Origin of the sequence: Clostridium sp. C2-6-12 (assembly GCF_009928485.1) — a bacterium.
In the GTDB taxonomy this organism is placed as follows: domain Bacteria; phylum Bacillota; class Clostridia; order Clostridiales; family Clostridiaceae; genus Clostridium.
This window is the reverse complement of record NZ_JAABNP010000008.1, coordinates 1-57,671: the sequence shown is the minus strand read 5'-3', so window position 1 is coordinate 57,671 and position 57,671 is coordinate 1. Positions and strand designations below refer to the sequence as shown.

Here is a 57,671-nt window from a genome sequence, read left to right as displayed (position 1 = left end):
GAGGTAACAGGAGGGCAATATTTTTTTGGCACAATACTTATTTGGTGTGTTTTTTTATTTACAAAAAAGAAAAAATTATCACTTAAACAAATATTAAAGCTCCTATTATCAGGAATTCCATTTGGGTTAACAGGCTTATTTTATTATCAATCATTAAAAACACTAAATGCTTCATTAGCAATAATTTTTTTATTTCAATTTGTTTGGATTGGTGCAATATTTGATTGGATATTTAATAAGAAAATACCTAGTAAACAAAAGCTTGTGTCTATAGGTATTGTACTTATTGGTTCTGTATTGGCTGCAAATGTTAGTTCACTGAAGGAAGGGAGTTTTTCATGGCAGGGAGCAATTTGGGGTTCACTTGCTGCATTAACTTATACTGGGTTTATTTTCCTTAGCGGTTCAGTTGAGAAAGATACACCACCAGTATTAAAAAGTGCACTTCTTTCAACGGGTGCTTTAATAGTAGTATTTTTATTATTTCCACCAAGATTCTTATTTGACTTTTCTATGTTAAAAGGATTAACTCAATACGGATTGATATTGGGGGGATTTGGAGTTGTTCTTCCACCACTTTTATTTTCAATTGGAATGCCTCATGTTGGACCAGGGCTTGGAACTATATTATCTGCTTCGGAGCTTCCAGTTGCTGTGACTTTGTCCTCATTAGTTTTATCAGAGCATGTGACTTGGATTCAATGGATTGGGGTAATACTTATTTTTGCTGCAATTATTGGAAGTAATATAAAAAGTGAAGAAAATCATAGTGAATTCTCTAATGAGATAGAAGAGAGTTATGTCTAAAATTATATTCTAGAATATAATAGGAGGAGAAGTGTGATCTAATAGGGTTTCTTCCAAAAAAATTTTCCAACTGTCTTGACTGTAGTGTTATTGCTGTGTACATGTTAATTCTCTACCTCCTATACTTTATTAATAGACTGAATCAAGTACTAAGGTTTAGAAACATAAGTATGTGGTATGCCAAATTTAATCATATAAATTTATGACATGAAAAGAAAAAATTCAATAAATATAATGGATATATATTTATTGATATACTTCTACAGGTAATAAAGTTCCATTTTGTATATTTTAACTAGATTATTTTAGTTCTATTTGTATCATTCTAATATTGATAAAAATAGAAAAATAAGGTAACATGAGGGAGAAAAACAATGGATATCCTAAAGATTAATGGCATTAATAAATTGCTAGGGGGGAAGCCTATTGGAAAGACAACTTGGAAAGAAAGAATTGATTAAGTTATACTTTTGGACATTAAGTTATTTCAAACCATTTATTTTACTGACCATATTATATGTGTTATGCGGTGGAGGTATGATTCTAGGAGAATTAACAATTCCTCGTCGTATGGGATATTTAATTGACAATGTAATACCATTGAAAAATATGGATCTTTTAAAAAATCAAGTCTTAATATTATGCGGTATCGTTGTTTTAATTTTAATTGTAAAATCAATATTTAATTTACTACAGCAAGTCATATCTAATAAAATAGTTAAAAACCAGCAGACAGATTTAATGGTAAAGTTGCAAAAGCTTGGTTTTTCATATTACGAGAAGGTTCCCACAGGAGAAATATTAGCTCTATTTGAGAATGCTGTTAATGAAACACAGCAGACATACAACTTTTTATTTCCAAATTTCATTTATAGTTTAGCTCAATTTGTAGTACCATCAATTATTTTAATTATGGGACAGCCCATATTCTTTTGGGCAGCAATGATAGGAAATATTGTTTATGTATTTCTTAATCAAACAGCCAATAAAAGGATACAGTATTATCTTGGAATTGAAACAAATGCAGCTCAAGTTTCCCAAAAGTCTTTATATGATGCCATCGAAGCTACAACAGAATTAAAGGCTATGGGAAGCAAAGATTGGTTTATAGATAGGACAATAGAAGATGTTAATAAATTTAGAATTGCTCGTATGTGGTCGACCTTTTGGAGGCATTTTCGTTATACAACAGTTGGTTTAACTTTAACAATTTCTGTTGTTTTGTTTTATTTTTACGGTTTGAATCTAATAGAAAGTGGTAATTTATTACTTGGAGAGCTGGTTGGGTATAGTTTTCTTATGGGACTTTTATCTAGAGGTTTTTCAGTATTCTTTTATATTATTCCTGCTCAATACAATGCATTAAATTATGCTAAGTATTTATACGAATTTTTAAATTTAAAGCCAGATGTAATTGAGGATAGTAATGCTTTAGAAACTCAAATAAATAAATTTGATATAGAATTTAAAAATGTTTCCTTCTCTTATGGAGATAATCTACCAATAATTAATGACATATCCTTTACAATTCCAGCAGGCAAAAAAACTGCAATTGTTGGAGGAAGTGGAAGTGGTAAGTCAACTATTTTAAAATTAATAGGACGATTTTATGATGTTTCTAATGGTGAAATTTTAGTTGGAGGATATGATATTAAGAAATTAAAGTTAGAAAATTTAAGGCGAAATTTTGGTTATGTTTTTCAAGATACATATCTATTCAACATGTCAATTAAAAACAATATTAAATTTGGTAATCCAAATGCAACAGACGAAGAAGTAATTAAGGCTGCTAAAAGAGCCTGTGCACATGAGTTTATTATAGAAACAGAAGACGGCTACGACACCATTCTTGGGGAACGTGGAGTTCGTTTATCTGGTGGTCAAAAGCAGCGTATTTCAATAGCTAGAATGATGCTTAAGGAACCTGAAATTATTTTATTAGATGAAGCAACCTCAGCCCTAGATAATGTTACAGAAGCAGCTATTAAGAAGTCCATAGAGGATTTATCAGCTAGTAAAACAGTTGTTACTGTAGCACATAGGCTTTCTACAATTAGTGAATATGATTCAATTATAGTACTTGATGCAGGTAAAATTGGTGAACAAGGAACTTATGAAGAATTAATGGATACGAAAGGGTTGTTTTATGGGTTAGTAATGGGAGGTGAGCAAAATGAAGTCTAGCATTCAATTTATATTTAAGTATGTAAACAAGAAACCTTGGTTATTATTAGGATATTTCGCAATGTTTTTAGAATGTTTGACACCTGTTATTGCAACTTTATTACAGCGTGATTTAATTGATAAAGTCTTTAGTGAAAAATACTATGAGGAATTTCCTAAAATTCTAGCACTTTATGGAGTTTTCTTCTTTGCTCCTAAATTATTATTTACTGTTAGAAAAGTAACCTTCTTTCATATAGGTTATCACCTTCAAATGTCATTAACAAAGGACTTTTTGAAAAAAATCTATGATCTTCCTACTGCAGTTTTCAATAAAGAACATGTAGGAAATTTATTAAATCAAATTAGAAGTAATATAGCAGATGCTAGTGACTTATCTATTAATCAAATACTTTCAGAATCAGTGAAAAACCTACTCACAATTGCTTTTTTAACATTTTCATTAGCAAATATTAATTATATAATGCTTATTGTTGTAATAGCAGTAGCAGTTATTTATTACGTTTTACTACATAAATTTGGTGAAAAAACGAAACAATTTTCACAAGGAGTTAAAGATGAGAAATCTAATGTTTCAATTACCATTGAGGAGAGTATTTCATCAATCAGAGAAATCGTAGCATATAATCGCCAAAGTTGGCAGCTAAAAAATTATGAACAAAAATTTTTAAATTATTATAAAGCAGTTATAAAGCAAGGTTTATACAAAAACAAAATAATGTTTGTAAGTGATCCTTTTCTTTATGGAACTAAGCTTGTTGCAATTATGTTTGGAGGTATTGGTGTTATATCAAATAATATTTCCTTAGGTGAATTTGTTGCAGGTTTCACTTTTGTTGATTTATTAGTAACAGAACTTGGACAATTATTTGAACAAGCTTTAACTGGTAAAAGGCTTGAAGCTTCTGTTCTCTGTATTCAATCAGTAATGGTAAAGAAAAGTGAAGAGTTTGGTACAGCTCAGTTTAGTGGTGAAATAAAGTCAATAGAATTTAAGAATGTAACCTTTAGCTATTTACCTGACTCAGATCCAGTTATAAATAATCTATCCTTGGAATTTCCAATTGGTAAGAAAATAGCTATTGTTGGAGCAAGTGGTAGCGGAAAATCAACAATAGGACAATTACTACTTCGAATGTATTCGCCTGATAATGGAGAAATTTCTATAAATGGAGTTCCAATCAATAGTTATGGAAAGCAATATTTAGATAAGGTTTCAGTGGTTTTTCAACAACCACATTTTATATCTTCTTCAGTTATAGAAAATCTAGTATTTGATAAAGAATATGAAAAGTCACATATTGAAAATACATGTAAAGAAATGCTGTGTCATGATTTTATTATGGGCTTTCCAAATCAATATGAAACCCAAGTTGGTGAACGTGGAACTGCTTTATCAGGAGGACAAAAGCAGCGTTTGGCACTTACTAGAGCAATTCTAAAAAATTCAGATGTGCTAATCTTAGATGAAGCAACTTCAGCATTAGACACTGAAACGGAATTTTGCGTTCAAAAAAATATTGATAAATTAAGAAAAGGTAAAACAACCATTATCATAGCTCATAGATTATCAACTATTCAAAATGCAGATATTATATATGTATTAGATAAAGGAAAGGTTGTTGCACAAGGTATACATGAGAGCTTAATAACGGATAGTTCTCCATATAGGGAGCTATATGCTTTTCAACAAGCAAATGCTTAAAGATAAACAGCTTACAAACCAGGATAGTAATATATTATAGTTTTCTATGGTAAATAATTGTTATACAAAGGTAAACATGATGAAATAAATAATTGTTGAATCAAAAGGTAGTTTTCTAATTATAATTTAAAGATTTATATGGTATAATTACTATATTATGTAATGAAAGGAAGTGTTTTTATGATAAGCCAAAAGAGCAGTGTATTAAGGGTGGTTTTTGAGTAACACGCCTGAGATATTAATATAACATATATTATCACTTTGCGTGTTATTCTTTTATCCCCATTAAATTGGTTGAGTTTAAAAAGATTAACATATCAAAGGAGAATATCAATAATGAAAAATAATGATTTTAATAAACATGAATTTTATATAAGTAAGTGTCATGAGTTAGCTATAAACGCTGGTAAAAGAGGATATGATTCTTTTGGTGCACTACTTGTGCATAAGGACACTATACTTGAAGTTGCAGAAAATACTTCTAATTATGCTAGGGGACTATTTGGACATGCTGAATTTAATGTAGTTCAGAAATGTGCTAATAAATATTCTGATGAAGTTTTGAAAAATAGTATCCTATATACAAGTTGTGCACCATGTACAAGGTGTTTAATGGCAATTCTCTCATTGGGAATTACCCATATAGTATACAGTGTATCCTATGAGTCATTTGCTAAGTTGCTTCCATTTGAAAGTAAAACACCAGACTATCTGAACATTTTTAAGCAAATGGATATAAATCTAATAATGATAGGACCCATTCTTGAAGATATAGGAATGCACACTTTTGAATATTGGGGCGGAAATTATCGTCCTTTAGAAGAGCTGTTATTAGAATCAGAAAATGAAAGGAATAAATAGCCTATTAGTTTATAAGGGTTATAAAAAATGAGATTGTTTAATTTACAATATTCATTTTGAAACAAGGAGAATTCATATTGCTATGTAGATAAATTGCAATTATTGGAGGATATGATGAGAAAAAGACCTAAAATTATTTTTTTCGATTGGGGTAATACTCTGGTTGTTAATGAGAAAAATGAAAAGTATAATCAAGATTTCGGATTTAAGGCTATACTTGCAAAGGCAATAAGAAATGATGAAAAAATTACATCAGACAAGTTAGTAGCTGAGTATTATGAATATAAAAAAGAACTGCACATTGATACTAGGCAAGGTGCCTTAGACTTGTCTATCGAACTTCCATTTTCAACTATATTGCGTTATTTACTTGAGAAGCATGGTGTATTACTTAGTATATCCTATTTAGAAGCTGCTGAGCTATTTTGGAAACATAGCAATAAGTATATTGCTTGTGATGGAGTACAGGATTTTTTGAACTTTTTAAGTGAACAGAATATTAGAACTGCTATTATTTCAAATAATCTGTTTCAAGAGGAAATAATTAAGCGTAGATTAGATGAAATTCTTCCAGATAATAATATGGAGTTTATTATATCGAGTGCCGATTACGGATTTATTAAACCGAAACAGCATCTATTTAACATTGCTTTACAGAAAGCAAGAAACGTAGCAGCAGATGCATGGCATATTGGAGACGATGTTATCTGTGACTTAAAAGGAGCTAGTGGAGCAGGTATATATCCTGTATGGTACAATCGTTATTATAGTGAACGTGATTTACCAACAAGTGATATGATTTATTTGAAAGCAGAAAACTGGCAAGATATAAAAGACATTTTGAATCAGTAATATTATTTATGGAGGTAATTATCCGAAGAATACGATGAACTAAGTATTATCAACATATAAATTTTTTAAAATATAAAATAATTAAAAAAAGGAATACTTGAAGCAACATAAAGCTTCAAGTATTCCTTTAACATTTTATAGTTGTAGGTATTGACATACAGCAAAACAATTACAAAGCTGATAATGAAAATAATGCAGAATGATTCCATCTCTCCAAAAGGTATAGAAAAATAATTATAGACAAATATTAAAATGTGATTTGAATCAAAGCTTTATTATCCTACTACTAATATAATAAATTCATAAGATAGAACTTAGAGGAGGAATAAATGATGAATACATTTAATAGTAATCAAAAAATTGGAGAGATAGTAACTAAGTTTCCTAATGCTGCTGATATATTTAAAGAATATAAAATTGATTTTTGTTGTGGTGGAGATAGACCATTAATTACAGCCATAAATGAACAAGGGGTTAATGAAGCAGAAATACTAGAAAAAATAAATACTTCATATGATAAATTACAAAATAATCTTTATGCAAATAATAGAAATTGGGTAGAAGCACCTTTGGATGAATTAGTTGATCATATTGTTAATGTGCATCATGCTTATCTTTACGAGAATTTACCTAAAATAAGTGAATTAACAACTAAAATATTGAGAGTACATGGTGGGCATCATCCTGAACTTTCAAAAGTACACAAGTTATTTCATACAATAAAAATGGAATTGGATGCTCATTTAATAGAGGAAGAAACAACTCAATATCCAGCAATTAAGGAGTATTTAAGAAGTATTAATGAAGTTGATTTAGATAAAGCAATAAATATAATTAATCAATTGCAAGACGAGCACACTGGAGCAGGGGATATACTAAAAGAATTAAGAAGAGTGACTAATGATTTTAAAGCTCCATCAGATGGCTGTAATACTTATAAATTAACTTATGTTAAACTTGAGGAAATGGAATCAGATATATTTCAGCATATACATTTAGAAAATAATATATTATTTCCAAGACTTTATGAATTGAAGAAATAAGTTGTTTAGTAAATTCACACCAAATATAAAGTAAAACTTATTAACAAAAAATTAACTGCTTAAATTACTATGATTTAGCAGTTAATTTTAAATTAATAAAAAAAATTTAAAAACAGGTATTGCATAATGTCAAAAAAAGTGCTATCATGAAAACGAAGTCAAGATAGGAACGTTTAATGACAGTTTCTAAGTAGACTTTTATAAAATACTAATATCTAGCATGTTACTGATTCGATCAGGCATAAGCATAGGTAAATAAAATAATTTAATATTTGTTTGTTATATCACATGTTTTGTACGGCCATATACGGTATTATCATGTCTATTTATGATTCAATTTACTGTACAGATATTGTGATGAATTCTAAACATATATTATTTTATTTCGTTTATTAATGCTTATGCCTTTTGTTTTTGTAACAAATAAAAAATAGGAGGTATCAAAATGGTAGGAATTATTCTTGCTAGTCACGGAGAATTTGCTACAGGTATTATGCAATCAGGTAATATGATTTTCGGAGTACAAGAAAACGTAAAAGCTGTTACGCTTATGCCGAGTGAAGGACCTGATGATATTAGAGCGAAAATGCAAGACGCAATCGCAACATTCGACAACCAAGATGAGGTTTTAATCTTTGTTGATCTTTGGGGTGGTACACCATTCAATCAAGCAAATGCTCTATTTGAAGAACACAAAGATAAATGGGCTATAGTATCTGGTATGAATTTACCAATGCTGATTGAAGCTTATGGTGCACGTCTTTCAATGGACTCTGCACATGAAATCGCTGCTTTTATCTTAAATGCAGGTAAAGAAGGAGTTAAAGTTAAGCCTGAAGCGCTAGAACCAGAAGATGCTGGTAAAGCTTCTACTGCTTCAACTGAGAAATCAAATGCAGGTGCGCCTGGATCCTTCGAATATGTTTTAGCTCGTGTAGATTCTCGTTTACTTCATGGGCAAGTAGCAACTGCTTGGACAAAAACTGTAAATCCTACAAGAATTATTGTTGTGTCAGATGCAGTAGCAAAAGATCAACTTCGTAAGAATTTAATAACTCAAGCTTCTCCTCCAGGGGTTAAAGCTCATGTTGTTCCAGTTGATCATATGATTAAACTTGCAAAAGATGATCAGCATTTTGGAGGACAACGTGCAATGCTTCTTTTTGAAAACCCACAGGATGTGCTTAGAGCAGTAGAAGGTGGAATTCCATTAAAGACAATCAATGTTGGTTCAATGGCTCACTCAATAGGAAAAGTTCAGCCAAGCAAAGTTCTTGCTTTTAATCAAGATGATATTGATACATTCAATAAATTAAAAAATGCTGGACTTAACTTTGATGTTCGTAAAGTTCCAAACGATTCAAAAGGAAATATGGACGAAATACTTAAAAAAGCACAAGAAGAATTAAACAAAATAAAATAATCTAATTATTTAGAGAAAAAGGAGGAGTAATAACCATGACTTTAAATATAGTTCAAATTATATTAGTCATTTTTATAGCATTTTTAGCTGGTGTAGAAGGTATCTTGGATGAATTCCAATTCCATCAACCACTAGTAGCTTGTACATTAATCGGTTTAGTTACAGGGAATTTACTACCATGCTTAATCTTAGGTGGTAGCCTTCAACTTATGGCCTTAGGCTGGGCAAATATCGGTGCAGCTGTAGCACCAGATGCTGCGCTTGCAGCTGTTGCATCTGCAATTATTCTAGTTCTTGGAGGGCAAGGTGAAGCAGGAGTTGCTCCAGCAATCGCTATTGCTGTTCCTCTAGCAGTTGCAGGTTTATTATTAACAATTATTTGCCGTACTATTGCTACAGCATTTGTACACTTTATGGATGCTGCTGCTAAAGAAGGAAATATTAAAGCTATTGAAATGTGGCAAATAGCTGCTATTTGTTTACAAGGTATACGTATTGCAATTCCAGCAGGCTTAATTTTAGCAATCGGTGCTGGTCCAATCAGTTCATTACTTGGTGCAATGCCTTCTTGGTTAACAGGTGGTTTAGCAATCGGTGGTGGAATGGTTGTAGCTGTTGGTTATGCAATGGTAATAAACATGATGGCTACAAAAGAAGTATGGCCATTCTTTGCAATAGGTTTTGTATTAGCAACTATTTCACAAATCACACTTATCGGACTTGGTGCAATAGGTGTAGCTGTAGCACTAATTTACTTAGCACTTAGCAAAGTAGGCGGTTCAGGTAATAGTGGAAGCTCAAATACTGGCGATCCTTTAGGGGATCTAATCGATAGATACTAAGAAGGGGGAGGTAACGAAAATGTCAAAAGAATTAAAATTAAGTAAAAGAGACCGTATTTCTGTTTGGTTCCGTTCATTTTTCCTTCAAGGTTCTTGGAACTATGAAAGAATGCAAAATGGTGGTTGGGCATTTGCAATGATCCCAGCAATCAAAAAATTATATAAGACTAAAGAAGATAGAGCTGCTGCTTTAGAACGTCACTTAGAGTTCTTTAATACTCACCCATATGTAGCTTCACCAATTATTGGTGTAACATTAGCCTTAGAAGAAGAACGTGCAAATGGTATGGCAATTGATGATGTAACTATTCAAGGTGTTAAAGTTGGTATGATGGGACCTTTAGCAGGTATTGGAGATCCAGTTTTCTGGTTTACTGTAAGACCAATTTTAGGAGCATTAGGTGCTTCACTTGCTTTAAGTGGTAACATTCTTGGACCAATTATATTTTTCCTTGCTTGGAATCTTATACGTATGGCATTTACATGGTATACACAAGAGTTTGGTTTCAAAGCAGGTTCTCGTATTAGTGATGACTTATCAGGTAATATGCTTCAAGATATTACAAAAGGATCATCAATCCTTGGTATGTTTATATTAGGATCATTAGTTAACAGATGGGTATCTGTTAAATTTGCACCAGTAGTATCATCTGTCAAGTTAAGTGAAGGTGCTTTCATTGATTGGAGCAAACTTCCTCAAGGAGCAGAAGGTATAAAGCAAGCTCTACTGCAACAAGGAGCTGGTATGGCATTAACTGATACTAAGGTTACAACACTACAAAATAACTTAGATTCATTAATTCCTGGACTTACAGGATTATTGATTACATTACTTTGTATGTGGTTACTTAAGAGAAAAGTATCTCCAATTGTGATTATTCTTGGATTATTCGCAATCGGTATTATTTTCCACTTAATTGGTTTAATGTAATTTATTTTAATTAGCCTAGGCTTTTTAGCCTGGGCTTTTGTTAACATCTATAGTGCTAGTATCACTTATAATACTAACTATGGGTTCAGTTTATGAAATACGTGTAACTTTGATAGACTTTTGAACAATTGATATAAATATATAAAAAATATATAATTAAGATAAATATTTATTTCAATTAACAATTAACAACGAATGATGAAGGATCCAAGGAGAAAGTTCATGTTTCCAAATATAAAAGCTCTAAATAGAAAATTCTACTTACCAAATATAAAATTTGGAGCATCATTTTTTGGACATTCACTTTTCCTACGGAATTTCTTTAAATTTAATTATTAGAGATATAATGTTTAGATTACAATATACATAGAGAAAAGAGGTAGGTCGAATGGTTCAATCACTTAATACAAAGGTGGATTTGGTAATTGATGCAACAGCTTTTACTGGACTTTCAGATTATGGTAAAATCATGATTGGTGACAAAGGTTTTGAGTTCTATAATTCTCGTGATTCTCGAAAATTTATACAAATACCTTGGGAAGAAGTTGACTATGTCATTGCATCTGTATTGTTTAAAGGAAAGTGGATTCCAAGATATGCGATACGTACAAAGAAAAATGGTACATATACTTTTTCTTCTAAAGATCCTAAAAAGGTACTTCGTGTTATTCGAAATTATGTGGATCCAGATCACATGGTTAATTCATTAAGTTTTTTTGATGTGGTAAAACGAACAGTAAAGACTTTATTAAAGAAGAATTGATTACTGGAATAAAAACAATATTGACATCATATCCCAATGTTGTTACAATATTAAGCAGAGTGATGACAAAGGTCACACGAAGGGGTACACCACCATGGGTGTAAGTCTTCGTGTGACCTTTTTTGTTGCATCCAAATTTTAGGAGGTGGGGTTATGATATACGTTAATGGCAGTAAAGTAGGCAATGCAGATAATTTAAGCTTAGCTGATTATCTTGTAAGAGAAGGATATAAAATTCCTTTAGTTGCTGTTGAATGTAATGGGGCTATTATACCTAAAGCTCAATACGTAGAAAAAATATTAACTGATGGTGATGTTATTGAAGTTGTAAGTTTTGTAGGAGGTGGCTGATTTGAATATTAAGATTAATGGTAAACCTGTAGTAACTGATTGTTTAACTCTTCATGAGCTACGCAATAGCAATTATAGTAAAGAAACAAATATAATAACTATTTTAAATGGATTTCAAACCTTTGATGATTATGAGCTTAATGAAAATGATGAAGTAAGTTTTATTGAAAAAGGTAAAATGCCGCCACAAGATGAATTTGAAAGCTTAATGTGTGCAAGACATACTCCTCATGTATTTGAAAAAGTTAAAGCTGCCAAAGTAGCAATTGCTGGCCTAGGAGGCTTAGGCTCTAATATAGCAGTAAGTCTTGCAAGAACTGGTGTGGGGCATTTGCACCTAATTGATTTTGATATTGTTGAACCTAGCAACTTAAATCGTCAGCAATATAAGATTAAGCATTTAGGCTTACATAAAACAGAAGCCTTAAAAAACGAAATTGAAGAAATAAATCCATTTATTAAAGTAACTATTGATACTGTAAGAGTTACAGAAGATAATGTACAAGCTTTATTTAAAGAAGATGATATAGTTTGTGAAGCTTTTGATAATCCTACAGCTAAAGCTTTGCTTGTAAATACACTTATTGAGACTTACCCAATGAAAAAAATTGTATCAGCTTCAGGAATGGCAGGCTACGAAAGCAGCAATACAATAGTTACAAAGAAAATAACAGATAATTTTTATTTGTGTGGAGATGGTATAACAGGTGCAATGGTAGGACGAGGGCTAATGGCTCCACGAGTATCCATTTGTGCAGGCCATCAAGCAAATATGGTTTTAAGATTAATACTTGGAATAGATGAAGTATAAAATGTGATATTGACTAAGCTAGAATGACAGTCATCAAAACTAAGTGACAAGACTTGATGACTATCACCACTCTAAGAAATAAAAACTTTTAATTAAATGAACATTAAAGTTGGTGACTGTCAAAATAAGCATAAAGTATATGACTTTATGCAGTACTGGTGCCAGGCGGGCATAAATTAACATTAGAAAATAAAGGAGCATAATAACATGGAAAATAATACAGACAAACTTATTATAGGTGGACATGAATTTGATTCAAGATTTATATTAGGATCAGGAAAATACTCACTAGATTTAATACAAGCCGCTGTTGAAAATGCTGGTGCTGAAATAATTACTTTAGCCTTGCGTCGTGCAAATTTAGGTGGCAGTGCTAATATTTTAGATTATATACCTAAACATGTTACTTTACTTCCAAATACTTCAGGAGCACGTAATGCTGAAGAAGCAGTTCGTATTGCAAGATTAGCTCGTGAAATTGGTTGTGGAGATTTTGTGAAAATCGAAGTTATTCGTGATTCTAAGTATCTTCTTCCAGATAATTATGAAACAATAAAAGCAACTGAAATTCTTGCTAAAGAAGGTTTTGTAGTAATGCCTTATATGTATCCAGATTTAAATGCAGCTAGAGATATGGTAAATGCAGGAGCTGCTGCTATTATGCCCCTTGCATCACCAATTGGTTCAAACAAAGGTTTAAGTACACGTGATTTTATTAAAATATTGGTTGATGAAATTGAACTTCCTATAATTGTTGATGCGGGAATTGGTAGACCATCACAAGCTTGCGAAGCTATGGAAATGGGAGTCGCTGCTGTTATGGCTAATACTGCAATTGCTACTGCAGGTAATATTTCAGCTATGGCTGGAGCTTTTAAAAGTGCAATAATTGCTGGAAGAGCAGCTTATCTTTCAGGTCTTGGACGTGTTCTAGACAAAGGCGCTTCTGCTTCATCACCATTAACAGGATTTCTTGAAGATTAGGAGGGGATTTAATGGAACAACGAGTTAATCATATGGAATATATGCCAGGCATGGAGATACTAGAATCTGATGTTATGGATCAAGTTATTTCTAAAATGGAAGCTTATGATTATGAAAAATATACAACAAATGATGTGCTTTTAGCATTAAGAAAAGATGTATTAGATATTGAAGATTTTGCAGCTTTATTATCTCCAGCAGCTCTTCCTTTACTTGAAGAAATGGCTAAGCGTGCAAAATTAGAAACACGTAAACATTTTGGTAATTCAGTTTATATGTTTACGCCACTTTATATAGCTAATTACTGTGAAAACTACTGTATTTATTGTGGTTTTAACTGTCATAATAAGATTAAACGTGCCAGACTTAACTCTGAAGAAATAGAAAAAGAAATGCAAAACATTGCAAAAAGCGGATTACAAGAAATACTTCTGCTTACTGGTGAAAGCCGTAGCATGTCTGATGTATCTTATATTGGAGAAGCTTGCAAAATAGCTAGAAAATATTTTAATGTGGTTGGTGTTGAAGTATATCCAATGAATTCAGATGAATATGCATATTTACATGAATGTGGAGCAGATTTTGTTACTGTATTCCAAGAAACCTATAATTCAGATAAATATGAAACTCTCCATTTAGCTGGGCATAAACGTATTTTCCCATATCGCTTTAATGCACAGGAAAGAGCTATTCAAGGTGGCATGAGAGGTGTTGGTTTTGCTGCGCTTCTTGGATTAGATGATTTTAGAAAGGATGCCTTTGCAACAGGCCTTCATGCATACCTTCTTCAACGTAAATATCCACATGCTGAAATTGCTCTTTCATGTCCTAGATTACGTCCAATAATAAATAATGATAGAATTAACCCAAAAGATGTACATGAAAAGCAGCTTCTTCAAATAATCACTGCTTATAGAATCTTTTTACCTTTTGCTAACATCACAATATCAACACGTGAATGCGCTCGCTTTCGTGATAATGTAATTGGACTTGCCGCAACTAAGATTTCAGCTGGAGTTTCTGTTGGTATAGGAGGCCATAGTCAGGATGAAGAAACAAAAGGTGATGAGCAATTTGAAATTTCAGATGGAAGGTCAGTAGAAGAAATATCTGATGCAATTACTAACCATGGACTTCAAGTAGTTATGAGTGATTATATATATGTATAAATTATTAGCAATTACTAATCGCAAACTTTGTAGTAACGATTTTTTAGAACAGATCAAAAATATATGCACCTTAAATAAAACCAAAGAACTAATTACAATTAACAATAAAAATATAGAACTAGACGCCTTAAACAATTTTAACATAAAACTAGATTTACTGAACAATAATAACAAAAACACACACATATTGAATAATACAAATAAAGTGATAAGTTCTGTAAGTGTTGTTCTCAGAGAAAAAGACTTATCAGAAAGCGACTATAAAGCTTTAGCGGAAAAGGTACTAAAAGTATGCAAAGAAAATAATACAGAATGCATTTTACATACTTATCATAAGGCATCAAAGGAACTTAATTGTAAAAAGCTTCATGTACCTCTACACGTTTTAAAATCAAATCCTTTTATTTCAAAGGAATTTATTGAAATTGGTGTATCTATTCATTCAGTTGACGAAGCAATAGAAGCTGTTAATTTAGGAGCAACTTACATTACTGCAGGACATATATTTGCGACTAATTGTAAAAAAGATCTTCCTCCAAGAGGTTTAGATTATTTAGCATCTGTATGTAATTCAGTCCAAATTCCTGTTTATGCTATTGGTGGCATTTCTCCTGAAAATGCTCATGAAGCTATTGATGCTGGGGCTGCTGGTATCTGCATTATGTCAGGATTAATGAAATGTAAAGATCCTAAGAAATTATTTAACAGAATATAAATATATAGTGATATAAAAAACTTAGTATTTTGGGACTTAACCCATAACAATCAAAACAATGGTTGTTATGGGTTATTACTTTGCCGTCCATATTCTTAATATTTTTAACTTGAAATGGAATTTTCTTTTATTTGTCATGAATAATTGTCAAATATTTGTTTATAATAATTTAGATTATAGAAATGTTTATTAAATGTCTAGCCACCGAGGTTAAATTGTATCCACTGAGGCTATATTGGAGCCATAAGCTAAATCAAGATACAGATATGGTTTAAACCCAAACTGTATCAAGTTTCACTTGATAGGAATGGTGATTATGAGAATTCTAGAAAAATTATATTCATACATATTAAAAAAGCTTCTGAAAACTATAAATCCTGTAAAGAAGAGAATAATGAAAGCTGAATGTATAGTTCATAAATTTATAAATACTCAATCTTTGATAATATTAAAAAATGATGGACACATAAAAGCTTATTCACTTATGAAAAAATATTTAAATGATATTAATGCTGGAGTAGTTTGGGCTGATCAAGATTTAAAAAGTAATAGTCATTTCTATAACCCAGATAGAAAAAAAGGCTTGTATGGAAGCAGTAATGCAAGAAAAGAATGTATATCATATTATAACAGAGCATTAAATGAGTACTTGCATGGTAATATTAATTGTTCCATGTTTTATTTAGGTGCAGCTTGTCATTTAATTCAAGACTTAACAGTTCCACAGCATGCTAATGTTAAGCTTTTAAATTCTCATAAAAATTATGAGAATTGGGTAATTAAAACTCATAAACATTATGAGGAATTTAAAATTCAAAGAGGAGGACTATATTTTAAGTCCTTAATAAATTATATTGATTACAATAGCAAAAATGCTATATTTATATATACATATTATTCAAGAGAAGAAGATAGACAAATTAGGTATTACAAAATCACTTCAAAGGTTTTAACTATGGCACAAGCAACTACAGCTGGTTTAATGTTTAAGTTTTATAGAGATATACAAAAACCAAGAAATCAAATATCCTATAGGTAGGACATATATTTACTTCTGATTGTAAAAAGACTTTCCTCCAAAAAGATTAGATTTTTAACTGAACTTTATTTGTTTTTTTGCAAATCTTATTTACTCCACCGCATATGAGATATATTATATTAATATAAAATGTTTATTGAAGGAGAAAAATCATATGTTTTTATTTGGTAAGAATAAGTTAAAGATAAAAAGTAAAGAACGCGAAGGCAGGGCCCAAACATTTATAGAATATTATGATATAAAGGAAAAAGAAGCTTTTAAAGAAAAGGTTTTAAAAGAGTTAATGAGCAATAATCTTTGCCTTGGAGTTATCTCTTCAAAGTTATTATATTTAGATAAAACGAAAGATTCAAAAGAAACATTTGATGAAATCATAGATAAACTAGAATCTGCAAAAATAACATACAAAAAAATTGAGATAAGGAAAAACTCAGAAGTGGCTATGTTTGGTTTAACTGTAAAAAAGGGATCCGATAAAAAACATAAGGATTATATTGTTGGATTTGTTGTAAATAAAGATAATTTTAATATGATAGAAAAGTACATAAATAATCTTAATATGTATTACTTTATAGATAATACTGGCCTTAGTGAAGAAGATTTCTTTCATAATCTAGGAAAAAACTATGAGGATTTAGATGAAATAGGCAAAGATTTTTACTTAGAAATTTTTGATAACACTTTTATTAACAAATTAGTTATTTCATCAAAAATTGAGCTAGCTAGGGAAATTAAAGAAATAGCTAATAAGTGCTATTCAGAATTAAATTAAGTTATACCCTCCCATTATAGTAAATGTTTTACAAGGTAACATTTATTATAATGGGAGTGTTTTTATTCCATATGTTTAAAACAAAACTTAATATTTATAATCATAATAAGATATAGATTATGGGTCAAAATCAAACTTTATGATTATTTCTTTTAAGAACTAGCGGAACTATATCTTTTTAATGAAAACCTCCAAAACAATATAGAGCATCCTAAAAAACACCAGCTCAAAGCTATAAAAATAATAAACTCAGATAAATCAATACTCTTCACTACAGCTTTAGTAGTTATTGTTATAATCAATCCATAAGGAAGTATATAGCAAAGAATAAATCTAATAACCCCTTTATAAATATCTACTGGCCTCATAGAAAAATAACATAACATACCATGAACCTTTTCTACAAAATCAGTTTTAATTATCCAAAAGGATAAGCAAGTCATCATAAAATACATACCATATTCAATTAGCAAAGCATGAAAAATAGTAATAATATATAAAATCGTTTTGCTAAATGTAAGATCGATTTTTCCTGACTCTAGAGCATATGCAGCTATAGCTATTCCAGCGAAGGCACTAAATATAGAACCAACCTCAACATTTCTTAAACTTATCATAAATTGAGAGTTGACTGGTTTTGTAATGTAAAAATCTAACATTCCAGTTCTAATAAGCTCAGGTAAATTCATCAAATTAAAATATGGTCCTAAAATCCATATTGAATCTATTATATTAAAAGTTCCTATATAAAAAATCATTTCATATTTTGTCCAGCCGCCTAGGGAATCTACTTGAGAATAAATAACTTGAAGAAATATAAGCTGAATAGCAAAATACGTAAGATTGTTAATAAGGATAAGATAAAAATTTGATCTATAAGCCATTAACTTTATTAGGCTTTGTTTTATAAATACTAGATATAATTTAAAATATCTCATAGGGTAATCCTCCAATGTTTAAATTTAATAAGTCACAGCTATAATTTAAGAAATAATTTTATGCTCCAGTACCTGTATACTTTTTTATTCCTAAGCTCCAAAGAAGTTTAATTGTAATGTATAAAATTCCAATCCACATTATTTGCATAAATAGCCCCATAAAAAACACATCATTTGTTATACCTTTAGTTAATATATTTATAGGAAAGAAAGTACAATACATAAAAGGTAAAACTCCAAATAGATTCACAATAGAGATAGGTAATAAATCAATGGGAAAAACTCTTCCTGATAAGAAATCCAATAAGACATCCTTTAAGAAAAAGAAAGAGGTAACCTCAGTAAGCCAGAATACCAGTAAACTAATAATTACATTTATGAGGAAGTTTAATATTAATGAAAATAAAAGTATTAATGGTAAAAGCAATGATTGTTTAAAAGATATATTAATAGTTATATTTGATGCTTGCATTATAAATAAAGGTACAAAAGTTATTATTACTATAATTAGCTGAATCAATTTTTGAGAAAGGCTTTCTGATAAGTAATAGCCAATGTAATTAATAGGTCTGATAATTAAATTATTTAAAGTTCCATTTTTGATGTCATTTGCAATTTTCCAGCCTATGTCATTGGTATTCATTAAAGTTGTCATTATAAACATAAAGATGTAGTAGGTTATCATTGAATTATAATTGTATCCCTTAACCGTATTACTTGCAGTTGTATCAAAGAATACCTTCCAAAATATTATCTCAGCAATAATTCTAAAAATATCCATTAAAGATGACAATAATAAATTCCACTTGTATGCAAAGGAAATCTGCATATTCATTTTTATTACTTGAACGTATTTTCTCATAGCATATTCCTTTCCTATATAAATAAATTTTCAAAAGTATCATCTAAAGGAACATCTTCAATATTTAAATCATAAAAAAATGAAGTAGAAAATATTTCTCGACCAAACTCTTTAATATTGTCTTTTTTTATTAATAGTTTTGCACTTGTATCTGTTTTATCTATCAATTCGCCATACTGCTCCAATAACTCAAGTGCGTTTTGATTATCAAAAGAAACAGAAACATGTTTATAGTTTAGAGCAGCTGAAGGTAAAGATTTTATTGATCCATCATAAATTATCTTTCCTTTATTAATTGCAATAATTCGGTTACATAGCTCTTCTATGTCCTCAAGATAGTGACTTGTAAGAATTATTGTTATCTTTTTTTCTTTATTAATATATTTAAGGAATTGACGTATTTTACGCCTTGAAGGTACATCTAGACCTATAGTTGGTTCATCTAAAAACAATACTTTGGGACTATGAAGCAAAGAACCCATTATCTCCATTTTCATTCTTTCTCCTAGAGATAGATTACGGAGTGGAACCTTTAATAGATGTTTAACATCCAATAAAGTTGTTAATTCTTCTAGAATTTGATTATAATTTTCTTTAGAAATTTCATAGATTTCCTTTAATAGCTGAAAAGAATCTAAAGGAGGTATGTCCCACCAAAGCTGATTTTTTTGTCCCATAGTAATAGCAAATTGTTTCTTAAAGGAATTTTGCAATTTTTTAGGAGTGAAGCCCATGACTTTTATGTCTCCACTTGAAGGATGTATTATTCCAGATAACATCTTTATAGTAGTTGTCTTACCAGCTCCATTAGGGCCGATAAATCCAATAAAATCTCCTTCATTAATAGAAAAGTTTATATTGTCTACACCAATTTTCTTTTCGTATTTTCTAGATAAAAGAGTTTTAATGCTACCAAGTAATCCAGGTTCCTTTTTTAATATGTCATATACTTTACTTACATTTTTTACAGATATGATTTCATTCATTATTTGCCTCCATGAATTGAACATATTCTCGCGAGTTAATTAAATTCTAACATTATACAAATAAATTACTAGACTTATAATTTCCATTGTGTTACTATGTAGATGGAAGTTTCGATAAAAGTCACTAGATAATATCTGGTGACTTTTTACTTATGCAATTTCAAATTTTAAAGTGATTATATGATTTAATACTTTAGTTTGATTAATGATGAAAATTTTAATATTACTAAAATAATAATAGATGAGGGACATGAAAAGATGGGAATGGATTTAGAAAAATACTATAATAAATTTTGTGAAGACAAAAGATTAACAAGAAGGCATGGTCAAGTGGAATATATAACTTCAATGAAATATATTCATAAGTACCTAGAAAATAATGAAAATGCAAAAATTTTAGATGTTGGCGCAGGCACAGGAAGATATTCTGTAGAATTAGCTAATGAAGGCTATGATGTTACTGCAGTTGAACTTGTAAAGCATAATTTAGGCGTTTTAAAGTCAAAAGGAAGTACAGTAAAAGCCTTTCAAGGAACAGCCTTAGATTTATCAAGATTTCCTGAAAACACTTTTGATATGACATTGGTGTTTGGACCAATGTATCATTTGTATACCTTTGAAGATAAAGTAAAAGCATTGGAAGAAGCTAAAAGAGTTACTAAAATAGGTGGAATCATCTTAGTTGCATATTGTATGAATGAATATAGCATTATAACATATGGTTTTAAAGAAAATAATATTCGTAAATCTATTGAAAGTGGAAAAGTTAGTGAGGATTTTCATGTTATAGCTGAACCAGAAGATTTATATGATTATGTAAGACTTGAAGATATTAATAAAATAAATGAAGCTGCAAAACTTGAAAGAATACAAATAATAGCAGCAGATGGACCAGCTAATTATATGAGACCTGTTTTAAATGCTATGGATGAAGAAACCTTTAAGATTTTTATTGATTATCATTTCACTACCTGTGAAAGGCCTGATTTATTAGGAGCAAGTGCACATACCTTGGATATTTTACGAAAATAATATTAAGATTAGATAGTAATCAAAGTTTATATATAAAGGGATAATATATACTTTAGATTTACAAATTAATTAGTAGAGGATGATATTATATGGCAATTGGAAGAAGTAAAGTAGTAGTTGTTGGAACTGGAGCTGTTGGAGCAGCAGTAGCTTTTGATATGGTAATGAATCATGTTTGTGATGATTTGGTTTTAATTGATATTAACAAAGAAAAAGCCTGGGCTGAAGCAACAGATTTGCAGCACTCTCTTGGATATAGTGGAAATAAGATGAAAGTTAAAGCTGGCGAATATTCAGATTGTACAGATGCTGATATAGTAGTAATTGCTGCTGCATTACCTTATATTACAGGGCAAACAAGATTAGATATGATAGAAAAAGCTGCGGGCATAATGAAAAGCATAGTTCCTGCTATTATGGAAAGTGGTTTTTCAGGAATTTTTGTAGTTATAACAAATCCTGTTGACGTTATGTCCTATTATGTGCAAAAGCTTTCTGGATTACCAGCTAGTAAAGTAATTGGAACTGGAACAGCCTTGGATTCCGCGCGTTTGAAATATCATTTAGCAGATACTATGAATGTTGACCCACAAAGTGTTCATGCTTTGTGTATGGGTGAACATGGAGATTCTCAAATAATTCCGTGGAGTCAAATTACAGTAGGTGGGAAGAAATTTTTAGATATTATTAAAGATAATAAATCTCGCTTACAAAGTTTTGATATTAATTCTGTATCAGAAGACATAAAGATGATTGCATATAGAATTGTAAATGCAAAAGGTGCAACTACCTTTGGAATTGCTGCAACAACAGTTCAAATCATTAAAGCTGTATTACGTGATGAAAACAAAGTTATACCAGTATCCGCAATGCTTAATGGAGAATATGGAGAAAACGGTATATACATAGGAGTTCCTGCTGTATTAAACAGCCAGGGAGTAAAAGAACTAGTTGAATATCATTTAGCTGATGATGAGATGGATGAACTAAAGAAATCCATTGATATTATAAAGACATATAATGAAAAACTTAAATTATAAAACTTTAACTTATTAAATAACAGTTGACTATTTTAATTTTAAATGTATATAATTATTATAGAGTTTATATCGGGAAGGTGCTAGCATCATCCCGATTTTTTCTTATAAGGTAAATTGAAAGTTTTTTGTGAATTTATATACGAGCTAAATAAATAGTTTTACTAATGAGTTACAATAATTATGAAGAGGTATAAATGGAAAAAGTAAATACGACATTAGAAAATAATAAAAAACAACGATTAAAGATTAATAGCATGGATGATTTTAAGAATGCCTTAAAATTAGAAGGTTATAATATAAATAAATTAGATGAAGAAAATTTCAAAAAAGAAATTACAAAAAAATTTGAAGTCCATAGCAATATAGTTGAGGGATTGGATAAATATATTCAAAATACAGATATTACATATAGAGCAAATGATAGTAAAGATTTTATTGACTACATTGAAAAGATGATTTTAATTGAAAATGAACATAAAAAATTATGGAAAAAGATAAGTCATATAAAAAATTTAAACATACATCGTATTGAATACGAGCGTGAACCAAGAATACAAGAAGATGTTGATCATATTTTAAAGATTATAGATGTCATAAAAAATCATATATCAGAAGTAATAAGTGAAGAAGATAATTTAAAATTAAAAGTTTTGGAAAGAGAAATAGATAAGACATATCTTTATTCTAAAGATATTGAGTTATTAAAGAAAATCATATGCTCTGAAGGAAACAGTTTTGAAGAGAATTATAATAATAAAACTCAAATAAAAAGTATATCAATAAAGATGCCTAATCATATAAGTTTTGATTATATTCCTGCCCAAATAGGAACTATAGAATTTCATGACCACATAACCAAAAATATTCCCATAATACAAAGATTAACTAGGAATATAGATAATTACATGAAAGCTGAAGAAAATGCAACGTTTATAATAAATCAAAGCAAAGCCCTTCAAGGTTCAATAAACATAGCTATAGCAGATTATGATAATAGAGAGTTTAAAGCAATAAGCGGCAATAATGATATTGTGGACTTTTGTACTATTCCAGCAAGTGGCACAGAGGCTTTTAAAAGCAATAAAGTTACTAGATTAGGTAAGTTAGGTATAGGTTATGACAGATTTAATGATAGTGAAAAAAAGATATTTGAAGAAATACATAAACAAATAGAGGCTAAGTTATTAAAAAATGAAGGGGAACTTATTTTATATAGTAAGTGGGAACCGTGCCCTAGTTGTTATTATGTAATTAGTCAATTTTGCGAAAAGCATCCTAATATAAAGGTTCAGGTTAAATATAGTAAAAAATATTCTCATTAAAAACGTAGCTATTACTTCTAAAAGGATGGACACTTATAAAAAGAGTAGCTATGCTACAATACGGAACTTTTCTACAATACATAACCTTCCTGAAATATAAAACTGCTTAATAAAAAAGGGCAGAAAACTGCATATGAGGATATAAAATTATGAGTAAAGAAGTTAAAAGAGGATATATTACCACAGACGAAAAAGAATTTAATCATACGAAATTAGAAATTATAAAAAGAGCTCAATCTGATATATTTATGCTTTTAGAAAGAGGCTATTCAATAAAAAGCGCATCCACCTTTGTAGGTAATCACTATTTATTATCTGAGAGGCAAAGGTTAGCTATTGTTAGAGCAACCTCTACATCAATAGATATAGAAAAACGTAAAAATAAATTAATTAACAGTGATTTTGAAGGTAAAAAAGTTAACGTAGATGGTTTAAATCTTATTATTACCTTAGAAGTTGCCTTATCTGAATCCTTAGTGTTAAAGTGCATGGATGGAACAATAAGAGATATGGCAGGTCTTAGAGGTACATATAAGCTTATTGATAAGACTGATATTGCATTACAACTAATTGTTGAAAAATTGGCTCAAATGAAAATATCAGAAGTGACCTTTTATTTAGATGCCCCTGTATCAAATACAGGAAGGTTGAAACAAAGAATATTTGAAATTTTAAGTGTATATTCCCATGACTATGAAGTTAATGTTGAACTAGTTAGTAATCCAGATGTTATATTAGAAACTAAAGGTTACGTAATAACAAGTGATGCAATTATATTAAATAAGTGCGAAAGCTGGATCAATCTTGCTTATGATATTATTCAAGAAAAGTTACCTCAATTCAAACATATAGATTTAAGCATTATATAAGTACTATTTACAACTAAAATACATGAGTAATTATGTAAAAGAATAATTCGAAATATGTTAAAATATAGAGTAGATATAATTAACATATAAGGAAGTGAAAATAATGTCAGTTTTTAAATTACCAAAAGAAGTTATCTTTCCAGACCCTGAACTTTCTGATGAAGATGGACTTTTGGCAATTGGAGGAGATTTATCTTTAGAAAGGTTAATCTTAGCTTATTGTAATGGAATATTTCCTTGGTATAATAAAGGTGAACCAATTCTCTGGTGGTGTCCTAAACCAAGATTTATAATAGATCCTAATGAAATTAAAGTTTCTAAATCCATGAAAAAAATTATTAAAAGAAATGAATTTAAAGTAAAGTTTAATACTGATTTTGAGGGAGTAATAAATAATTGTAAAACCTTAAGGGAAAACAATATAGGTACATGGATTACTGATGAAATGAAAGAAGCCTATATTAACCTTTTTAATCATGGTTATGCAATGAGTGCAGAAACATATGTTAACGAAGAATTAGTAGGTGGATTATATGGAGTTAAAATAGGAAAATGTTTTTTTGGTGAAAGCATGTTTTCAAAAACTAGCAATGGATCTAAGATAGCATTGATTAAGCTTGCAGAGAAATTAGCAAGTGAAGGCTTTATATTTATAGACTGTCAAATGCATACAGATCATTTAGAAAGCATGGGCGGGAAATTTATAGAATGGGATATCTTTAAAGAGCTACTTCATAAAGGAATAATAGAAAATTAACTTACCAAAATTAATATCTTTTTTTATCAAGACATGAAATATAATGCTTATTAGTGTTATATTTCATGTCTTGATTTTTATTAAGTTTTTTATTAGAATTTTGTTTTTTGTTTTAGAGTTGAGTGGTTTGATTATGTAATGACAAGTTTACGCGACCTTATGACAAGTTTGTTTGACATATTGGTAAAAATTATGATATATTGTATTTGAATTATGGAGGAGTGATATAGGATGAATAAAGAAGAAATATTAGAAAGGAATAGAAGGTTTAGCAAAAACGTTGAAGATGAAAGAGAAGAGTATATCAACGGAAAAGCAGGCATTAATGCCAAAATTACTTTTACTTTAGTAGTTGTGATGATTACAGTGTATAAACTTTATAAGAATATTCCTAGTGGTGATATTTGGAGTATATTTATGACCTATTGTGCAACAGAATCATTATATAAATATTATTACCTTAGAGATAAAAAAATTTTATTCTGCGGTATATTTTTCATTATTGCAGCCATATGTGGCCTTTTTGCATTTATAATTTTAACTTAAAAGTAAGGAGAAATTTATGGAAGAGGCATTAATTTTACATAATAGATTAAAAATAGCTAGAGCTGAAAAAAAATTATCACAAGGAGATTTAGCGAAACTAGTCAGTGTATCACGTCAAACAATTAGTTCAATAGAAACGGGGCAATTTTGTCCAAGTGCAAAATTAGCATTATTAATCTGTATAGCTTTAGATAAAAAATTTGAATATCTATTTTATTTTGATTAATATTGTATATTTAAAATTTAGGAGGTATGTATTTTGATAAAAAATCTTAATGTAAATAAACTGTTTAAAGAATGGGTTATCCCTATAATTTCAGCTTTAATATTGGCTGTTCTAATAAATAAATTTATATTCTTTAATGTATATTTGCCACCAAGTGGTTCAATGATTCCTACTCTAAATAATTATGATAGAGTTATTGTAAGTAGAATATACAATCCAGATAAGCTTCAAAGAGGAAATATTATTGTATTTTATTCTAAAGAGCTTGATGAAAGATTAGTTAAAAGATTAATAGGAATTCCTGGTGATGAAATAGAAATCAAAAATGGAGTGGTATTTATTAATGGTACTAAATTAAATGAAGACTATGTTAAAAACAATAAGGACTATAGCGGAAAATTTAAGGTGCCTGAGGGAAAATACTTTTTCTTAGGAGATAACAGGGCTGGTTCATATGACGCTAGAGAGTGGCAAAATCCTTATATTGATGGTTCTGATATAGAAGGAAAAGTTTTGTTTAGATTTTATCCATTTAATGATATGGGATTTGTTCAATAGATCTATAATTCAAATTAGTTCGTTTAGAATAATCATAGGTATACAAAGTTGATTGTATTTTCTTGTCCCAAAGAATTTATATTTGTTAAATTGGCATATATAGTGTTATTATTATATATGCCAATTTAATTTTAAAAAATAAGGTGTGTTGAATATGGAAGATTTAAAAAAAGTAATTGAAGAAATTATACAAGAAGAAATAATAAAATTAGTTATTAGCAATAAAATTAATAAAGATGTGGAATATAATAAAATAACCTTTGTTCTTAAAGAAAATAACAATAAGCAATATTATCAAATAGAAAAATATACTGATAAGCAAGTATTTCACGAAAATATTGAACCAAGTCTTTTAGGAGATAAAATCTTAGAATGTGTAGCTTCAAATTATAAGCAGCTTTCAGCTTGGTCAAATGAGACTACCTTTGATATGAAAATATCTAAAAAAGGTAAGTTATTGCTAACAAAGAAAAAAAGCGATAATGGAAAGCTAGCAAAGAAAGATCATAATAAGGGTAAAAATTATATTTTAAAAGAAGGTATGATTATCGAACCGCTTATAGATTTAGGTATTTTCACTAAAGAAGGAAAAGTTATTAATTCTAAATATGATAAGTATAAGCAAATAAATAGATTTGTAGAAATTATTGATGATGAAATCAAAAAAAATGAATATGATGAACTTACTATTTTAGATTTCGGCTGTGGGAAATCTTATTTAACTTTTGTATTATATTACTACTTTGTCGAAATTAAAAAGATAAAAGTAAATATGATAGGTTTAGATCTTAAAGCAGATGTTATTAAAAAGTGTAATGATATAGCTAAACGTTATGATTATAAGGATTTACACTTTGAACTTGGAGATATAAATGGTTTTAAGTATAATAATAAGGTCGATATGGTAATTACATTACACGCTTGTGATACAGCTACTGATTATGCTTTATACAATGCAATAAAATGGAATACTAAAATGATTTTTTCTGTTCCATGTTGTCAGCATGAATTTAATCAGCAAATGGAAACAGATCATTTTTCTATATTAACTAGATATGGAATAGTACAAGAGAGAATTGCTGCTCTTATGACAGATTCTGTGCGTGCTAATCTTCTAGAATGTGTAGGCTATAAAACTCAGCTTTTAGAATTTATAGATATAGCACATTCTCCTAAAAACATATTAATAAGAGCTTCAAAGGCAAATGTATCTAAAGAAAAAAGGAAAAAGGCCTTAGAGGAAGTAAAAAGTTTAATGAAAGAATTTAATTTTGATCCAACATTGTATAAGTTATTAAAAGAAGATACTTTAATTTAACCATAAAACTTAGAATTAAATTAAATAGAATGATTTGAGGCCTAAGGAAATTATCCATGCATATAGTTTATTAATACTTTATGCATGGTTTTTTAATGTGAATTTTACTGTTAACTATTGAGGATCATTTTTAAAATCTGTATGAGGAGAAGGTTCATTTTCTCCATAAGGACTGTTTTCATTGCCCTTGTTTTTCATTCGTTTAGCATAATTACGAGTGGTTGGATCAGTGCTGTTTTTCTTTGATAAACTATCAGAATTATTATCCATGTAAAAGCCTCCTTATATAAATAGATTACTATTTTAGCTTTTCCATATAAATTAAAAATATTATTTATAATTGATTTTATAATAAGTGATAAGTTCAAAATTATGGGAAAATTCCTCATTACAAAGTAATTTCGTGTTGTGGCAAAGCTCCTAATTTGAGAGTAGTTTCATATTGTGTTGTATATCAACTCTTTTTATATGCTCTCTTTTATCAGTTCATACTCACTCTTTCTATAAGAGTACATTTGAATAAAATATAGTAAGTTTACTAAGAATTATGTCAAAAACTTTACATAAAATATAGTTATGTATAAAATGATAGTAGAAGGGAGGGCATATTTAATGAAAAGAATTAATATTTTAAATGAAGATACTGCAAATAAAATTGCAGCAGGTGAAGTTGTTGAGAGACCCTCTTCAGTAGTTAAAGAATTAGTGGAGAATTCTATTGATGCAAATGCAAAAAACATAACAATTGAAATAGAAGAAGGTGGAATATCTCTCATTAGAATTATAGATGATGGAGATGGAATTTATAAGGAAGATATAGATAAGGCTTTTCTTCCACATGCAACAAGTAAAATTAAAGAATCAGAAGACATTTATAATATAAATACGTTAGGTTTTAGAGGTGAGGCACTTCCATCTATAGCATCTGTTGCAAGGGTGAATTTAAAATCTAAGCAAGAAAATGAAGAGTTCGGATACGAAATATCTATTGAAGGTGGTAGAGCTAGAGAGGTCACAGAATGTGCAGTCAATAAAGGAACTGTAATTGAAGTTAAAGATTTATTTTTTAATGTACCTGCAAGGAAGAAATTCTTAAAATCAGTTTCTAAAGAAGGCTCTTTAATAAATGATATAATAACAAGGCTTGCCTTAGCTAACCCTAAAGTTAGTTTTAAATTATATAATAATCAGAAAAAAATTCTTCATACTTTTGGGAATGGAGATTTAAAAGATGTAATTAGAACTATATATGGTAAAGCTATAACTGATAACATACTTTATTATGATGATACTTCAGATTTAATAACTATTTATGGTTATGTAGGAAAAGAAGAAATAGCTAGAGGTTCAAGGAATAATCAAAGCATATTTGTAAACAAGAGATATATAAAAAATAAGTCTCTTGGCATAGCTGTTGAGCAAGCATTTAAATCTTTTTCAACAGTTAATAAATTTCCTTTCTTTATATTATTTATAGAGCTTTATCCTGAGTATGTTGACGTAAATATTCACCCTACTAAGGCAGAAGTGAAATTTAATGATGAAAGAATGATTTTTAAGAAGATATTTGGTGCAGTTCATACAGCATTAAAAAATGAAGTTTTTGATACATTTGCAATTAAGGAAGAAGAGGAAACAGAAAAACAACCTATAGTACCAACTTTTGAAGAAATAACCTTTAAGATAAAAGAAGAAGAGGAAAAGGTTAAAGTTGCAAATACCTTAGCTAAAACTATGATGGAACAAGGAGTAGATTTAAAAGCTAATAATTCTTCCTCAGAAACCCAAACAATAGGTACATATACTTCTGATTATAACTATACTCCAGTTGTCACGAATGAAAATGATCATATGGATTCTACTGAAGATAATGATTCATATTCAGAATATAGAACTGCCGATTCATTAGAAGACCTTAACGAATCTTCAAAAGTAATTGTTAATATTCCTATAGATCTTAAAGCTCATATTAATACTGAAGGCTTAAATAATGAACTTGTAATTAAAGAAGATATAGCTTTTAATAATGAAACTTCTAACAATAATGCTGAATTAAATGAAATCAGTGAAACAACTGAAGAAACTAAAGAAGTAAAGGAAAACATAAATGTACCAAAGCCCATTGCTAAATTTCCACCTATAACTATAATAGGTCAGTATAACAAAACCTATATATTAGGTGAATACGAAGGTACTTTATATATGATTGATCAACATGCTGCTCATGAAAAGATTTTATTCGAAAAGTATTTAAAAGAAATTGAAGAGGGTAGTATTATTATCCAGCCACTTATGATACCGAGTATAATTGATTTAAGTATAGATGATTATTCTTATTTTGAAGAAAATAAAGATATATTTAAAACAGCTGGATTTTTACTTGAAGAATTTGGTGGTAATTCATTATCCTTAAAAGAGGTTCCGTACTTTTTAGGAAAATTAAATCCAAAGAAATTATTTTTAGATATACTTGATAATCTTAAAAATTTGGGTAATGGAAAAACAAGTGAAGTTAAACATAATGCCATAGCTAGCAAAGCATGTAAGGCTGCAATAAAAGGTAATGATAAATTAGAACTCAATGAAATGATTAAATTAATTGAAGATTTAAGATATATTGATGATCCATTTCATTGCCCACATGGAAGACCTGTTATAATAAAGTTTACAAGTACAGATATAGATAAGAAATTTAGGCGTATAATATAAAATTAAATAATGATGAATGGTCAATAATGGATGATTGAGGAGTATATTCTTCCAGGTAATCTTTAAATTTATTTCAACAAAGCCAATGGCTTTTATTCCTTAATTATTCATTTAGACCCGATACTAGGATTCATTTTTTACCTATTGAATTTATAATAAAGTTTACTATCTCAATAGGTAAAATTATATAAATGTGCCTAAAGAAAGGAATTGATAAAATAAATGAAAAAAAAATTACTAGTAATAGGTGGTCCAACTGCTGTTGGTAAAACAGACCTTTCTATTAAGCTTGCTCAAAAATTAAACGGAGAAATTATTTCAGCTGATTCTATGCAGATTTATAAATACATGGATATTGGTTCTGCAAAAGTAACACCAGAAGAAATGAATGGAATTCCACATTATTTAATTGATGTAATAAATCCAGATATTCCATTTTCAGTTGCAGATTTCAAGGAATATGGTAACAAAGCACTAGAAGAAATTTTAGCTAAAGGAAAGCTTCCTATAATATCAGGGGGGACTGGTCTTTACATAAACGCTTTAACTTGTAATATGACCTTCACAGAAGCGGAGAAAGATGAACAGTATAGGCAGTACCTAGAAGAGTTAGCCTTAGAAAAAGGTAATGAATATGTACACGAAATGCTAAAGGAATGTGATCCTATAAGCTACAAGGAAATTCATCCAAACAATAGAAAAAGAGTAATAAGAGCACTGGAAGTATATAAGCTTACAAACAAACCCTTTAGTTCTTATAATGCTGGAGAAGATTTTTATAATAGTAATTATGATGTTTATTATTATGTATTAACTATGGACAGAGAGAAATTGTATAGTAGAATAAATATGCGTGTGGATATTATGATGGAAAAAGGCCTGTTAGAAGAGTGTATAAAACTTAAGGATATGGGATATACTTCAGATATGCAATCAATGCAGGGGATAGGATATAAAGAAATTTTATATTATTTAGAAGGTAAGATATCTTTAGAAGAAGCAGTCAATATGATAAAGCAAGGATCACGTAATTATGCAAAAAGACAGCTAACATGGTTTAGACGTGATACTCGATGCGTATTTATTGATAAAGATATAATGAATGATGAAGAAATTTTAGATAAAATCATTAATGACATAAGAAAAAACTAAGGGTATAATTATAATAAAGTTTCTTATGGAGGTGTTACGATTTGGTCAATAAACAACAAAGCAACTTGCAGGATATTTTTTTAAATAACGCAAGAAAAAATAGACTTCAAATAACAATACATTTAATGAATGGATTTCAATTAAAAGGTTTTGTAAAGGGTTTTGATAATTTCACTGTTATTTTAGAATGTGAAAATAAGCAAATGCTTATATACAAGCATTCAATATCAACAATAACACCAATTAAGCCAATTTTATTTACAGAAAATGAATAATATTAATATTAAAATTAGGTGGGGTAATACCCACCTAAAAACTTTAGGGAGAAAAAATTAAAAATAGTTTTACAATACATTCTCTAAGCTGTAAAATATATATTGGTTTTTTAATTACAATAGCTTAAGGAGAAATAAAATATGCTAAAGAAAACAGAAGAATTTTTAATAGACAATTATAATATTAGTCAAAGAACATTTGAAATATATAGACAGGCTCTTTCTGATATTGAAGAACAATTTAAAGAATATGATGAAATTAGAGAATTTAATCAACTTAAAGTTTTAAGAGCTTTTCAACAAGAAAAAATTAGTGATTCTCATTTTACTAATACAACTGGGTATGGCTTAGATGATTTAGGAAGGGATGCTTTAGATAAAGTTTATGCCAATATATTTAAGGCAGAAGCAGGGTTGGTTCGTCCTCATTTTGTAAGTGGAACTCATGCTATTGGTTGTGCTATAGCTGGAAACGTACGACCTGGAGACAAAATCCTTTGTGTTTCAGGAATTCCATATGATACTTTACTTGGAGTTTTAGGATTATCAAAAAAGAAAAATCCAGGTTCTTTAGATCAATATGGAGTAAAAACAGACATAGTAGATTTAGATAAAGAAGGTAATTTTCAATTTGATAAAATTAAAGAAGCTTTAAAGGCTGATGAAAGCATAAAACTTATACATATACAAAGAAGTACAGGTTATGCATCAAGAAAATCATTTTTAGTTTCACAAATTGCAGAAGTAATTAAAAATATAAGAGAAGTTAGAAAAGATGTAATTATATTTGTAGATAATTGCTATGGAGAATTTATTGAAACAACAGAACCTACAGAATTTGGTGCTGATATAATGGCTGGATCTCTTATGAAAAACATAGGAGGAGGCATTGCACCTGGAGGCGGATATATTGTGGGTAAAAAAGAGTATGTTGATGCAGCTGCTAACAGAATGACTGTACCTGGTGTAGGCGGTGAATACGGTGCTACTTATGGGCTTATGAGAAGTTTCTATCAAGGATTGTTTTCTGCACCACATGTATCAATTGAAGCTGTAAAAACAGCAGTATTTTGTGCCCGTGTAATGGAAATTGCAGGTTTTAAGGTATTCCCAGCTTCAAACGAAAAAAGAACAGACATAATTCAAGCAATCGAATTTGGCGATCCTAAGAAACTGGTTAATTTCTGCAGCGGTATACAAGCAGGTTCTCCAATAGATGCTTTTGCTGTATGCGAACCATGGGCAATGCCTGGTTATGATAATGAAATTGTAATGGCTGCAGGTGCATTCATTTCTGGATCCACTATAGAATTATCAGCTGATGGACCTGTTAGAGAGCCATACATAGCTTATATTCAAGGCGGTTTGAACTTTGACCATGGCAAGATAGGCGTCCTTATTGGATTAAGCAAAGTTTTAGAAGTACAATAAACATTTAAGATATAATAAAACATATAAACCACCTAATTTACTCATTTTTACTCATTTATATTAATAAAAAAGTAAATTAGGTGGTTTATTAAAGTCATTTTCTTAAGTTTTTATAATGATTAAATTCTTCTTAGTGATTTTCTAAAAAGCTCTAAATATTCCTACTAATTTACCTAGTACTTGGCAGTCATCAACTATAATAGGATCCATAGAATCATTTTCAGGTTGAAGTCTAATATGATCTTTTTCTTTGTAGAATCTTTTAATGGTAGCACTATCATCTATTAATGCAACAACAATATCACCATTAATAGCACTATTAGTACTTTCTATAATAGCTAAATCATTATCGTTAATTCCAACATTAATCATACTTTTACCTGAAACTCTAAGCATAAAAAGTTCTTTATCATGCTTTATATAATCTAATGGTATAGGAAAAGTATCTTCTACATTTTCAGTTGCAAGTATTGGCAAACCTGCAGTTATTTTTCCTACAATAGGAATATTAATCATTTCCTTCTTTGGAGTTGAAAGTTCTGCTATTTCGAGAGCTCTTGGTTTTGAAGGATCTCTTTTAATCATGCCTTTTTTCTCTAATCTTTTTAAATGGCCATGAACAGTTGAAGTTGATCTTAAAGATACAGCTTCACAAATTTCTCTTACAGAAGGTGGATATCCCTTATTTTCAGTATAACTTTTTAAAAATTCATATATTTCTGATTGCTTATCTTTTTCGTCTGTCATTACAAACACCTCACTATTCCTATAATTAGTATATCACATACTTAGATATATAGCAAACTTATGTTCTAAAACATCTTAAGTCTTTAAACTGTTATATAGTAGTAAAACTAATTGCAATTTTGTTATAATTTAAACTTTATATATTATTCTTCCCATATTATTAAAATAATAGTATTATATTTATTATAAATATTAAAAATATATACAATATTTTTAATGTATTAAATAATTACTTTATGAAAAGGAAGGACAAATCAATGTTTGATATAAAGGTTTTTGAAAATTTAAGTACAGAAAGTAAATTAGATAATATGCTTATTATGCTTGAAGGATTAGTTCAAGGAGATGAATTATCTATAACAAAACTTTGTAATGCTTCAGCATTAATTAACGCTATTATTGGAAGAATAAATTGGTGTGGATTTTATTTAGAAAAAAACAACGAACTTATTTTAGGACCATTTCAAGGAATGCCAGCTTGCACTAAAATTCAAATAGGAAAAGGTGTTTGTGGAACAGCTGCATTAAAAAGAGAAACTGTATTAGTTGAAGATGTAAATAAATTCGAAGGACATATCGCTTGTGATGCAGCATCTAATTCTGAAATAGTTATCCCAATAGTTAAAGATGATAAACTTATAGGCGTTCTTGATCTAGATAGTAGTGAATTGAATAGATTTACCAAATTAGAACAAGAATACTTGGAGAAGTCAGTTGATATTTTAAACAAATATATAGATTGGCAAGAAATTTTTTAAAATTAAATTATATTTTAAAGTAAAATTAATTTTGCAATTTCTTAGGAGAAAATTTGATTTGATTTATTAATTTTGATATAATTATTATTCTAAAATAAAAAATGAGGTGTTTCAAATGGCATATAAATATACAGATGATGATTATTGTGATATTTACGAAAATAAAATTTGTGATAACTGTGGTAAGTGCTTGGAAATGGATGGCATAGATACAAAGGCTATAAAAATAGAAGAAATCGCAAAATCAAAAGAAGAAAATGAAATATTAGAAGAAGAATTTTTTAATGATTTAAAAGCTTCTTTAAGCGAAGATGAGTTGGAGGAAATAAACGAAGATAATCTTGATTTAAAAGAAATATACAATAAATTTGGAAAAACATCAGATTTAACTGATGAATTTTTAGCCGATGAAGAATACGAAGATGCTTTTGATCATATTGAATATTTAGACGAAATAGGTTTGACAAACGATGTTGATCTTGAAGAAATGACCGAGGAACTTTATCCTGGAATCAGAAAACTCAAAAGAGAGTAGAGTAGTATTATGAATAGATTTTCTCTTTATTCCACATAATAATCATGTGACATATTATAAGTTATATGAAAGGGTGGTTTATTATGAAGAGAAAATCTATTTTAGCTTTGATTTTGTTTGGAGTGCTTATAAATTCTGCGCTATTAGATGGATGCAAAAATACAACAATGCGCCCAAGGACTGGCACAAACAACAATGCCACTAGTCAACAAGGAACCGGAACTGGTACAAACAACAATGCTACTGGTCAACAAGGAACCGGAACTGGTACAAATAATAATGCTACTGGTCAACAAGGAACTAGAACCGGAACAAACAACAATGCTACTAGTCAACAAGGAACTGGAACTGGTACGACTGTTGGAAATACAGGCGAACCAGCAAATCGAAATTCTGCTAATATGACTGATACAACAAGAAATGCTACTGACGGAGCAATTAACGCCGCAAATTATACTGCCATGAACTTTAGAGATGATTTTGCAAAAGCAGGATATAAACTTAAAGATTCAGCAAATACTGCAAAAAATTATTTCACTGGAAACGAAACTGATTATATGGCAGGAAATGATATTGTTAGAGTTTATGAATATGGTAATCCTAAAGATTTAGATGGAGATATCAAAAAAATTTCTAAAAACGGATTAACTATTAATGGAACAAATGCAAATTATACTAGAGCTCCATATTACTATAGGAAAGGGAATTCCCTTATAATGTACGAAGGCAACGAACCTTCATACATCAATCAATTTAATTCAATGTATGGATCTCCTTTAATTCGTTAACATACTTTTGTTTTTTAAAGAAATAAATATACATATTAGAAAAAGAAAGTTACTGTATTTTAATAAATTCTGTAACTTTCTTTTGTTTTATAAAATACGAATTAGCAAATAGGAGAGTGGTCTATAATTTTGAAAGTGGATTTGATTTAACTGCATCTCTCAAAGAATCATCATCAACGTGAGTGTAAATTTGAGTTGTAGATATATTTTCGTGTCCTAAAATACTTTGAAGACTTCTTATATCTACATTTCCATATTTGTACATAAGGGTAGCAGCAGTGTGTCTTAATTTATGTGGAGTATATTTGTCATCTGTATAACCAGCATTTGTTATATGTTTTTTTATCATAATTTCAACGGTACGTTTACTAATTGGTAAATTTCGCGAAGATAAAAATAAATATTTTTTATTTTCTAATAAAGCTTTGGAATCATCTCGGACGTTTAGATAATTTTTCAAAGCTTTTAAACAAGCTTCGTTTAAATAAACAGTTCTTTCCTTGTTACCTTTACCGATTATAGTTAAAGTGTCTTCTTTAAATTTATCAATTTGTATACCACACAATTCCGAAAGCCGCATTCCACAATTTAAAAAGAAAGTAAGAATACAGTAATCTCTATGATAATTTTTATTATTATTATCTAATGAATCTAATAAATGTATACTCTGATTCAAAGTAAGATACACAGGATGACGCTTATTTAGTTTAGGCGACTCTAACTCAATAGCTGGATTGTCCAATATAATTTTTGCTTTGTTTTGAAGAAATTTAAAAAATGATTTTAATGTCGCAACCTTTCGAGCTCTTGCGTAGGAACTGTTACTTCTGTATTTTTCTGTAAACGAAAGAAATGCATATAAGTCTCTTAATTTTATTTTTTTCAAAAATTCATCATCAATTTCTCTTATATCAATTTCTTCAAATTCAACTAAATTTGATTGGATTTTCCCGGTGTAAATCATCATAAACCTAAAAAATACAACCAAATCTGTTTTGTATCCATTTATGGTATTTGGTGACTTACTCCTTATAGTTTCTAAATAATTCAAAAAATCAATCATACTATCTGGAAGGTTTTCGTTTTTAATAACTTGAATATCGTATTTCATAATTTTCACCCATAATTTCTATATATTTTTTGTAAACGCCTTTAAAATCAACCTAGTTTCAAGTAATTCTGGCATTTTTACTAGTGTTAACTATATTATATCAAAATTCTAAAAACAATACAATAATTGCGTTAAATGTATATTTAACGCAATTATATAAATGTAATTTTCTTTTGAAGCAAAATCTTTGTCTTGTATTATTAGTCATTATTTAAATGTATATTTCAGATTGTTCTCTTCTAATTCATCTGCATAAAATAATCAACATCGATTCTGACAAAAAATAAAATTTGAAAATATCTTTAAACATTATTTTGTACCTTGCAAAACAACTTGGAATATAAAATCTCTCACAACAATGACCGAGTTGCAAAATACACAACTTAGATTGCAGATTTAAAAATTTATTATAGTATTACTATATTATGTTATAATATTATAGTTAATATAGTAAATTATTAAGTTACATTAGTTATTTTTCAATAACGGAGGTTTATAATGGCAAAATACTACAAAAATTATTCAGATGAAGTTAGAAAAATTATTAACAATACCATTCTAACACCAGCTGAAGATGAAAAATTAAAGAAATGTATGAAAATAATAAAGCCATATTTAAAAAATGTATTTGAAGATATGTATAAATTGTTTATTAGCGATTTGTCGTGTAATGAAACAGGAAATGTATACGGTAAAAACGAACGGACAATACAATATATATTTAAAAAATTAGATTTGGAACGTAACTTGAAAGACGCTCAAAAAATAGCAGTTAAAAAGAGAGATTATATTAGTATTCGTAAAAGTTATAAAAAAACTATGCTGGATAGATTTGTTAAAACGCAATTATCTGGTAGTACTGTAGAAGATGTAGTTCGTCTTAAAATCTCTCAAGTACTAGGAAAAGAGTTATTTGGTAAATATGAAGTTATTGTTGGAATAAATACAATGACAACTGTTGGAGAATTAGATATTCCAGTAATTATTATTAACGATATTAATACCTACAAATTCGGCATTGAAGTTAATGGAAAATTCTTTCACAAAGGCAAAATGTGCAAGGATCTTAACAAAAAATCAAATTTAGAGCAGCTTGGTTATACAATCTTTAAAATAGATACCAAAGCCTATTATAGAGAAAATAGTATTAATAACATCAAGTACTATGCTGAATTAGAAGAACAAATTTTTGAAATATGTAATTGTATATCACAAATTGTTTTAAACAAATAAAATATTGGAGGAAAATTAAAATGGCAAAAGAAACAAAAACCAACGCAATGAGATTATTAGACTCAAATAAAATTAATTATACAACTCACAGCTATGAAAATAAAGATAACAAAATAGATGGAATTGCAGTTGCAAACAAAATAGGCAAAGATCCTGAATCTGTTTTCAAAACTCTTGTAACTCAAGGACATTCTAAAGAATATTTTGTTTTTGTAATTCCAGTTGCTGAGGAATTAGATATGAAAAAGGCAAGTAAAGCTGCTGGTGAAAAAAATATAGAAATGATACATGTAAAAGATATAAATTCTATTACTGGCTATATTCGCGGGGGCTGCTCTCCTCTTGGAATGAAAAAAACTTTTAAAACATACGTTCAAGAAGAAGCTTTACTATTTGACACAATTGTTTTTAGTGGCGGAAAAATTGGAGCTCAAATTGAAATAAATCCAAATGATCTTCAAAAAGTTATTGAATGCTCATTTGTAGATGTTATTAAATAAATTTGAAATATTACTGAAAACCAAAATCATATTAGCCAAGCTTTTATGCTATCCACTCTCCTTCTTTATACATAGAAAAAGAATCTATATAGTTAAAATATAGATTCTTTTTCTTATAATCAACTTTAGTAATTTTCAAGTTATATTTCTTTACTATTTACTTTTAGTTCTATTTTAATTTAAATTCCTTGTTTCAGGAAAGATCCTTGTTGTGGAATAGCAACTTTTTTAAGAAGTTTATAACTGCTTCCTTCATAAATATATAGCGGCTCTTTTAGTAGTGTATGTTATTATTTAACTAATTCCCCCACTAAAGAGAAAGAATTTGCTTTAACTATTTTAACATTAACTAATTTTCCAATTAGCTCTTCCCCACCTTCAAAATTAACAATTCTATTATTTCTAGTTCTACCAGTTAATTTAGAATCATCATTTTTACTAAAGCCTTCAACTAAAATTTCATAAGTCTTGCCTTCTGCTTCCTTATTACCTATAGCTATCCCCGCATTTGAAATTTCAAGAAGTCTGTTAAATCTATCATGTTTAATTTCTTCTGGAATTTGATTTTCCATTTTATCTGCTGGAGTATAATTTCTTCTTGAATATATGTATGTAAAGGCAGCGTCATATTGAATTTCCTTAACTAATTCTAAAGTTTCATTAAAGTCCTCTTCAGTTTCTCCTGGGAAACCAACGATTAAATCTGTTGAAAATGTTACATCTGGAATTTCACGTCTAATTGTTTTAGCTAATTCTATATACTGTTCTCTAGTATAATGTCTGTTCATTTCTTTTAAAATTCTATTAGAACCACTTTGTACAGGTAAATGAATTTGCTCACATATCTTATCACAATCTCTAATAGCATAAACAACATCTAAAGTTAAATCCTTAGGGTGAGATGTCATGAATCTAATTCTTTCAAGTCCATCTATTTCATTTATCCTTCTTAGAAGCTGAGCAAAAGTAATTTCTTCTTCTAATTCTTTTCCATATGAATTAACATTTTGACCTAAAAGGGTAACCTCTTTATATCCTTTGGCTACCAAATCTCTAATTTCATTTTCTATATCTTCAGGTTTTCTGCTTCTTTCTCTTCCTCTAACATAAGGAACTATACAGTATGTACAAAAGTTGTTGCAGCCATACATTATAGTTACAAAGGCTTTTGCATCACTTTTTCTATCAATAGGAAGTCCTTCAACTATTTCCGTTTCCTTATCTATAATTTCCTTGATTTGTACCCCTTCAGTTTTGACTCTGTTTAAGTATTCTGGGAATTTATATGAATTATGTGTTCCAAATATTATATCAACATAAGGATACTTTTCAAGAATTGCATCTGCCATTCCTTTTTGTTGCATCATACATCCACATATAGCAATTATTAAATCCGGGTTTTCTTTCTTTTGTCTTTTTAATGCTCCAATATTTCCATATACCTTGTTTTCAGCATTTTCTCTAACACAACATGTATTAAAAATTATAATAGATGCTTCTTCTTTATTTTCTGTACGCTCATACCCTATTCTTTTAAGCATTCCTGATAGTTTTTCAGAATCCTCTTCATTCATTTGACATCCAAATGTAGAAATACAAAATAATTTTTTCTCTGATCCTTTTAATTTTTGATCATCTAATTTTTCTATATCAAAATTCATTATTTTTTCCTCCGTTTTTATTCATTACCTTTAGTATTATAACAAATAATAATTACAAATTAAAGTCTAGGATAATAATTCAATTCTATATAAAAAATAAATTTATTTTTCTATACAATGATGTTATAGGATTGTCTTCTTTAAAACCAATCTTTTTATATAGTGATAAGGCACTTATGTTTTCTCTTTCTACTTTTATATAGATAGATTTAATTGAATTATTATAACAAAGCTTTATTAAATATTTAAGAAGCATTTCTCCATATCCTTTTTGTCTATATGCCTTAAGAATGCCTAAATTCACTATTGTATATGCTCCATTACTATAAATAACTTGTCCATATCCAATAGCTTGTCCATCATTTTTGCATAAAAAAACACCAAAATTGTTTATATAATAATCCTCATCTTCTTCATCTGTAATATCACTTGCACTTAATGGAATTCTATTTTCATCATAAAACACTGAGTTTTGAATATTACATCTTAACTCTTCATCTTCACCTTCAACAAAATGCCTAAAAGTTATATCCTCATTTTTATCTATATGTCTAAAGATCATAGTTTCCATATTCATAAGTATTTCTCTTTTTAGTACTATTAACTTAAGTTTTTTTAAAATATAATTATTTTTCAAATTAATACTCCTAATTAATGATAATTTTTCTAAAAAAGTCATATAAAATTCCTCTTTCCCCATTTGTAATATGAATATAAATATATAAATGTTGTGAATCATAGTCTATTTTGTGTAAAAAAGGAAGTCAATTTTAATACCAAAAAGTCTATTAAACAATTTAATGGACTTTTTATACCTTAGTCTATACAAATTTACATATCATATTAATATATTATTTATACCATATGCCTAAATTATAGTTCTTGGAAAAGTTATAGTCAACCGATAATATGGTGCAAAAGTAACATATAATACTATTTTCAATTTTAAACGCAAAAACGTTTCCTTCAATTATTCATAACAAATACATTATGGTAACTGAAGGAAACATAAAGCATATTAGATTCCATTAATATTATATACAAATTTTATTTTTTTATTCATTAACACCATTTACTTTTTGATATTTGTGGTTTTTTTATCTTACCTTCAAATCCCTTTACAGTATAATGCTCAGTTAATTGCGCAGGATCATATGAAATGTATCCTCCATGATAATCGTAATATCCGTCGTTCATATTATTTTCAGTAGAATAATTTTTATCTTTTTTACTCATAATAATCACTTCCTCTACATATATATTGCAAATTACTTTTAAGGTTATTATTTGTTACAAGAACACCATTGGTTATTTGTTGCTGTTTTTTCATGCTTATGACAAGATTCATTTTTATCATAAGTTCTAGGTACAGATTGCCAATCATTATAACCCTCATTTTTCTTTTCTTTTCCATCACTATAGGAATTAGTAACACTACTATCACTTTTTTCTGGCTTAATACTTGAGAAACTTTCAATATTATTTGATTTAGATTTATCATTCATATTAAACACTTCCTTTCTACAAGATTATATTGTCCACAATAGCGTTCTTTTATCCGTATTTATATTATCCTAATTTCTCATTATTATCATCTTGTAGGTTGTTTAATACTTCAAGAAACATATTATACATTTCTACCTTTTTATCTTCATTATATAAGATTTTAAATCCAAAAGCTAAAATTAATACTACATATAAAACTACAAAAGAAGTTCCTAATTTTTTTATATAGTTATCAATGTATGAATAAATACCACTAGCTGTTAATCCTGCTAATAACGATGCGCCAATTCCACATCCACCACTTGTAAAAGAACCCAATTTAGCTTTAATATATATTTTTTCTAAACTTATATTCATAAACTCTTCATTTTCATACCATTTCCATACCTTATCATACATTAGAAATTTAACTTTATTTTTATCTTTTATCATCTTATACATAGTTTTAAGCATTTTTTCATATTTTTGAGTGATATCTGGAGTATATATTTTATATTCATTAACATTAGATTTAATAAGATGCTTGCCTTTTATAAGAACTCTTTTTTCCAAGATAAATATTTCCTCCCAATTTTTTATGTACATAGACTAAATAGTATTATTTTATTGGGTTAAGACTTCAATATAAAAATTTTATTTTAACTAATTAATTATATATGTATTATTTCTTTACTAATATAAAATATTCAAAACTCACAAAAAAATTGCAGATTAATGATTATTTAATCTGCAATTAACAAGATCTTTATAATTACTTTTGTTTTTCGTCCTTTTTAACCTTCTTTTTAGGAGGATTAGTATTATCATCATTTCTAAGCCATCCATTTAATACAGCCTCTGCTGCTCTAGCTGCTTGTTCTTCTGTAAGTGTTATTTTCTTTTTATCAGAATCATAACTCATATTCAATATTTCTCCCTTATTAAACATATGTAACAAATCTTTTTTACTTGAGAAAAATTCATTCTTGTAGCATAGGTGTTATTCTTATAGGTGAAAAGTTGCTAATTACAGAAAAATTCTGGTTGTAGCATAGCTCATCTTATTAGTAAGTGTATAGCTGCTTTTTTTACATGTGATAAGTTCCGTATTGTGGCATAGCCACTCTTTTTATATGTGCATACTTTCTATAGCTTTAATAACATAGCTTAATGTATGAAAATCTTTATCTATTTCAAATTTAATATAGTGTAATCCTTCTATTAAAGTGTCTTTGTCAAATTTTTCACTTAAAATCATTAGGGTTAATGTATTAATTTTTCCATCTTTAGTATCAAAAAGTCTTGATTTTTTGATGTATTGATTTTCATTTAAACTTAAAACTAGTTTTTCAAATTCCTCGTCCATTTCAAATTCAGGCATTGTTTCAAAAACTCTTATTCCTTTGCCATCTTCATTTAAATTCTTCGCCTTAGAGATATCGCAACCTACAAAGATTGTATTTTTAAATTTAGCATCAATAAAGTCTGAACCATCTAAATAAGCACCTTCAAAAACTGTATCTTCAAATTTTGCTTCTTTAAACTTACAGCCTTTAAGATTAGATCCTATAAATTCTGAGCCTTTAAAACTGCATCTAAAAAAATTACATTTTTTAAAATGAGCTCCTCTTAAGCTTGCATAATCGAAATTTGAATTTGAAAAATTGCAGTTGTAGCATTTACTTCTATTCAAATTTTTATAAATAAAATTTTTATTAGTTTTTTCAGCATTATCATAATGAAAATTTTCTGGTGCACTTCTGTTTATAGCCATAATTATTTCCTTCCATTTATCAAATAAGTTATTAATTTAGTTTTATTTATATATATTATCATATTTATGAATAATTATCACTATAAGACATTATTTATTTTAGCCATAATATCTTAGATAAAAAACAAATAACCTATACAGTTAATTTAAGAAAATACAATTATTTAAGTTTTTAATTAGTGTTTTTGATTGATGGTAATATCCCTACCTCTTGATACAACTTTATTTTCAATATCTTCTCTTTCTACAAAAGATTTAACCTTTGCTTGTGACATATCTCCAGTATTTAAAATAAGCTTTTCTTTTTTCTCTTTTGACATATAAATTCCCTCCTGCTTTTCATTTATTTTAAAGACTACATTATATATTATTGGTTTTATAATAAAAGTTATACTAAAAAGAACTAAGCCATATTTACTTATGCTTGTGAATAAAAATTAACTGGACATATATCCTATATAATTATAGATAAGTTTTGTATAGAAAAACATTAGCATTTTATGTAAATATGATTTGCTAAAATAACAAAAAAGTTGTAAAATGTTCTTAAATAATATTTATTATTATTTATGAGAGAATTTTATATAAAAGGGAGAGATGAATATGTTAAGTGAAAAATTATTAAAACATTTAAATGCTCAAGTTAATTTTGAAATTTATTCAGCATATGTTTATTTAGCTATGGCTTCTTATTGTGAATCTATTGATTTAAGTGGATTTGCAAACTTCTTTAAGGTTCAATCTCAAGAAGAATTATTTCACGCTATGAAATTCTATGATTATATATTCCAAAAGAACGGTGTTGTCACATTAGAACAAATAGAAAAGCCTCATAGCAATTTTGATAATGTAATTAATGTATTTGAAACAGGTTATGAACATGAGCAAGTTGTAACAAGCAGATTATATAAAATTGCTGACATAGCTACTGAAGAAAAAGAACATGCAACTATAAGTCTTCTTAACTGGTTTATTAACGAGCAAGTTGAAGAGGAAAATACATTTAATACTATTTTAAAGAAAATTAAAAGAGCTGAAAATAATCCAGCTGCTTTATATATGTTAGATGATGAACTTGCAGCAAGAGTTTATACTCCTCCAACTACAACTAACGCTTAGATCAGTTTAGAGTTATGAGTTAAGAGATTAGAATTGAGTAAGAATAATGTTAATATAAAGTATTATATGCTTTAACCTTTAATGAGACATAAAAAATAGAAGGTATAGTTACCTTCTATTTTTCATTTAATTATTTTTTAATGTTCCTTCTAGCCAATTTATAAATTGCTTTGCTGTTCTTGGAGAACGTGCATTATGCCATCTTACCCATTTTAAAGCTTCTGCATGTACATAATCCATATCTACTTCAAGTCCACGTGCTTCAACTATTCCATCTATTATTTTTAAGTATTCTTTTTGGTCTGGCGAATAGAAGGAAACAGTTATTCCAAATCTATCTGATAAAGATAATTTTTCTTCTATAGTATCATTAGCGTGAACATCATCTGAGGCTCTTTCGCTAAAGGTTTCTTTCACTAGATGCTTTCTATTAGTTGTTGCATAGATCAATATGTTATTAGACCTATTTTCTACTCCACCCTCTAAAATGGTCTTTAAAGCCGAATAACTAGCCTCTCCATCTTCAAATACCAAATCATCAACAAATATTATAAATTTCAATTTTTTATTTTTAAGAATTCTTATTATTTTTGTAAAATCTACAAGCTTATTTTTATCTACTTCTATAAGTCTTAAGCCTTCACTATAATATTCATTTATAATAGCTTTAACAGTCGAAGATTTTCCAGTGCCTCTAGAACCATATAGTAAAATATTATTAGCTGGATATCCACTTAAAAATTGTTTAGTATTTTCAATGATTGTTTCCTTTTGATCTTCATATCCAACTAAATCTTTTAATTTAATAGGATCTGGTGCATCTATACCTCTAAGATAGGTTTTGTCTTCTTCGTGCTCCCAAACAAAAGCTATATATTCACCAAATATTCCAGTTCCATATTGCTTATAAAACTCTATAATGTTTTCCAAAGAATCTCCCCAATTATCGCAATTAAGAATATTTAATTTTAGTTTATCCATTGCTTTATACGAACTATAATCTTCATTAGAATTAACTTCAAAGTTTATTAATGAGCTTATAATTTCTGCTTCAAATTCTTTTGCCTTAGACTTATGTATAATAGCTTCTTTTAAATCCTCTGAATTGATGCTTGTAATATATTCAAGAGCTTTAAGCTCGTACTTAACTTGCTCTACAATGTACTTATTGCTTAAATCCTCACGATCAATCATAGCTGTAAAGGAATTATTGTCTAAAAAAATTAAATCAATTATGTACTTCTTAAATGATATCCCCTCAGCTTTTTTTAAAAGCTCATAAACAAAATCATTGTAAAAGGTAATTCCTTTTTCTATAGAAATATCCTTTTTACTTAGATATTTTAATAACTTTTTGTATTTTACTAATACACTATCTTCTCTTAAATTAGTAAAAATACATAGTGAATTTATAAGTACATTTGCTTTTTTGATTTTTTCGAATTCTGTATTCATATCTATTGCCCCCCATAGAAATTAAATTTAATAATAGTTTACTACTATTACAAGAAATTTACCATCTTTATTCTGACAACCATATACAGCTATAAGTTATGAGTTCATAGTTAAGAGTTAATGATGAAATTGCAACTCTATTTCTAAAAAATATCAATTTATCTATAAGCCTGTGGCTTTTCTTCCTTAATTATTAACTGTAATATAATTTACACAAATGCTTTACCTTCCCACTTACGATTTTTCCATCTAAATATTACTAAAATAGCTCTAAAACACTCATCTGAAGCTAAGCCAATCCATATTCCTATTAACCCAAGTCCACATGGTATTGAAAGTACATACCCTAGCCCTACAGCTATAACCCACATAGAAAAGACTCCAATAACTACTGGAAATTTAACATCTCCCACTGCTTTAAGCGCCCCTATACCAACAACATTAGTGGCTCGTCCTATTTCTAATATCACATCAATCCAAATTACTGTTGCACCAAGTTTTATGATTTCTTGGTTTTCAGTGAATATTCTCATTAAAGGATGCCCAAGTATAGCAAATATTCCAGCCATTCCTGTAGATAAAATTATAGCTTTTTTTATTGAAAAAAATCCAAAATTCAAAGCCGCATCATTTTTCTTTTCACCAATTAACCTGCCTACTATTATTCCATTACCTTGGGCAAGTGCAGCTGAAAATAAAACTGCAAAGCTTACTATATTATTAACATAACTTCTTGTTGTAACAGTTTCAACACTTATGGTATTAATAAAGCTCATTAATGCAAGCTGAGCTAAACTATAAGACATATTTTCACCAGCTGATGGAATTCCTATTGTCATAACATTCTTAAGATGTATAAGGGGAAGAGGCCATAATAATTTTATTGAATAACCTTTGAGTATCTTTATATAAACAAAACCTCCCAATATACATAATCCAATAAATTTACTTATAGTTGTCCCCAGTGCTGAACCTACTACTCCAAGTTCAGGAGCGCCAAATTTACCAAAGATAAGTATGTAATTAAGAATTGCATTTATAACATTAATAAGCAGTGTTACATACATGCATATTTTAACATAACCATGAGGACGCAAAATAGCAGTAAATGTCATTGATATTGCTTGAATGAATATAAATCCACCTACAATCTTTAAAAAATCATTAGCTAAATATAATATATCATTAGAAGTATTTAATAGTTTTAAAAATTCTATTCCTAAAAATGATAATATTAAGCTTAAAACTAGTCCTATTAAAGCATTGTAACCAATAGACATACCACATAACTGAAATATTTCATTACTCTTCTTTCCATCCTTATTGGCACCTATATACTGGGCCACTAAAATAGAAGTACCTGCAGTTATTACTACAAAAAGTAAATTAATCATATTTATTATTTGATTAGATACTCCTACTGCTGCAACTGCATTATCAGAATATCTGCTCACCATTAATGTATCTACAGTTCCGAGGGTCGACAATAGTAAACTTTCTACGAAAATAGGCCACGTTATTCTAAGTAATTTCTTCTTAATTCTTTTGTTTTCATCCATATTAAATACCCCTTTTACTTAACGTTTATTAACAAAACTAATTATATTCCCAATAAAATATTTATACTACTGTGAAATATACTAAAAACTAAAATAATCTAAAAAAATTAAAAAGACCAGAAAATGAAGTAGTTAAATAAAACATATCATTTTCTAATCCTTTTAATAATATTTATAGTTATTCAACAAATAATTTTTCTCCCAACAATGCAAAGCTTTGAAGGAGCAAAAAACACTTAATATCAAATTTTTCTTTTGTTTGTATTAACTTTTTGGCTTCCTCTTGTGATATTAAAAGTGGTTCTATACATTCATCGGCTTCAAGATTTTCATCTGATATTTCACCTGTACATGTGCAATATACAAGTGCCAATGCTTCATCTGTCATACCTGCTGAAACATATACTTTTTCAGCGCCTCTATTTTCTAAAACCTCTTCTAATTCTAATCCTGTTTCTTCTTTTAATTCTCTGCCAATAGTACTTTTTGCAGTTTCACCTGGATCAATAAGTCCTGCCGGTAATTCATATACAAAACTGTTTAGAGGAATTCTAAATTGTTTTATTATAACAAGTTTCTTTTCTGTCTTATGATAAGCAGCAATAATCACTCCATCATTAGTATCTTCTTGATTTTCAAAATACTGCTTTTGAAGGGTTTCATTATTTTTTCTTGAGGCTACAGTCCATGTTCTAAGCTCTCCAATTTTATTTTCATATTCTGCTTCATATAAGCTTAAATATCTTGTTTCAGCTAAGGGTTTTACCTTAGTAACTTTATTTACTTTCATATGTCAATTATCCCCTTTACCTCTTATATCTATTTTCTTAAATTACTATAAAAATAACAAGCTAGTATACTTACTTATTTATCTGCCAACTTAAAACACAAATTAATAAAATAATAAATGTGTATTTTAAATTATTAGATATATAATTTGCACCTAACTTGTTATTTTAATTTATTAGCTTAAATTTAGATATCTTTTATACTTAAGCTTATTCTCTTATTTTCTTCATCAACGCTTAAAATTTTAGCTTTGATTTCTTCACCAATTTTCAATACTTCTGATGGGTGTTCTATTCTATTGTGTGATATTTTTGAAATATGAACCAAACCATCTACTCCAGGTTCTAATTCAACAAAAGCACCAAAGTCGTTTAATCTAACAACTTTACCAAGAACAATAGAGTCTTCTGGATATTTTGCTTTTGCATTATCCCATGGTTTTTCTTGAAGTTCTTTAATACTAAATGATAATTTTTTAGCTTCTTTATCTAAGTCAATAATTTTAACTTCAACTATTTGACCTATCTTTAATATATCGCTAGCATTCTTTATGTGGTTCCATGAAATTTGTGATAAATGTAATAATCCATCTATTCCATTAACCTCAACAAAGGCACCAAAGTTTGTGAATCTCTTAACTTCACCGCGAACTACATCACCTATATTAAAACTTTCCCAAGCTTTTGCATCTTCAGCATTTTTAACTTCTTCTAATAATATTCTTCTTGAAGCAACAACCTTCACTGGATTTTTAGCTGAAAAGTCTATTAATTTAATTTCTAAGTTTTTACCAACATATTCATTTTTATCTTCAGTAAATTTAACATCGATTTGAGAGCCAGGAACAAATACTCTAACTCCTTTATAATCTCCAACTAATCCTTTTTCTTTAGCTTCTTTTATAGTTATTTCAAAAGTTTTGCCTTCATTAAATAGTACTTCTAATTCTTTGAAAGCTTCTTCTCTTTCATATTCTAATCTTGATAAAACTACATATCCGTCATTATTTTGTAATTTAATAACTTTAGCTTTGATTGAGTCACCAACATTAAGCTTATCAGCAAAAACTATAGGATCTTCCTTAGCTGATAATTCTGAATATGGTATAACACCATCAGCCTTATATCCTACAAGAGAAACTATTACAGAATCTCTAGTCTTTGAAAGGATATCTCCTTGTACTTCATCACCAATAGCAAACCTTTTATCAAGTTCATTCATTAATGATAATTGATCTTCAAAATTGTTATTTTCTGTGTTCATAATATCAAGTACCTCCTTAATAATCCAATCTGGTGTAGATGCACCAGCTGTAACGCCTATTTTTTTTATATTTTTATTTTTAATAAAATCAAGCGGCAATTCTTTAATATTTTCAATGTGAATTGTATTAGGACAGTTTTCTTTTGCTATTTGATACAATTTAGTGGTATTTGAACTGTTTTTTCCACCAACAACTATCATAGCATCTGCATCCTTTGATATTTCATTTGTACTTTTTTGTCTAGCCTCAGTAGCTGAACAAATTGTATTAAAGGCTAATACTTCATTCACATCACTTAAGCTCTTTAAAGTATTTTCCCAATTTTTAAGTTTCTCAGTAGTTTGAGATACTAAACATACTTTCTCAGGTATTGGCTCCTCAAAAGTACCATCCTTCGTAATTATAGCTTTATCTTCACACCATCCATTTATACCAACTACTTCAGGATGATTTTTATCGCCTAATATTACTATATGATAACCATCATTTGAATATTTCTTAACCTTTTTTTGAATATTAGTCACAAAAGGACATGTAGCATCTAATACAGTTAATTTTTTTTCCTTAAGTATATTTAAAACAGCTTGAGAAACACCATGAGACCTAATGACAATTACATCATCAGCTTTTAATTGATCTATATCTTCTAATTCAATTGAAAATATATTATTTTCTTCTAAAAATTTTACAACATCGTTATTGTGTATTAAAGGTCCTAAAGTATAAATCTTTGCATTATATTCTTTTTGAATTTTTAATGCTTCATTTACAGCTCTTTGAACTCCAAAACAAAATCCTGCATTTTTTGCTAAAACAACTTCTCTCATTATGATCTCCTTATTTAGCTTACTTTCCTTTTTCAATATACTCATTTATTGTATTTACAACACCATTAATATCTAACGCAGTTGTATCAATTTCTATTGCATCCTCTGCTTTTCTTAATGGATCTGTTTCTCTATGAGTATCTTTGTAATCTCTTTCAATAATGTCTTTTAAGATTTGTTCATAAGAACATTCTACATTTCTTTCTTTTAATTCCTTATATCTTCTGTTAGCTCTTTCTTCAGCACTAGCAGTTAAGAAAAATTTAAATTTGGAATCTTTAAGAACAACGGTTCCAATGTCTCTTCCATCCATGATTACATCAAATCTATTTGACATATCTCTTTGAAGTTTCACAAGCATTGTTCTAACTTCAGGAATACTTGCATATGCAGATACCTCGCTACTAATGTTTGGCATAGTAATTTTTTCCTGAATATTTTCACCATTTAAAATCAAATCATCATTTTCAAAATGCATTTCCATAGTGCTTATAAGTTCACAAATTTCATCAACTTTATCTGGTGATAAGTTATTTTCAATAGCTTTTAAAGCTACCGCCCTATACATTGCCCCAGTATTAATATACATAAGGTTATATTTTTTTCCTACTAATTTTGCTATAGTACTTTTCCCAGCTCCTGCCGGTCCATCTATTGCTACTGAAATCTTCAAAATTTTCTCCCCATTTCTAAGCCTCATTAATTTTGTCTTCAATAAGATTATATAATTTTTTCTTAATTCAAACAAGAAAATATTTATTTATTCAAAATACTTGTGTTATATGACTTAATTCTGCACACACATAAAATATATCTTATTATTTGGGTAAAATATTATAAGATGAAAAATGAATAATTAAGGAAGAAAAGCATTCTGTTCTGGCTTTTCAAAATAATAATAAAATTATATTCCTAAAGAATATCCTCCTCAATCATCCATTTAACTTAAATTTATATTAAAAACATGTATACACATAGTTAAGCCTTAAAACACTAGATATTATTCCCTGCAATATACCCTGTAGAAAATGCAATTTGAACATTATAGCCACCTGTAAAGGCATCTACATCCATTACCTCTCCAGCAAACGAAAGATTTTCTACTATTCTAGACTTCATAGTAGATGGGTCAATTTCTTTAATATCTACACCGCCAGCTGTTACAATTCCTTCTTCAAGTGGTCTTAAGCCCTTAACGTCAAAGGCTAAATTTTTAATTACATTAACTAAGTTTTTTCTTTCTTCTTTTGTTATTTCATTTACTTTTTTATTATCTGGAATCCCTGATAGCTTAATAATCATAGGAATAAGCTTTTGTGGTAATAATTCATCTAAGGAATTTTTAAAATCTTTATTTATATATTTACTGAAATCCTTTTGAATTCGCTTATCTAACTCACCTAAATTTAAAGCAGGTTTTAAATCTATATATAATTTATATTTTTTATCATTCTTTATGAATCTGCTTCCGCTTAATATAAGAGGCCCAGAAACTCCAAAATGAGTAAATAGCATCTCTCCAAAGTTTTTATAAACTGTCTTTTTGTCATTTTCTTTAATAACAACTTCAACATTCTTCAAGGATAATCCCATTAGTTCTTTAATACTCGGATCTGTCACTTCAATTGGTACAAGCGCTGGCATTAAAGGCACAATATTATGACCTAGCTTTTTTGCAAATTTTTGTCCTTCACCTCTTGAACCAGTAAGAGGATAGGATGCACCTCCAGTTGCCATAATGAAATAATCACCTTTTAAATTTTCACTATTATTAATTTCAAGAGCTGTGATTTTATTATCTTTAAATTTTACATCAGTAACCTTTGAATTTAATCTAATTTGTACATGTGTCCTGCTTAAAGCATTTGATAATCCTCGTATAATATCAGAGGATTTATCTGACTCAGGAAAAACTCTATCTCCTCTTTCCACTTTTAATTTTATTCCTTCACCTTCAAAGAAATTCATTGTATCATCATTAGTAAAACTATATAAAGAACTATACAAGAAATGTGGATTTCCAGGTATGTATTCAAAAAACTCAGATATATCCTTAGCATTAGTAACATTACATCTTCCTTTTCCAGTAATAAATAATTTCTTTCCTATTCTTTCATTACCATCTAATAATATTACTTCATGTTTTTTAGCTGCTTGAAGAGCTGCCATCATACCTGCAGGACCTGCACCTATAACAATAACTTTACTCAAATTAAAAACCCCCTTAATTCAATTGACAATGAACAATTAACAATTACAATTTACTGTTTCGTTATATTCTTTAACTTACCTCTAGTATAACTAAAAAAATACAACTTAAAGAAAAGCCCGCAGGCTTTTCCTCCTAAATTGTTAATTATCCTAATTATCTGTTGTCGACTTTTTCTGGATACATATCATGATTCATCATTCTAAATGTAGCCATTTCTTCAAATTTAGTTCCCTTCATACCATAATTACAGTATGGATCTATGCTTATACCACCTCTAGGAGTGAATTTTCCCCATACTTCTATGTATTTAGGATCCATAATCTTTATTAAATCCTTCATTATAATATTCATACAATCTTCATGAAAATCACCATGATTTCTAAAGCTAAATAAATATAATTTTAAAGATTTACTTTCAACCATTTTAATATTTGGAATATAACTTATATATATAGTTGCAAAATCTGGTTGACCTGTAATAGGACAAAGACTTGTAAATTCAGGGCAATTAAACTTTACCCAATAATCGTTATCTGGGTGTTTATTATCAAAAACCTCTAAAACTTCTGGATTATATCCATAATCGTATTTTGTGCCTTGATTTCCAAGAAGGCTAATTCCTTCAAGTTCTTTTGATTTTCTTCCGCTTTCACTCATTATTTTTCTCCTCTTCTATTTAAGAATAAATTAACATATTGTACTAGTAAAATTAATTGTTTTATTATAAACCAGCAACAAGGAGTTAATTTATTATTTATTTTCTTTACTGGCCAAATAAGTATCTAACCCTTTTTTTCTTAATACGCAAGCTGGACAAGTTCCACAGCCATCTCCAATTACTCCATTATAGCAAGTAAGCGTTTTTTCTCTTATATAATCTAATTTTCCAAAGCTATCTGCCAGCTCCCAAGTTTGAGCTTTATCAATCCACATAAGTGGTGTATGAACAACGAAATCATAATCCATAGCTAAATTTAAGGTAACATTTAGAGATTTGATAAACACATCTCTACAATCAGGATATCCACTAAAATCTGTTTCACAAACTCCAGTTACAATATGTTTTGCACCTTTAACCTTAGCAAGTACTCCTGCAAAAGTCAAAAATAACATATTACGTCCTTCTACAAAGGTTGAAGGAAGCTCTCCATTTTCTCCAAGCTTTATTTCAATGTCATCTCTAGTTAAAGCATTTGCTGCTAATTGATTAAGCAATCCCATATCTAATATGTGATGTTCTAAACCTAATTCCTTTGCAATACTAGTTGCACATTCTATTTCTTTTCTATGCTTTTGATTATAATCAAAAGTAACAGCTATAACTTCATCAAATTCTTTAAGCGCCCAAAACAAGCAAGTAGTAGAATCTTGTCCTCCACTAAATACCACAACAGCCTTTTTATTCATATTATTTTCCTCCAATTATCTATTTAAGAATTACACTATTATGCACGATGCATTTTTAAGAGTGTTTTTTGCATATAATAAAAATTATTAATAATCAATTCACAAAAGCTTGAAAGGTTTTATACATAACTCCTATACAAACTTATATTGAGTAGTGCAGATAAGTTCCGCATTGTGGCATAGCCACTCTTCTTAGAAGTGCATAGCACTCTTTTTATATGAGTAATTCTTAACTGATTTCATTATTTCATTATTAATAACGCTTCTTGTCTTAACATATCATTTGACTGAAACTGTCCAATAAATGTAGTAGTTGTAGTAAGGGTTCCAGGTTTTTTTATTCCTCTAGAAGTCATACAACCATGTTCTCCTGTTATAAGTACACCAACATCCTTGCTCCCTGTAACCATAGACACAATTTCAGCAATGTCACTTCCGATTCTTTCTTGGAGCTGAAGTCTTCTCCCAACCATATCTGCTATTCTTGAAATCTTACTAAGACCTATGATTTTTTCTTTTGGCAGATATACTACAGTAACCTTCATATTATACATAAGTGCTAAGTGATGTTCACAATAACTATGAATAGGAATATCTCTAACGACCACCATATTTTTATGAGTTTCAGAAAAGTCTTCATTTTCAAAAGTTGTTCCAAACATTTGAGCTATTTCTTCATTTGAAAGTGTCATACCTTCAAAAACTTCTTCGTACATTTTCGAAACTCTTTTAGGTGTATCTAGTAAACCTTCTCTATTGGGATCATCCCCTAGGGCAATAATAATTTCTCTTATACATTCTTCAATTTTTTTAGTATCTATCTTCTTTGGCATATCTCAACCTCCTTAAACTCCTCTTGCATTTTTGTCCCAAATTATTTTATGGAGCTGTACTTGTAATCTAACTTTATTTAAATTTTTATCCTTCATAAATTCAACTATTTCCTGCATAGCTATATTTCCCGAAACAGGACTTAAATAAACCAAGCATTTTGAAGTTAAATCATATTTAGTAATAAGTTCATAAGCCATTTGTAAGTCTTCCATACTACCTACAACAAATTTATAAACATCTCTGTTTTCTACAACCTTTAAATTATTCATATTCATAGAATCAGTCATTTTGCTGCTTGGTAGCTTAAAATCAACTATATAACTGATATTATCACCTTTATGTTTTCTTTTAAAGGGTTCAATATCAATAGCTCCATTTGTTTCTATATGTATTTTCAAACCATTATCTAAATTTAAAAGAACTAAAAGTTCATCTATATTATCTTGAATAAGAGGTTCTCCACCTGTTAATGTAACATTCACTACATTATTTTCCTTTATATAATCATAAATTTCCTTAGCACTTAAAGTTTCACTTGTACTTTCTGTGCCCCAAGAATATGTGGTATCACACCAGGAGCATCGTAAATTACATCCTTGAAATCTTATGAAAACAGCAAGTTCTCCAGATGTTGGACCTTCTCCATCTATTGATAAAAATTTTTCAACTATATTAAACATTTTTACCTCCAATTAATCTTCAGTATATATACAGCTATTATTTGGTGTTTCAAATAATTCAACTTCGCAAACTGCTAACCCTTTTGCTTTTAATCTGTTAAAAATATCTCTAGACATTTCTTCAGCAGTTGGTCTGTAGTTTACAAAATAAATATTAAAGTTATTAGTTAATTCATTAAGTTTATTGGCTAATTCTTTTCCTTCTTCATTGCTTTCAATAATTAATTTATGGTCGAAAATCTCACTGATTTCCTTTAAAGCATCTTTAAAATTTGAAAAATCATCAACCATACCTCTAAGCTGACCTTCTTTATGTAAAGTTTCTGCTTTTAATTTAGCTATTAATTTATATCTGTGCCCATGAATATTAGAACATTTCCCATCGTATCCACTTAAATAATGAGCCATATCAAATTGTACTTCACTTTTTATTATAAACATAATTTTCTCCTTTTGTTTTAGTAATATATTTTTTTAAATCATATAAATCCTTATTTTTAACATAAAAAAATAGTTTTGTCAGTGCAAAAACTAGCACAACAAAACTAACCTTAAATTTCACTAATTTAAAATTAAATTGCCTAGTTTTGTTTAGAGACAGGATGGTCTAACGAACTGTCTATATATTTATTTAACTCACGTAATGATAACATATTTCAATTAAATATGCAAACATTCTGTCACATTCTGAATCAATGTGATATAATTATCAAGAATCAGATAATTTTACATCAATTGAGGAGGTCTTTCATTGAACACCAAAATGGGATTTAGGCACAAATTTGCATACAGCTTTTTCAATTTCCCTGCCTATAAAGAATTTTTAGCACAAGGATTTGGAAAAGCACTTTTATATATTTTCTTAGTTACTTTAATATTTTCTACAATAACTAATGTAAATAGAATAAATCAGTTTTTATCTGAAACAACAGATATGCAAACTGAATTTAATAAATATGCCCCACAATTTGAATTAAAAAATGGTTTGCTAACTGTAGATTCGGCTGAACCAATATACTATAGAAAAGATGGTTTTACCTTAATTGTTGATACAACAGGTAAAACTAATAAATCAATTTCAGATACATATGCTGATGTTGTCTATATAGATTCAAATGAATTTATTATTAAACAAAGATATAAAACTGTTCAAGTTATGAAATTTTCAGACATTCCTGAAATGAATGTAACAAATAAAACAATACAAAATATAATGTCTTTATTAAAAATAATTTTCCCTGTAATGTTATTATTTTTTGATCCAATAATATCATTTATATCGAATTTAGCATCAGGATGTATAATATTAGCACCACTAAGCTTAACGATTAGTTCTTTTATGAATGTCAAATTAAATTATCGCAAAACCTGTATATTAAGCTTTTATGCTATGACAATGCCATTGCTGCTTGAAACATTATTAGCTATTTCGGGTATTGTTTTAAATGAATTTTCGGTTTTATTTTATTTAATATCATTAATTTATTGTGGGTTAGCAATTAGAGAATTAAAAAACAAAGATAAATCAAATCTAAACATTTTGAATTAGCATTATTATAAGGTGAACTTTAAGAGAGCAGTAAAAATACTGCTCTCTTTATGTGCGTGTGCCCAGCATGGGCACGTACTAATCGGTGAAAGTCCGTAATGGGGGCTGATA

At 28.7% G+C, this 57,671-nt stretch carries 62 protein-coding genes (1 of these 62 running past the window's edge); 37 read left to right on the top strand and 25 right to left on the bottom strand.

From position 1 onward, the window contains the following. The 17 genes from GXK56_RS08545 to GXK56_RS08465 form a co-directional block, all read left to right on the top strand. Window positions 1–807 carry the 3' portion of a DMT family transporter gene (locus GXK56_RS08545; RefSeq protein ID WP_160687050.1) on the top strand. It extends 105 nt beyond the left edge of the window, so the window shows 807 of its 912 coding nt (coding positions 106–912); its start codon lies off the left edge, out of view; it ends in the stop codon at window positions 805–807. A 426-nt stretch (window positions 808–1,233) separates the two neighbouring features. Further along, a complete protein-coding gene (locus GXK56_RS08540) occupies window positions 1,234–2,991 on the top strand; it encodes an ABC transporter ATP-binding protein (RefSeq protein WP_160687049.1) in 1,758 nt (585 codons plus the stop codon). Then, window positions 2,981–4,696, top strand: a complete 1,716-nt coding sequence (locus tag GXK56_RS08535; RefSeq protein ID WP_160687048.1) for an ABC transporter ATP-binding protein — start codon at window positions 2,981–2,983, stop codon at window positions 4,694–4,696. Before GXK56_RS08540 ends, GXK56_RS08535 begins: the two co-directional genes overlap by 11 nt. A gap of 336 nt (window positions 4,697–5,032) precedes the next feature. Beyond that, on the top strand, window positions 5,033–5,557 hold the full coding sequence (locus GXK56_RS08530) for a nucleoside deaminase (RefSeq protein WP_160687047.1): 525 nt from the start codon (window positions 5,033–5,035) through the stop codon (window positions 5,555–5,557). 111 nt (window positions 5,558–5,668) lie between these two features. Beyond that, a complete protein-coding gene (locus GXK56_RS08525; protein ID WP_160687046.1) occupies window positions 5,669–6,409 on the top strand; it encodes an HAD family hydrolase in 741 nt (246 codons plus the stop codon). 332 nt (window positions 6,410–6,741) lie between these two features. Continuing rightward, window positions 6,742–7,452: an iron-sulfur cluster repair di-iron protein gene (gene ric / locus GXK56_RS08520; protein WP_160687144.1), complete on the top strand. Its 711-nt coding sequence runs from the start codon at window positions 6,742–6,744 to the stop codon at window positions 7,450–7,452. 445 nt (window positions 7,453–7,897) lie between these two features. After that, window positions 7,898–8,875, top strand: coding sequence for a PTS sugar transporter subunit IIB (locus GXK56_RS08515; RefSeq protein WP_160687045.1), 978 nt, complete (start codon window positions 7,898–7,900; stop codon window positions 8,873–8,875). A 35-nt stretch (window positions 8,876–8,910) separates the two neighbouring features. Beyond that, window positions 8,911–9,717 carry a PTS mannose/fructose/sorbose transporter subunit IIC gene (locus GXK56_RS08510; RefSeq protein ID WP_160687044.1) on the top strand — a complete coding sequence of 269 codons (807 nt, stop codon included), beginning with the start codon at window positions 8,911–8,913 and terminating at the stop codon, window positions 9,715–9,717. A gap of 19 nt (window positions 9,718–9,736) precedes the next feature. Beyond that, window positions 9,737–10,648, top strand: coding sequence for a PTS system mannose/fructose/sorbose family transporter subunit IID (locus GXK56_RS08505; RefSeq protein WP_160687043.1), 912 nt, complete (start codon window positions 9,737–9,739; stop codon window positions 10,646–10,648). 388 nt (window positions 10,649–11,036) lie between these two features. After that, window positions 11,037–11,411, top strand: coding sequence for a DUF956 family protein (locus GXK56_RS08500; RefSeq protein WP_160687042.1), 375 nt, complete (start codon window positions 11,037–11,039; stop codon window positions 11,409–11,411). A gap of 153 nt (window positions 11,412–11,564) precedes the next feature. After that, window positions 11,565–11,762: a sulfur carrier protein ThiS gene (thiS, locus tag GXK56_RS08495; RefSeq protein ID WP_160687041.1), complete on the top strand. Its 198-nt coding sequence runs from the start codon at window positions 11,565–11,567 to the stop codon at window positions 11,760–11,762. Window position 11,763: 1 nt separating this feature from the next. Next, window positions 11,764–12,573, top strand: coding sequence for a sulfur carrier protein ThiS adenylyltransferase ThiF (gene thiF, locus GXK56_RS08490; protein ID WP_160687040.1), 810 nt, complete (start codon window positions 11,764–11,766; stop codon window positions 12,571–12,573). Window positions 12,574–12,780: 207 nt separating this feature from the next. Further along, on the top strand, window positions 12,781–13,557 hold the full coding sequence (locus GXK56_RS08485; RefSeq protein WP_160687039.1) for a thiazole synthase: 777 nt from the start codon (window positions 12,781–12,783) through the stop codon (window positions 13,555–13,557). An 11-nt stretch (window positions 13,558–13,568) separates the two neighbouring features. Next, the gene (gene thiH, locus GXK56_RS08480) at window positions 13,569–14,726 is read left to right on the top strand and encodes a 2-iminoacetate synthase ThiH (RefSeq protein ID WP_160687038.1); all 1,158 of its coding nucleotides are present in this window, start codon (window positions 13,569–13,571) and stop codon (window positions 14,724–14,726) included. Continuing rightward, the gene (locus GXK56_RS08475) at window positions 14,719–15,441 is read left to right on the top strand and encodes a thiamine phosphate synthase (protein WP_160687037.1); all 723 of its coding nucleotides are present in this window, start codon (window positions 14,719–14,721) and stop codon (window positions 15,439–15,441) included. Before thiH ends, GXK56_RS08475 begins: the two co-directional genes overlap by 8 nt. A gap of 316 nt (window positions 15,442–15,757) precedes the next feature. After that, a complete protein-coding gene (locus GXK56_RS08470; protein ID WP_160687036.1) occupies window positions 15,758–16,480 on the top strand; it encodes a zinc dependent phospholipase C family protein in 723 nt (240 codons plus the stop codon). A gap of 154 nt (window positions 16,481–16,634) precedes the next feature. Then, window positions 16,635–17,252, top strand: coding sequence for a hypothetical protein (locus GXK56_RS08465; protein WP_160687035.1), 618 nt, complete (start codon window positions 16,635–16,637; stop codon window positions 17,250–17,252). A 152-nt stretch (window positions 17,253–17,404) separates the two neighbouring features. On the opposite strand, the gene GXK56_RS08460 is transcribed toward GXK56_RS08465, so the two are convergent. The 3 genes from GXK56_RS08460 to GXK56_RS08450 are packed head-to-tail and all read right to left on the bottom strand — an operon-like array spanning window position 17,405 to window position 20,038. After that, a complete protein-coding gene (locus GXK56_RS08460) occupies window positions 17,405–18,190 on the bottom strand; it encodes an ABC-2 family transporter protein (RefSeq protein ID WP_160687034.1) in 786 nt (261 codons plus the stop codon). 58 nt (window positions 18,191–18,248) lie between these two features. Beyond that, window positions 18,249–19,052, bottom strand: a complete 804-nt coding sequence (locus tag GXK56_RS08455) for an ABC-2 family transporter protein (protein ID WP_160687033.1) — start codon at window positions 19,050–19,052, stop codon at window positions 18,249–18,251. A 14-nt stretch (window positions 19,053–19,066) separates the two neighbouring features. After that, complete coding sequence (locus tag GXK56_RS08450) at window positions 19,067–20,038, bottom strand: ATP-binding cassette domain-containing protein (RefSeq protein ID WP_160687032.1); 972 nt, start codon at window positions 20,036–20,038, stop codon at window positions 19,067–19,069. 258 nt (window positions 20,039–20,296) lie between these two features. Between GXK56_RS08450 and GXK56_RS08445 the strand changes: the two genes are divergently transcribed. The 9 genes from GXK56_RS08445 (at window position 20,297) to GXK56_RS08405 (ending at window position 27,706) form a co-directional block, all read left to right on the top strand. Continuing rightward, on the top strand, window positions 20,297–21,070 hold the full coding sequence (locus GXK56_RS08445; protein ID WP_160687143.1) for a class I SAM-dependent methyltransferase: 774 nt from the start codon (window positions 20,297–20,299) through the stop codon (window positions 21,068–21,070). 89 nt (window positions 21,071–21,159) lie between these two features. Beyond that, complete coding sequence (locus tag GXK56_RS08440) at window positions 21,160–22,110, top strand: L-lactate dehydrogenase (protein ID WP_160687031.1); 951 nt, start codon at window positions 21,160–21,162, stop codon at window positions 22,108–22,110. A gap of 194 nt (window positions 22,111–22,304) precedes the next feature. Then, window positions 22,305–23,432 (top strand): deaminase domain-containing protein, encoded by a 1,128-nt coding sequence (locus tag GXK56_RS08435; protein ID WP_160687030.1) that lies wholly within the window; start codon window positions 22,305–22,307, stop codon window positions 23,430–23,432. Window positions 23,433–23,581: 149 nt separating this feature from the next. Then, window positions 23,582–24,301: a DUF434 domain-containing protein gene (locus GXK56_RS08430; RefSeq protein WP_160687029.1), complete on the top strand. Its 720-nt coding sequence runs from the start codon at window positions 23,582–23,584 to the stop codon at window positions 24,299–24,301. A gap of 103 nt (window positions 24,302–24,404) precedes the next feature. Continuing rightward, window positions 24,405–25,058, top strand: a complete 654-nt coding sequence (aat, locus tag GXK56_RS08425) for a leucyl/phenylalanyl-tRNA--protein transferase (protein WP_160687028.1) — start codon at window positions 24,405–24,407, stop codon at window positions 25,056–25,058. 231 nt (window positions 25,059–25,289) lie between these two features. After that, entirely contained in the window at window positions 25,290–25,604 is a 315-nt protein-coding gene (locus GXK56_RS08420; protein ID WP_160687027.1) for a DUF6442 family protein, read from the top strand. A 16-nt stretch (window positions 25,605–25,620) separates the two neighbouring features. Continuing rightward, a complete protein-coding gene (locus GXK56_RS08415; protein ID WP_160687026.1) occupies window positions 25,621–25,830 on the top strand; it encodes a helix-turn-helix transcriptional regulator in 210 nt (69 codons plus the stop codon). Window positions 25,831–25,863: 33 nt separating this feature from the next. Then, window positions 25,864–26,388 carry a signal peptidase I gene (gene lepB / locus GXK56_RS08410; RefSeq protein WP_160687025.1) on the top strand — a complete coding sequence of 175 codons (525 nt, stop codon included), beginning with the start codon at window positions 25,864–25,866 and terminating at the stop codon, window positions 26,386–26,388. A gap of 154 nt (window positions 26,389–26,542) precedes the next feature. After that, the gene (locus tag GXK56_RS08405) at window positions 26,543–27,706 is read left to right on the top strand and encodes an SAM-dependent methyltransferase (protein WP_160687024.1); all 1,164 of its coding nucleotides are present in this window, start codon (window positions 26,543–26,545) and stop codon (window positions 27,704–27,706) included. A 114-nt stretch (window positions 27,707–27,820) separates the two neighbouring features. Here GXK56_RS08405 and GXK56_RS27740 read toward each other — a convergent pair whose 3' ends face one another. Next, window positions 27,821–27,976, bottom strand: a complete 156-nt coding sequence (locus GXK56_RS27740; RefSeq protein ID WP_202127848.1) for a hypothetical protein — start codon at window positions 27,974–27,976, stop codon at window positions 27,821–27,823. Between the two features lie 342 nt (window positions 27,977–28,318). Here GXK56_RS27740 and mutL point away from each other — a divergent pair, with 342 nt between their 5' ends. From mutL to GXK56_RS08385, 4 genes are all read left to right on the top strand, one after another. Then, the gene (gene mutL, locus GXK56_RS08400; RefSeq protein ID WP_160687023.1) at window positions 28,319–30,415 is read left to right on the top strand and encodes a DNA mismatch repair endonuclease MutL; all 2,097 of its coding nucleotides are present in this window, start codon (window positions 28,319–28,321) and stop codon (window positions 30,413–30,415) included. 222 nt (window positions 30,416–30,637) lie between these two features. Next, window positions 30,638–31,567, top strand: a complete 930-nt coding sequence (gene miaA / locus GXK56_RS08395; RefSeq protein ID WP_160687022.1) for a tRNA (adenosine(37)-N6)-dimethylallyltransferase MiaA — start codon at window positions 30,638–30,640, stop codon at window positions 31,565–31,567. A gap of 41 nt (window positions 31,568–31,608) precedes the next feature. Continuing rightward, a complete protein-coding gene (gene hfq, locus GXK56_RS08390) occupies window positions 31,609–31,842 on the top strand; it encodes an RNA chaperone Hfq (RefSeq protein WP_160687021.1) in 234 nt (77 codons plus the stop codon). Between the two features lie 141 nt (window positions 31,843–31,983). After that, entirely contained in the window at window positions 31,984–33,273 is a 1,290-nt protein-coding gene (locus GXK56_RS08385) for a methionine gamma-lyase family protein (RefSeq protein WP_160687020.1), read from the top strand. A gap of 141 nt (window positions 33,274–33,414) precedes the next feature. On the opposite strand, the gene lexA is transcribed toward GXK56_RS08385, so the two are convergent. Then, window positions 33,415–34,020, bottom strand: a complete 606-nt coding sequence (gene lexA, locus GXK56_RS08380) for a transcriptional repressor LexA (RefSeq protein WP_160687019.1) — start codon at window positions 34,018–34,020, stop codon at window positions 33,415–33,417. A 257-nt stretch (window positions 34,021–34,277) separates the two neighbouring features. On the opposite strand from lexA, the gene GXK56_RS08375 reads away from it, so the two are divergent. The 3 genes from GXK56_RS08375 to GXK56_RS08365 all read left to right on the top strand — a co-directional run bounded on the left by GXK56_RS08375 (window position 34,278) and on the right by GXK56_RS08365 (window position 36,101). After that, complete coding sequence (locus GXK56_RS08375; protein WP_160687018.1) at window positions 34,278–34,778, top strand: GAF domain-containing protein; 501 nt, start codon at window positions 34,278–34,280, stop codon at window positions 34,776–34,778. A 115-nt stretch (window positions 34,779–34,893) separates the two neighbouring features. Continuing rightward, window positions 34,894–35,313 (top strand): hypothetical protein, encoded by a 420-nt coding sequence (locus tag GXK56_RS08370; RefSeq protein WP_160687017.1) that lies wholly within the window; start codon window positions 34,894–34,896, stop codon window positions 35,311–35,313. 83 nt (window positions 35,314–35,396) lie between these two features. Beyond that, the gene (locus GXK56_RS08365; protein ID WP_160687016.1) at window positions 35,397–36,101 is read left to right on the top strand and encodes a hypothetical protein; all 705 of its coding nucleotides are present in this window, start codon (window positions 35,397–35,399) and stop codon (window positions 36,099–36,101) included. Between the two features lie 121 nt (window positions 36,102–36,222). On the opposite strand, the gene GXK56_RS08360 is transcribed toward GXK56_RS08365, so the two are convergent. Further along, window positions 36,223–37,212 carry a tyrosine recombinase XerC gene (locus GXK56_RS08360; RefSeq protein WP_160687015.1) on the bottom strand — a complete coding sequence of 330 codons (990 nt, stop codon included), beginning with the start codon at window positions 37,210–37,212 and terminating at the stop codon, window positions 36,223–36,225. Between the two features lie 498 nt (window positions 37,213–37,710). On the opposite strand from GXK56_RS08360, the gene GXK56_RS08355 reads away from it, so the two are divergent. Together GXK56_RS08355 and ybaK are read left to right on the top strand one after the other, a co-directional pair. Then, window positions 37,711–38,445 (top strand): hypothetical protein, encoded by a 735-nt coding sequence (locus GXK56_RS08355; RefSeq protein ID WP_160687014.1) that lies wholly within the window; start codon window positions 37,711–37,713, stop codon window positions 38,443–38,445. Between the two features lie 20 nt (window positions 38,446–38,465). Beyond that, the gene (gene ybaK / locus GXK56_RS08350; protein WP_160687013.1) at window positions 38,466–38,945 is read left to right on the top strand and encodes a Cys-tRNA(Pro) deacylase; all 480 of its coding nucleotides are present in this window, start codon (window positions 38,466–38,468) and stop codon (window positions 38,943–38,945) included. A 290-nt stretch (window positions 38,946–39,235) separates the two neighbouring features. On the opposite strand, the gene miaB is transcribed toward ybaK, so the two are convergent. The 8 genes from miaB to GXK56_RS27725 form a co-directional block, all read right to left on the bottom strand. Then, window positions 39,236–40,606 (bottom strand): tRNA (N6-isopentenyl adenosine(37)-C2)-methylthiotransferase MiaB, encoded by a 1,371-nt coding sequence (miaB, locus tag GXK56_RS08345; protein ID WP_160687012.1) that lies wholly within the window; start codon window positions 40,604–40,606, stop codon window positions 39,236–39,238. Window positions 40,607–40,691: 85 nt separating this feature from the next. Next, window positions 40,692–41,243 (bottom strand): GNAT family N-acetyltransferase, encoded by a 552-nt coding sequence (locus tag GXK56_RS08340; protein ID WP_243156059.1) that lies wholly within the window; start codon window positions 41,241–41,243, stop codon window positions 40,692–40,694. Window positions 41,244–41,668: 425 nt separating this feature from the next. Beyond that, window positions 41,669–41,842: a hypothetical protein gene (locus GXK56_RS27735; protein WP_202127847.1), complete on the bottom strand. Its 174-nt coding sequence runs from the start codon at window positions 41,840–41,842 to the stop codon at window positions 41,669–41,671. A gap of 47 nt (window positions 41,843–41,889) precedes the next feature. Beyond that, complete coding sequence (locus tag GXK56_RS08335) at window positions 41,890–42,111, bottom strand: hypothetical protein (protein ID WP_160687010.1); 222 nt, start codon at window positions 42,109–42,111, stop codon at window positions 41,890–41,892. A 64-nt stretch (window positions 42,112–42,175) separates the two neighbouring features. Then, window positions 42,176–42,664 carry a hypothetical protein gene (locus GXK56_RS08330; RefSeq protein WP_243156058.1) on the bottom strand — a complete coding sequence of 163 codons (489 nt, stop codon included), beginning with the start codon at window positions 42,662–42,664 and terminating at the stop codon, window positions 42,176–42,178. A 199-nt stretch (window positions 42,665–42,863) separates the two neighbouring features. Continuing rightward, window positions 42,864–43,013, bottom strand: coding sequence for a hypothetical protein (locus GXK56_RS27730; protein WP_202127846.1), 150 nt, complete (start codon window positions 43,011–43,013; stop codon window positions 42,864–42,866). Window positions 43,014–43,220: 207 nt separating this feature from the next. Continuing rightward, on the bottom strand, window positions 43,221–43,865 hold the full coding sequence (locus GXK56_RS08325; protein ID WP_160687009.1) for a pentapeptide repeat-containing protein: 645 nt from the start codon (window positions 43,863–43,865) through the stop codon (window positions 43,221–43,223). Between the two features lie 176 nt (window positions 43,866–44,041). Next, entirely contained in the window at window positions 44,042–44,185 is a 144-nt protein-coding gene (locus tag GXK56_RS27725) for a hypothetical protein (protein WP_202127845.1), read from the bottom strand. Between the two features lie 283 nt (window positions 44,186–44,468). Here GXK56_RS27725 and GXK56_RS08320 point away from each other — a divergent pair, with 283 nt between their 5' ends. Beyond that, window positions 44,469–44,984: a ferritin gene (locus GXK56_RS08320; protein ID WP_160687008.1), complete on the top strand. Its 516-nt coding sequence runs from the start codon at window positions 44,469–44,471 to the stop codon at window positions 44,982–44,984. 126 nt (window positions 44,985–45,110) lie between these two features. Here the strand turns inward: GXK56_RS08320 and GXK56_RS08315 are convergent, their stop codons facing one another. The 11 genes from GXK56_RS08315 to GXK56_RS08265 form a co-directional block, all read right to left on the bottom strand. After that, window positions 45,111–46,439 carry an ATP-binding protein gene (locus GXK56_RS08315; RefSeq protein ID WP_160687007.1) on the bottom strand — a complete coding sequence of 443 codons (1,329 nt, stop codon included), beginning with the start codon at window positions 46,437–46,439 and terminating at the stop codon, window positions 45,111–45,113. A 209-nt stretch (window positions 46,440–46,648) separates the two neighbouring features. Then, window positions 46,649–47,998, bottom strand: coding sequence for an MATE family efflux transporter (locus GXK56_RS08310; protein ID WP_160687006.1), 1,350 nt, complete (start codon window positions 47,996–47,998; stop codon window positions 46,649–46,651). A 178-nt stretch (window positions 47,999–48,176) separates the two neighbouring features. Continuing rightward, window positions 48,177–48,788: an NUDIX hydrolase gene (locus GXK56_RS08305; RefSeq protein WP_160687005.1), complete on the bottom strand. Its 612-nt coding sequence runs from the start codon at window positions 48,786–48,788 to the stop codon at window positions 48,177–48,179. A gap of 185 nt (window positions 48,789–48,973) precedes the next feature. Continuing rightward, the gene (locus GXK56_RS08300) at window positions 48,974–50,878 is read right to left on the bottom strand and encodes a bifunctional 4-hydroxy-3-methylbut-2-enyl diphosphate reductase/30S ribosomal protein S1 (protein ID WP_160687004.1); all 1,905 of its coding nucleotides are present in this window, start codon (window positions 50,876–50,878) and stop codon (window positions 48,974–48,976) included. Between the two features lie 19 nt (window positions 50,879–50,897). After that, a complete protein-coding gene (gene cmk / locus GXK56_RS08295) occupies window positions 50,898–51,578 on the bottom strand; it encodes a (d)CMP kinase (RefSeq protein WP_202127850.1) in 681 nt (226 codons plus the stop codon). 293 nt (window positions 51,579–51,871) lie between these two features. Further along, entirely contained in the window at window positions 51,872–53,089 is a 1,218-nt protein-coding gene (locus GXK56_RS08290; RefSeq protein WP_160687002.1) for an NAD(P)/FAD-dependent oxidoreductase, read from the bottom strand. Between the two features lie 154 nt (window positions 53,090–53,243). Then, the gene (queF, locus tag GXK56_RS08285; RefSeq protein ID WP_160687001.1) at window positions 53,244–53,747 is read right to left on the bottom strand and encodes a preQ(1) synthase; all 504 of its coding nucleotides are present in this window, start codon (window positions 53,745–53,747) and stop codon (window positions 53,244–53,246) included. A gap of 93 nt (window positions 53,748–53,840) precedes the next feature. Continuing rightward, the gene (queC, locus tag GXK56_RS08280) at window positions 53,841–54,497 is read right to left on the bottom strand and encodes a 7-cyano-7-deazaguanine synthase QueC (RefSeq protein WP_160687000.1); all 657 of its coding nucleotides are present in this window, start codon (window positions 54,495–54,497) and stop codon (window positions 53,841–53,843) included. A gap of 242 nt (window positions 54,498–54,739) precedes the next feature. Beyond that, window positions 54,740–55,330: a GTP cyclohydrolase I FolE gene (gene folE, locus GXK56_RS08275; RefSeq protein WP_160686999.1), complete on the bottom strand. Its 591-nt coding sequence runs from the start codon at window positions 55,328–55,330 to the stop codon at window positions 54,740–54,742. Window positions 55,331–55,342: 12 nt separating this feature from the next. Then, the gene (gene queE, locus GXK56_RS08270; protein WP_160686998.1) at window positions 55,343–56,011 is read right to left on the bottom strand and encodes a putative 7-carboxy-7-deazaguanine synthase QueE; all 669 of its coding nucleotides are present in this window, start codon (window positions 56,009–56,011) and stop codon (window positions 55,343–55,345) included. 12 nt (window positions 56,012–56,023) lie between these two features. Then, window positions 56,024–56,452: a 6-carboxytetrahydropterin synthase gene (locus GXK56_RS08265; protein ID WP_160686997.1), complete on the bottom strand. Its 429-nt coding sequence runs from the start codon at window positions 56,450–56,452 to the stop codon at window positions 56,024–56,026. A gap of 310 nt (window positions 56,453–56,762) precedes the next feature. On the opposite strand from GXK56_RS08265, the gene GXK56_RS08260 reads away from it, so the two are divergent. Continuing rightward, a complete protein-coding gene (locus tag GXK56_RS08260) occupies window positions 56,763–57,560 on the top strand; it encodes a DUF1189 domain-containing protein (protein ID WP_160686996.1) in 798 nt (265 codons plus the stop codon). Window positions 57,561–57,671: the final 111 nt, after the last annotated feature.

Bases quoted from the DNA above. Each gene is read 5' to 3' on its own strand.
- GXK56_RS08530 (WP_160687047.1), top strand. From the start codon at position 5,033: ATGAAAAATAATGATTTTAATAAACATGAATTTTATATAAGTAAGTGT.
- GXK56_RS08305 (WP_160687005.1), bottom strand. From the start codon at position 48,788: ATGAAAGTAAATAAAGTTACTAAGGTAAAACCCTTAGCTGAAACAAGA.
- GXK56_RS08430 (WP_160687029.1), top strand. From the start codon at position 23,582: ATGAGTAAAGAAGTTAAAAGAGGATATATTACCACAGACGAAAAAGAA.
- GXK56_RS08315 (WP_160687007.1), bottom strand. From the start codon at position 46,439: ATGAATACAGAATTCGAAAAAATCAAAAAAGCAAATGTACTTATAAAT.
- GXK56_RS27740 (WP_202127848.1), bottom strand. From the start codon at position 27,976: ATGGATAATAATTCTGATAGTTTATCAAAGAAAAACAGCACTGATCCA.
- GXK56_RS08505 (WP_160687043.1), top strand. From the start codon at position 9,737: ATGTCAAAAGAATTAAAATTAAGTAAAAGAGACCGTATTTCTGTTTGG.
- GXK56_RS08365 (WP_160687016.1), top strand. From the start codon at position 35,397: ATGAAGAGAAAATCTATTTTAGCTTTGATTTTGTTTGGAGTGCTTATA.
- GXK56_RS08515 (WP_160687045.1), top strand. From the start codon at position 7,898: ATGGTAGGAATTATTCTTGCTAGTCACGGAGAATTTGCTACAGGTATT.
- miaA (WP_160687022.1), top strand. From the start codon at position 30,638: ATGAAAAAAAAATTACTAGTAATAGGTGGTCCAACTGCTGTTGGTAAA.
- GXK56_RS08475 (WP_160687037.1), top strand. From the start codon at position 14,719: ATGTATAAATTATTAGCAATTACTAATCGCAAACTTTGTAGTAACGAT.
- cmk (WP_202127850.1), bottom strand. From the start codon at position 51,578: ATGAGGCTTAGAAATGGGGAGAAAATTTTGAAGATTTCAGTAGCAATA.
- GXK56_RS08420 (WP_160687027.1), top strand. From the start codon at position 25,290: ATGAATAAAGAAGAAATATTAGAAAGGAATAGAAGGTTTAGCAAAAAC.
- ybaK (WP_160687013.1), top strand. From the start codon at position 38,466: ATGGCAAAAGAAACAAAAACCAACGCAATGAGATTATTAGACTCAAAT.
- GXK56_RS08405 (WP_160687024.1), top strand. From the start codon at position 26,543: ATGGAAGATTTAAAAAAAGTAATTGAAGAAATTATACAAGAAGAAATA.
- GXK56_RS27735 (WP_202127847.1), bottom strand. From the start codon at position 41,842: ATGAGTAAAAAAGATAAAAATTATTCTACTGAAAATAATATGAACGAC.
- GXK56_RS08440 (WP_160687031.1), top strand. From the start codon at position 21,160: ATGGCAATTGGAAGAAGTAAAGTAGTAGTTGTTGGAACTGGAGCTGTT.
- GXK56_RS08460 (WP_160687034.1), bottom strand. From the start codon at position 18,190: ATGAGATATTTTAAATTATATCTAGTATTTATAAAACAAAGCCTAATA.
- GXK56_RS08525 (WP_160687046.1), top strand. From the start codon at position 5,669: ATGATGAGAAAAAGACCTAAAATTATTTTTTTCGATTGGGGTAATACT.
- GXK56_RS27725 (WP_202127845.1), bottom strand. From the start codon at position 44,185: ATGTCAAAAGAGAAAAAAGAAAAGCTTATTTTAAATACTGGAGATATG.
- GXK56_RS08335 (WP_160687010.1), bottom strand. From the start codon at position 42,111: ATGAATGATAAATCTAAATCAAATAATATTGAAAGTTTCTCAAGTATT.
- thiS (WP_160687041.1), top strand. From the start codon at position 11,565: ATGATATACGTTAATGGCAGTAAAGTAGGCAATGCAGATAATTTAAGC.
- GXK56_RS08375 (WP_160687018.1), top strand. From the start codon at position 34,278: ATGTTTGATATAAAGGTTTTTGAAAATTTAAGTACAGAAAGTAAATTA.
- GXK56_RS08320 (WP_160687008.1), top strand. From the start codon at position 44,469: ATGTTAAGTGAAAAATTATTAAAACATTTAAATGCTCAAGTTAATTTT.
- mutL (WP_160687023.1), top strand. From the start codon at position 28,319: ATGAAAAGAATTAATATTTTAAATGAAGATACTGCAAATAAAATTGCA.
- GXK56_RS08310 (WP_160687006.1), bottom strand. From the start codon at position 47,998: ATGGATGAAAACAAAAGAATTAAGAAGAAATTACTTAGAATAACGTGG.
- GXK56_RS08415 (WP_160687026.1), top strand. From the start codon at position 25,621: ATGGAAGAGGCATTAATTTTACATAATAGATTAAAAATAGCTAGAGCT.
- GXK56_RS08265 (WP_160686997.1), bottom strand. From the start codon at position 56,452: ATGTTTATAATAAAAAGTGAAGTACAATTTGATATGGCTCATTATTTA.
- GXK56_RS08445 (WP_160687143.1), top strand. From the start codon at position 20,297: ATGGGAATGGATTTAGAAAAATACTATAATAAATTTTGTGAAGACAAA.
- thiH (WP_160687038.1), top strand. From the start codon at position 13,569: ATGGAACAACGAGTTAATCATATGGAATATATGCCAGGCATGGAGATA.
- folE (WP_160686999.1), bottom strand. From the start codon at position 55,330: ATGCCAAAGAAGATAGATACTAAAAAAATTGAAGAATGTATAAGAGAA.
- GXK56_RS08360 (WP_160687015.1), bottom strand. From the start codon at position 37,212: ATGAAATACGATATTCAAGTTATTAAAAACGAAAACCTTCCAGATAGT.
- GXK56_RS08435 (WP_160687030.1), top strand. From the start codon at position 22,305: ATGGAAAAAGTAAATACGACATTAGAAAATAATAAAAAACAACGATTA.
- GXK56_RS08355 (WP_160687014.1), top strand. From the start codon at position 37,711: ATGGCAAAATACTACAAAAATTATTCAGATGAAGTTAGAAAAATTATT.
- GXK56_RS08510 (WP_160687044.1), top strand. From the start codon at position 8,911: ATGACTTTAAATATAGTTCAAATTATATTAGTCATTTTTATAGCATTT.
- miaB (WP_160687012.1), bottom strand. From the start codon at position 40,606: ATGAATTTTGATATAGAAAAATTAGATGATCAAAAATTAAAAGGATCA.
- GXK56_RS08385 (WP_160687020.1), top strand. From the start codon at position 31,984: ATGCTAAAGAAAACAGAAGAATTTTTAATAGACAATTATAATATTAGT.
- GXK56_RS08535 (WP_160687048.1), top strand. From the start codon at position 2,981: ATGAAGTCTAGCATTCAATTTATATTTAAGTATGTAAACAAGAAACCT.
- aat (WP_160687028.1), top strand. From the start codon at position 24,405: ATGTCAGTTTTTAAATTACCAAAAGAAGTTATCTTTCCAGACCCTGAA.
- queE (WP_160686998.1), bottom strand. From the start codon at position 56,011: ATGTTTAATATAGTTGAAAAATTTTTATCAATAGATGGAGAAGGTCCA.
- GXK56_RS08485 (WP_160687039.1), top strand. From the start codon at position 12,781: ATGGAAAATAATACAGACAAACTTATTATAGGTGGACATGAATTTGAT.
- GXK56_RS08470 (WP_160687036.1), top strand. From the start codon at position 15,758: ATGAGAATTCTAGAAAAATTATATTCATACATATTAAAAAAGCTTCTG.
- GXK56_RS27730 (WP_202127846.1), bottom strand. From the start codon at position 43,013: ATGAGTTATGATTCTGATAAAAAGAAAATAACACTTACAGAAGAACAA.
- GXK56_RS08450 (WP_160687032.1), bottom strand. From the start codon at position 20,038: ATGAATGAAATCATATCTGTAAAAAATGTAAGTAAAGTATATGACATA.
- queC (WP_160687000.1), bottom strand. From the start codon at position 54,497: ATGAATAAAAAGGCTGTTGTGGTATTTAGTGGAGGACAAGATTCTACT.
- GXK56_RS08455 (WP_160687033.1), bottom strand. From the start codon at position 19,052: ATGAGAAAATACGTTCAAGTAATAAAAATGAATATGCAGATTTCCTTT.
- GXK56_RS08300 (WP_160687004.1), bottom strand. From the start codon at position 50,878: ATGAGAGAAGTTGTTTTAGCAAAAAATGCAGGATTTTGTTTTGGAGTT.
- queF (WP_160687001.1), bottom strand. From the start codon at position 53,747: ATGAGTGAAAGCGGAAGAAAATCAAAAGAACTTGAAGGAATTAGCCTT.
- lexA (WP_160687019.1), bottom strand. From the start codon at position 34,020: ATGACAGACGAAAAAGATAAGCAATCAGAAATATATGAATTTTTAAAA.
- ric (WP_160687144.1), top strand. From the start codon at position 6,742: ATGAATACATTTAATAGTAATCAAAAAATTGGAGAGATAGTAACTAAG.
- GXK56_RS08465 (WP_160687035.1), top strand. From the start codon at position 16,635: ATGTTTTTATTTGGTAAGAATAAGTTAAAGATAAAAAGTAAAGAACGC.
- GXK56_RS08500 (WP_160687042.1), top strand. From the start codon at position 11,037: ATGGTTCAATCACTTAATACAAAGGTGGATTTGGTAATTGATGCAACA.
- GXK56_RS08325 (WP_160687009.1), bottom strand. From the start codon at position 43,865: ATGGCTATAAACAGAAGTGCACCAGAAAATTTTCATTATGATAATGCT.
- GXK56_RS08370 (WP_160687017.1), top strand. From the start codon at position 34,894: ATGGCATATAAATATACAGATGATGATTATTGTGATATTTACGAAAAT.